We start from the raw sequence: 57,671 nt of genomic DNA, 5'->3' as shown, positions 1-57,671 counted from the left end.
TTGCCAGAATAGCGAGAGGAATTTTAGGATCGAGATTATTTACAGAATGGATTACTCCTTATTCCATCCCGTTTTTTAATATGTTCATGACCATTCACGTTATAGCTATAATGATTCAGGCCGTACAAGACCTTATTTCAAGTATGTTTTCAAAAAAGTAAAGAAGAGGGATTGGCATGCAAATAATTATTTCCAACAGTTCAAAGGAGCCGATTTATGAGCAAATTACGAATCAAATTAAATCGTCTATTTTAGCAGGTGAGTTACAAGAGGGGACAGCATTGCCTTCCATACGCCAGCTTGCAAAGGATTTGCAAATTAGTGTGATTACAACGAAACGAGCCTATGAGGAATTGGAGAAGGCGGGCTTTATTTATTCTATTGTTGGAAAAGGCTCTTTTGTTGCAGAACAAAATTTAGAGGTTATCAGAGAGAAGAAACTGAAGGTCATTGAGGAGCAGCTAAGTGCGGTGATAACGAATAGTAGAGAAATTGGACTGTCACTTGATGAATTGCAGCAATTATTGAAGATTTTATATGAGGAGTGAAACGGATGGGAAATGTGGTTGAACTAAAGAATGTCACGAAAAGATTCAAAGATTTTTCTGTAAAAAATATTAATTTACAAGTGAAGCAAGGCTTTGTAACGGGATTCATTGGAGCAAATGGAGCGGGTAAATCGACAACGATCAAAATGATGATGAATCTATTAAAGCCCGATGACGGGGAGGTGAAGATTTTCGGTTTAGACTACACGACACATGAGAAGGCGATCAAGGAGCGGATTGGGTTCGTATATGATGGCAACGTATTTTTTGAAGGGCTGAATTTAAAAGATATAAAACGCATTGTGGCGCCAGCTTACAAACATTGGAATGATACACTATTTTATCAATATATCGAGCAATTCGAATTACCGCTTAATAAAGCGATAAAAACTTTCTCAAAAGGGATGCAAATGAAGGCGTCATTGGCGATAGCCTTATCGCATCATGCAGAGCTGATTATTATGGATGAGCCGACAGCAGGCTTAGATCCCATTTTTAGACGGGAGCTGTTGGAGTTGTTACAGGAATTAATGATTGATGGTCAGCGTACCATTTTCTTCTCTACGCATATTACAACAGATTTAGATCGTATCGCAGATTATATTGCTTTTATACAGAGTGGAGAAGTCGTATTTAATCAATCCATCCACGATGTAGCTGAAAACTATGCGCTCGTTAGAGGAGGAATGGATCTTTTAGATAGAGACACAGAAAAAGCTTTTGTTCACATTCATCGCGCACCAACAGGATTTGAAGCATTAACCGATGATATTAAAGAAGTCAAAGATATCTTTGGAAATTCGGTTGTCATTGAACGAGCGTCTCTAGAGGATATTATGTATTACTTGAAAGGAAGAAAAAGCTATGCTTAATTTAATCAAACGTGATGTCATCCTACAGAAACGACAGCTATTGATCTTTATTCCTTTTATTGTATTTTTTATTTTCATGGACTCACATCCGGCTTTGATTTTTCTAGTGGCCAGTATTTTTATTCCTTTTAATACGTATGCCTATGATGAAAAAGCAGAGACAAATATTTTGTTAAATTCCCTACCTTATACACGTAAGGAAATTATCGCATCACGCTATTTTGGTGCCATTATTTATATGGTTTTAGCTATTGGTGTGACAAGTCTAGCATTATTTGTATTAAATAAATCGTTTACGATGACTGATATGGCGATCGGCAGCGGCTTATTTTTATTATTCGCTTCGTTTACCTTCCCATTATTTCATATTTTCAAACCGGGCTATATTACAACGGTCGTACTTATTAGCTTTATCGTTATAGCAGGGGTAGGTCCGCATATTGTATTGTTTATAGCTGAACGTTTGACAGTGATAACTGATTTTATCCTCAATTTATCCAGATCGGCTTTATATACAGGAGCGGCAGTGGCTATCCTGACACTCTATGCTGCTTCTTGGGGGATTACCACTGTTATTTATCAGCGGAAAGCATTTTAAAATGATATCATTCGCTCATCTCAAGATGTATAGGCCAAACAAGAGAGAACGGTTTCATTAATGGTTCGTCTGTTAGACATTGGTAATAACTTGCTGTAGAATAGTTTCAATGTTTAGTGGATTTGGGGAGGATATGATGAACGAAGAAGAAAATAAAGCTGGTTGGGATGCAATTGATCAAGCAATGAAGGATTTATATGGAGAACAAGAGCCTAAACATTTTGGAACGTTGATTTCCTATATGCTCGGTGGGAATGACCCTTTAGATGGGATCAGTGTATATGTGGCAAAAGAACCTATTGAGCATTGGCATTTTGTGACCTATGGATTTTCAGAGCTCTACGAAAAAGAAACAGAAGATCCTGAAAACAGCGGCTTTGGATTTGAATTAACGTTCAGGCTAGCAAAGGCGGATCATGAAACAGAACCGCCAAACTGGGCACTGAACCTTTTACAAAATCTCGCCAGATATATATTTGGAAGTGGAAATGTATTTAAAAAAGGTGATTACATGGATGCCAATGGCCCCATCTGCCTTGAATCAAATACAGCTTTAACAGCACTTGCATTTACGAACGATCCTGAACTGTCTAGTATGGATACGCTGAATGGGAAGGTCGAGTTTATTCAAGTTGTGGGAATTACAGCGGATGAATTGGAAGCCATGCAAATATGGAACACACTTGGTGTCTTAAAGGCCTGTGCCAATCATATGCCCTATTATATTACCGATCTATCGCGTACATCCTTTCTTCATGACGCAAAGGTAAATGACGCTATTCAAAAAGGAAGTAAAACAGACGGATCAAATACTGGCTTTCTTTTTAACGAACAAATCACATGGAAGCCTGCTCAAAAAAAATTGTTCAAGAGATTGCCTGCTACCGTAACATTTGGAGCTAAGCAAGCGAATACTATTGGGAAGGTACTTCAGGGGCGTGCGGTGAAAAAAGAACCGCTTAGATTAGTAAGTAATGAAGCGAAAGTTGTTTTTTTATTCGGAGATCAGCCACAAGTAACGGAAAAAGAAGGTTACATGGAGATTATGTTAAACGAAAAGGCCATGAAAGAATTAACAGAGCAGCTTCAACCTTGTGTAAAAAAGTTTTCCATCCCTTCTTTAGAATCGGTTGTCTTTGAAATTGTGAAAACAGATGTAAAAGATTCAGAGGGACATGTCGTTGAAACGATCGGGTAGACGTGGTTTCGAGAGAAAGTTTGATAATTAAAGAGTATAATCAAAAGGATTAGCATGTAAATAAAAGAGCTCCCTCATAGGGGCTCTTTCGTTCGTCGATGTTGCATTTTTTAGATTTGAAATAAAGCACGGTGTTTATAAAAAGCTTAACTAAAACCCCTGAGTTGATAGGCAGGATTTTTTCTTTTTCTACAAACGGGCCCAATTCTTAAATAAGGAATGTGGCATCAGAAAAAATACGGATTTACAACGTGAAGGAAATGTGAATGCTACCATCAAAGACGTTATACACTTATTTTATAATCTCTAACAGGCTTTCTAATTTATTTATTTCGTAAGTAGGTGTTAAAGTTGTATTATTTTCCTTGTACTGAGAATTGAACCAACAAGTATCAATACCATAGTTCATTCCACCTTGAATATCAGAAGTCAACGAGTCGCCCACAATTAGTACGTTGGCTCTTTCTGTAATCTGTAGCCTATTAAAAGCATAATCGAAAATACCTGTTTGCGGTTTTTGGAATCCAGTGGATTCAGAGATAATAATATGTTCAAATGCACCTTCTAACGGGGAATGATGAATCCTTGATGTTTGTACATCAGTGTAGCCGTTCGTAATAACGGCTAAGCGTTTATGAGAGAGACCCCTTATGACTTTTTCGGCTCCTTGGACGAGATGCGTTTGTTCTTCAAGAAATCCCAAATAATCTTGATTAAATACAAAAGCATCAATTTCAAGTTCATGTTCTAGAAATAATCTTCTAAATCTCTCTGAACCTAGTTCAATAAGGCTCATTTTTCCACTTTCTACATCTTTCCACAATACTTTACTAATTTCTTGGTAACTCTTTTCGTATAGCTTTAAGCTATTTAATAAATTATATTTATCAAAGACTTTACTAAAAGCCTCTTGCTCCGATTTAGTAAAATCAAAAAGTGTGTCATCTATATCAAAAAATATAATATCGTAATTTTTCATTTTATCCACTACTTTCTCATTCAGTTAAGGCTGCTTAAAAATTATCTGCTTCCTATACACCTCTTCTCACAAATCATTATTGTTTATTGAAGTATATAGAGCGCATTTGCAAAATAAAGTTTTGAATGGCTGTTAGATAAAGACTGAAAGGTATTTCTTAATGAATCTTTATTCGTTGCCATGATGTACAATAGTTAGCCCAGGTTCTCTGTACAAGGTGTTCACTTTATTAGCCAGGCTTCCCCACTCAAGTTATGTTGACGCATTTAGCTTTAAAATTGTTCATCTGTCATGATGGTCATAAAGTCGGAAAAGAATCGTTGATAACTGAGATAAAAAGCAATACGATGTTTATGTTCGTTTTCATCGAATGTCTTCCAAGGACGTATGTCCGCAATAGCTTGCCCCCGCGAAATTCCTTCTGCCGTCACAACATGGACAGGCAAAGTTCTAAAGCTGAACCAATCATTGTGAATGATGGCCATTAATGTGATAGCATCATGAACAGGGCTCCCTTTAATGGCTGGATTGCGCTTTTTATAAAATTGATAATAATAATCGAGCAAGGGTTTAAGAATTTTTGCCTTTCCTTTTGCATAAATGTAATCTACCATCTCTGGTGTGACGATGGCTTTTTCTGTGATATCCAAGGGTATAATCGTTACATTTTTCGCATGTTGCAAAACGATCTGTGCGGCCATTGGATCCCCATAAAAATTGGCTTCCGACACAGCAGTCACGTTCCCTGGAACAAAAAAAGCTCCTCCCATGATATAAAATTCCTTTACTTTCTCCATCAATCCACTGTGTGAAATAAACAACATAGCTAAAGAAGTAAGGCGGCCGATATTGACAATGGTCAATTCTTTTTTATATTGGTCAACTAAGTTAATAATCTCATGAAAGTTTTCAATAATTGACCCTTCCAGTCCCTGTATGGGAGCTGGTTTAATCGGTCCTAGGCCGTAGACACCGTGGATTTCCGGAAAAAAAACTGGTTCTTCTCCTGTCATGGGCTTTTTCGCTCCTGCAATCACTTTAACATCAGGAATGTTAAACAGCCGGATCAAATAATGAATGTTTCGTACAGTTTGATCACGAGAGGTGTTCCCATAATCAGCCACAACGCCCACGATATCAATTTGTTCATTAAAATAACCATATAAAAGGGCAACCGTATCGTCAATGCCTACATCTCCAAACAATAAAACCTTTTTTCTCATATAACCATCCTTTGCAGGTTTACTTTAAAGGGATAGAGGGATTGTTTTACAATTATTCCTATTAAAGGAACATAGCTTAGTATATGTTCTTTTTTAGGATGGAATGATTAGACGTAGTCTTAATTCTTTTTATTAAAAGTTAAACAACGTGATTATTGCTATACAAAAATGGCATGGAGAAAGAGGGCTGTAGTTTTATAAAAAAGATTGATAGTTTTCAAGAGAGTTTGATTAAAAATCCTGTATTGGTATACAGGATTCAGACTGTAGACAAACTCAATGAAATTCTAGAGTTTGTCTACAGTCCTTTTTATTTTGCTTGTGAATGGGGGCTGTTGATTTCCATTCCAGGCGCTTCGCTTTCCGCGGGGCGGGCGGTGAGCCTCCTCGCCGCGAAAGCGCCTGCGGGGTCTCACCTGTCCCGCTGATCCCGCAGGAGTCTTTGCGCCATCCATTTCAATCAACAGGGGTTACAAAGTTAGAGTAGCCGTACAACCATACCTGTTTTAAAATAAATAGATCAAACACTTGAGGTGAGAAAGATGCTTTCGAAAAACAATCCAATCCAACGGAATCAAATAGAAATGATCGCTCTAGACCAGCTTGTACCAGAGAATCACCTGGTCCGTAAAATGGAGGCAGCGATGGATTTCTCTTTTATTTATGACTTGGTGGAAGGATTGTATGCGGAAGTGGGCCGCCCAAGCATTGATCCAATTATTTTAATTAAACTAACATTTATCCAATATGCCTTTGGCATTCGATCCATGCGCAAGACGATCGAGGAAGTGGAAACGAATATGGCCTACCGCTGGTTTCTCGGTTATGGATTCCATGATAAAGTGCCGCATTTCTCTACCTTCGGTAAGAACTACGAGCGTCGCTTTAAAGATACCGACCTGTTTGAACAGATCTTCTATCGTATCTTAAAAATAGCTGCCGAGAAAAAGCTCATTAGTGCGGAGCACGTTTTTGTGGATTCCACTCATGTAAAAGCTAGCGCGAATAAGCGTAAATTTGAAAAGAAAATGGTTCGCAAAGAAACACGCGCGTATCAGGAACGCCTCCAAGAAGAGATTAATCAGGACCGAGAGGATCATGGAAAAAAGCCGTTCCCGCCAGATAAGTTCGATAAAGAAGAAACGAAAGAAATCAAGGAAAGTACAACCGATCCGGACAGTGGCTACTACGTTAAAGACGAACGAACCAAACAATTTGCCTATTCCTTTCACGCGGCCGCAGACCGTAAGGGATTCGTAATTGGCACAATGGTCACACCAGGCAACACACATGACAGCCAAATCTTAGAGCCGTTAATGGAGAAAGTGATAGAAAAGGTAGGAAAACCTAAAGCTGTTGGTGCAGACGGAGCTTACAAAACACCTGCCATTGCCAGTTATTTAATGGAAAACGGCATGACACCTGCTTTGCCTTATACACGGCCGCGCACAAAAGAGGGCTTCTTCAGAAAGCATGACTATGTGTACGATGAACATTTTGACTGTTACCTTTGTCCGACAGGGGAAGTATTGAATTACTCAACGACGAATAAGGAAGGCTATCGTGAATACAGATCACCCAAACAGATTTGTACCTCCTGCCCTTTTTTAGCTAAATGCATGGAAAGCAGAAATCATCAAAAAGTGGTGACACGCCATATTTGGCAGAAATATATGGAAGAGGCCGACCATCTTCGCCACCACGAAGAAGTTAAAGCGATTTATGCGGAGCGAAAAGAAACGATTGAGCGTGTATTCGCAGATGCAAAAGAAAAGCATGGCATGCGTTGGACAACGTTAAGGGGACTTAAAAAATTGTCGATGCAAGCGATGCTTACTTTCGCTGCCATGAATCTCAAGAAAATGGCCAGCTGGACTTGGCGAGAACCAGAAATGGCTTAAATGATGACCTCGGAGAGGTCTATCTTTCTCTCGAATGGCTTTAAAACTACCGAAAAATCAAAAGGGGTTCGGAATAAGACTATTCCGAACCCCTTTTGTCGACAAACTGAATCCTGTATTGGTATACAGGATTTTTTGTTCTATACTCGGTACTGTAGATTTGAAATGAGGTCGCGATGTTCTGAATAAAGCCATACAGTTTATAAAAAATTTGCACTGCTTTGCCTCTTTAGGTACGATCGTCTAAAGGGGTGTTTTTTACAGTGAGTGGAAGAAATATGCGAGTAAAAAAGAGGGGGAAATAACTCGTATTAAAGTCTAATAAAGAGGAGCTATTTTTATGGATCAAAGAGTTCCCACACCAGTTCAAAATATTTTAAATGAGTATATTTCCTTGTTTTATGAACGAATTCCTAATACCTTTGAAGGATTATATTTACATGGTTCCATTGCTCTTAATGCTTATATTCATGGTTCTAGTGATATTGATTTCATTGCAATTGTTAACCGTCAATTAACTGAAGCAGAGATAAAAATTCTATCTAATACTCACCGAAGTTTAACCAACAAATATAAAAAAACAGGAATGGACGGATGCTATCTTCTTTGGGAAGACATAGGTAAGAAGCAAACTGAAACTAAAAAATGTTTATATGTAAACGAAGGAAAAGTAGGATGGAGCAATCATGAGATTAACCCGGTCACTTGGTGGATTCTGAAAAACAAGGGCATCAGTGTGATAGGTCCTGATATCACTTCATTTCACTTTGACGTTAAAGAAAATGATCTGACTACTTATGTACTAAACAATATGAATACCTATTGGTTAAATCGAATAAATACCATGAAAAGATTCAAAAAAATGGCACTTCTATTACCAAACAAAATTTTAGATCAGGAATTGCAATGGTCTATTACGGGGATGCTACGCCAATTCTATACACTTAAAGAACATGAAATCATTTCAAAAGTAGATGCAGGCAAATATGCAATTAATTATATGCCAGACAGATGGCATAACATTATTAGGGAAGCGATAAGTATTCAAGAAGGGTTAGGAGTACGTTACTATAATTCTAAGAAACGTCGGATTAATGACGCCCTGCAATGTATGGACTACATACTTAATTATTGTAATAGGATGTAGAACATCTAATCATTATGTAAATGCTTCCTCAAGAAAAAAAGAACGATTGTAGAGAAATACTGTTAGAGAATGATTAAACCGTTTTACAAAAACTAACCTCAATATGTTGGAAAAGAATTGATTTCGATCAATCTTTTTTCAAAATGGATTCTTTTTATTTATCATAGAATATTAGTTTATGAGGTTGGATTTGAGTCAATAATTTGGACACAAAAAAGTTAAGTCTTAGGCTGTTTTTCTAATTTGTTCCTCAATAGCTTGAGGTGTTTGATAGTCAATACTGCTGTGAATTCTCTTTCGGTTATACCGGCCTTCTATAAACTGAAATATGGCCAGCTTTGCAGCTGGATAGTCCGTGTATTGCGTATGATAAACTTCTTCTTTCTTTAATATAGCGTGAAATGACTCTATACAGGCATTATCATTTCTGGCTGAAAGATTGCTTGATTCCTTGTTTTTGGACATGCAGAGTAAACTTACTGCTGGTATATTGTGAGCCAAGATCGGTATGAAGAATTAAGCCCTTTCGGGGCTTTTGAGAAAAACAGGCATTTTGAAGTGCTTCGATCACCAAGTCGGATGTCATAGAACGAGAAAAAGAATAGCCAATGATTTTTTTCGAGTGAAGATCCAATACAGAGGCCAAATAGCACCAGCCATCTCTTGCCGTAGGGATATAGGTAATATCCGCCACCCATTTTTCATTGATTGTGCAGGTAGAGAAGTCTCGCTTTAAAAGATTGTCCAGCTGCACAACCTTTTCCTTTGAGGGATAGGGACGATACTTCTTCTTGATAATCGAACGGATGTCGGCCTTTTTCATTAGGCGCTGGACGCGCTTTAGGCTTAGGAAAAAACCTCTGTTTAATAAGGTTTTATGAATTTTTGGAGCGCCGTAACGAGCCTTACTTTCCAGGTGAATCCGTTGGATTTCCTTCGTGAGTTCCCGATTTTCTATTGCACGCTTTGACGTCGTTTTTTCAAGAGAATCATAGTAGCTACTTCTTGGCACGGCCAGTACTTCGCACATTTTCTGGATAGGGTATTGATCTTTGTGTTCCTCAATAAAATCATTAAGCTCTGCTTCGGTTACTTTTTCGTGAATATGACCATAGCCTTTTTTAAGATTTCTACTTCCTGTTTTAGCCGAAGGTTTTCTTTCTGAATATCCGCTAACTCTTTCGGTGTTAGGGCCTCTTTCTCCGAACTGATGGGGGTAAAGTCTTTCACCCATTTATATCGTTACTTCTGATACGCCATATTCGCTGCTTAATTCTTTAACTGAGCTGCCGGAATGATATAAATCCACAATAGTTTTCTTAAAGTCATCATTATATTTTTTGCCTGCAGGCTTACGTTCCAATTCGGACACCTCCTCTCAAAATAATTGTAAGGACTTAATTAAACTGTGTCCATGAAACTATACTAACTCCAAACTTTTCATAACGACTTTCAAGAATCGGGCCTTTAATTAAATAAGGATTATAGAAATGATCAAACTTTCTTCAAAACAAGCTCTTTCCTTTTCTTTGTTTACCAAGGTTATTAGTCTCAAATTGATCAAATTTTTATTTTAAATCCACAGTAAGAACAAGTTTTGAAAATGAATGAACCTTGTTCTTTGTTTTTACACATTTACACTTGAATTGATGTGTAAATGTATTATAATTTATTTATCAAATAAAAAGAAATAACAAATAAGTTATCCCTTAGATAATACATATTTTTTTACTTTTGGATTACACTTCTCCTCTTGTGTATATGTGTAATCAAATTTATACTAATAAAAAGGAGCGAGAATCATGACTAAAACAATTACATTTGCAAACTTTAAAGGTGGAGTGGGAAAAACCACTGCTAGCGTTTTATCCTCTTATCTCTTACAAAAGTCAGGAAAGAAGGTTTTATTAGTTGACTTTGACCCACAATATAATGCAACAGAAATTTTATTTAAAACATTTGGTGTCAAAGATAAATTAAAGACGAGTCTTTTTGAGGCTATCGAGGAACAAGACTTATCAAAAGCAGTTGTAAATATTACTCCTACACTCGATATACTGCCAAGTGAAATTGATTTAGCTGGTTTCCCGATGCACTTGTACTCCTTAACACAAGATAAAACAAAGCAGTTTTATTTTCTCGATTTTCTTTTACGCCAGATTAAAAAAAATTATAATTATGTTATCATTGATGTGCCTCCGACAATTAGTGAATTTACAAACAATGCTATTGTAGCTTCCGATTACATCGTTGTTATTATGCAGACACATCAACAGTCTCTTAAAGCGGCAGCACAATCTTATGAGAACATGAAAATTCTTAAAGAATATAATCCAGCAGTTAAACTATTAGGGGTAGTTCCATACCTAGTTGATAAAAGAGGCAAAGTAGATAATGAAGTTATTGAAGAAGCCAAAGAACTGTTCCAACATTATCTTTTCAAAAATTGTATTATGAAAAGAGAACGAATCAAAAAGTTTAGTAAAAACGGTATTACTGATGAAGATATGCATGATATAGATGTCTTAAATATGTATCAAAAAGTAGTAAATGAATTCTTAGAAAGGATTGAAGCAGAATGAGCGAAAAGCCAAGATTTGAGGATATAGATACAAGTAAATATTCAGCACAGAGAAAAAACCCCTTTGAAAAGGCACAGTCGAAAGCCGCACATAAAACCATTCGTATTTATGAGGAAGACTATAAAGAACTTAGAGCGCTTGCTTTTCATGAAGATAAAAGTATTGTTCAGATCGTAGCAGAGGCAGTTGAGCTACTAAAAAGAGAAAGAGGACAGTGAAACAAAAAAGAAGTAATAAGCAAATTATTACTTCTTTTTCATCATAGTTTTACACAATTACACATGTGTAATTGTGTGTTTGATTGTGATTTTTGTAGAACAATAGTAAGTTTTGATATATGATGTTATAATCTTCATATTTTGTTAGATTACAAATACAAACAAACAAAGTTCACAAATTCTTTATTTGTTTGTTAAAAAAATAAAATCCCTACTCCCTTCATTTGTTTGTCCGGTCGCCAAACAGTTCAAACAAATGAGTAACCATGCAGAGAAATTCAAAAAGAGATACTTCTTATTTTTAACACGTTTTTATACGTATTAATTGTACCACATTTTCTTATGGGGTTAAAGTAAAACCACTAGTTTTTGTTCTCTTTTTTGTCTTTCTCTGTTTATAGCACCGGCAGAGATATAGGAGGATATTTTTTATGGCTGAAAAGTATAATATTTTAGAAGAATACAGATTGAAATATTATCAATTACCTAAAGTTCTTTTCACAAATGATAACTATAAATCTTTGTCAAATGATGCAAAAATAGCTTGGAGTGTTTTACATGATCGTTTTAATCTGTCCAAGAAAAACAATTGGATTGATGATCAAGGGAATATCTATTTTGTTTACAATAACAAAGATCTTATGGATATTTTAAATATCAAAAGTGAAGCTACTGTCATCAAAATAAAAAAAGAATTGGTTAAAGCTAAATTACTTGAACAAAAACGTCAAGGACTGAACAAATGTAATCTTCTCTACCTGCTTAAACCTGAGGTTACTAGAAATGATATTTATGCTATTGATAAACTAGAAAATTCAACATCATTAAATGGCAGTCAAAATCAAGAATCACAAGGAACTACAAAAAATGAAGTTCAAGAAGTCCAAAACTTAGAGTCTATCAATACTGATCTTAATAACTCTTTAAATATAGATACCAATGATACATATAAAGATATGAACATTAGTAATTTTTCAAAAGATAGTCCTTTAAGATTTACTGAACAGGAACAGGATCAATTATTTAAACAAGCTTTTTTAGCAAATAATACAATTGGTATTGATAAACGGATTCCAGAACTAATTGTTAAATTTGCGGAAAATATAGATCAGGTTGAATCCTGGTATGGAATTTTAAAGAGAGCCAAAAGTTCTGCTGAAAAAGAATACCGAGATCAATATTATCGTTTAGCTGAAGAAACAGGAGACACGGCATTACTGAAAAAAATCGAGTCCACAACTTTCTTAGTCACATTAGAAAACGGGGAAGTGGCGAATCAAATCATAAATTCACTCATTTATTGCATCAGAAAGATGACAAAAGATGAATCAATCGAAAAAGCAGATAGCTATCTTTTTATGTCACTTAAAAAAACATTTTTTGAGATTCTAAAAGAATCCAATTCGTTCAGTGAATATGTCTGTGAACATTTAAAAAGCAAACATATACCAGATTTATTGCTTGATGAATATATAAATTCTGAATCGAGAGTAGAAGAATAGTCCTGTATTGTGTAAAAAAACATAATTTCCGTTTTTCAGGGAAAACACCTCTTTTCCTGTCTTCTATCCAATTGTAAGGTTATGTTAAAATGATGGCTGATGAAGAAAAATCTCATTTTTTGTTGATTAAAATCTAAAAAAAATTGAATTGATATCAATCAAATGTTAGAATCGGGGTAATTTAGATAAAAGAGCGATTTTTTTAATCTCTGGAGAAATTTAGCGTTGAGTACAATGAAGAGACAGGATATTTGAGCGAACCTATTATTTTTATTGTGTATAAGAGAAAAAGCCACATGCTGGTGCGGAGAGTTTTCTTAATAGGAGAATAATTTATAATCTTTCATAACGATACAGTTAAAAAAGTGAGCTTTGACAAAGTTGAAGGATTTTAACTAGAAAAGAAAGCTTAGTAAAGGTGGCCTTTTGGTTTATAGCATTTAGTTAATTTAAGATGCTAGTATTTTTGTCCATTGAAAACTATTCAACTTTTTCTTTTGCTGCATAGAAAGACATTAGACTGATTTTTAACTGAAAAGGGATAAGTTTGTTTGGGATTCGCAACAGTGTGATATACAAAGTTAGCAACAATACATATAAAAGTTAGACGAGCGAATCCCTCAAACAAGAAAAGTGGTAGATTCAAACCTGCTGCCTTTTTGTTTGAGGGATTTTTATTTTAATTAAAAACTGTGTCTTAATTTGTTGAAATAGATCTATTTGTCTGGATTGCACCTCGTTATGCACTAGAACTAGAATAAAAGTTCTATGATAAAAGTTGTGAAGGAACCTACGTTCCTTTTTTAGGATTCTAAAGAAAAGAGGTTTTTTCATGGAATTAACACCACCGTACCTTGAAAAAGATAATGATAATAAATACATATTGTCATACTCGGAAGATCTACGAAAAGAGATTGATCTAAAGGATCTTATACAAAAATTAAAAATAGAGATTGAAATAACTAGCTATTAAAGGTTAATGCTCATTTATCCTTTTCTTTCATCATTCTTTGGATGCGTACATACCTTATAGCTTCTTCAATTTCTTCTGTTGTTGCTTCCCTACCCTCTATTACAAAACGATAATTTTCTTTTAATTCTTCAGGTGTAATAAAAGGGTTAGCATTTAATTTTTTTATTAAATGACTTTGTTCTGGCGAATAGTCTACAGGACTATTTGTTCTAAGTAAGAGATAATCAGCAGAAACATTGAGAATATCTGCAATTTTTTTTAAGGTATCCATATCTGGCTTTTTCCTATCCCGTTCAAAATATGATATTGCTGATTGGTCTACATTTATAGCATCAGCTAATTCTTTTTGCGTTAAATCCTTAGCTTTTCTGATGTGTTTTAATCGTTCACCAAAAGTATTTAAATTGTTCATTAGTCTCTAGCCTCCTCCTACTCATTTTAAAGGTTTTATATTATTTAGTCATATTTTGTGTAAAAAAAAATGACCGAAAACAAAAAAGTTTGACAAAATGACCATTGGTCATATATTGTGTAATTAATCAATGATGATAAAGCATATTAGAGGGATGTGTTTGATCATTTTGAAACAATGTAAAGAAAATGAACGAATGATTGAGCTGCGAAAACAGAAAGGATTAACTCAAAAGCAATTAGCTAAAGAATTGCAACTTGATCAAAGCATGATCTCTTGTGTTGAAAGAGGAAAGAAAGAATTTGGAAGAGACAATAAAGTTAAAATAGCGAATTATTTTAGTGTATCAGTTGAATATTTGTTTTATGAGAACTATATAAACGAATCATTGAAGATCCAGAATCAAATTTCTAATTTATATGACCAACAGTCATAAAGATAAGGAGGTTCAAAATGGAACAATTAGCATTGCCGCCAGTAGAGAAAGATAAGGAAGAGATTATTGAGTACGTTTTAAAGGATTGGATAGAACCTTATTATTCGATGAAATTAAAATCAGGTGGGTACAGTCCAAAAGTTACAAGCACTATCTCAGACATACCCTCTTCACCAAATCATCCATTTCGTAGCAGGACTGAAGATTTAGTAATAAAAAAGTTAACGGCGAAAGAATGGATTATTTATTTCCACAGCAAGTTAAACAATTTACCTGAACAGCTTCAACAAATTATCGAAAAAAAATATCTGTGTAGAGGCAGCGATGGAAAATACCCATTAGACCAAAAAGTTTATCTAGATTTACATTTAAGCCGGACAGTTTATTATAAACGTCGAAAACAGGCCTTATATTGGTTAGGGCTTGCACTAAAGGGTGATGGAGAGAATTTTGAAGCGACTCAATAAGGTACTCTTTGGAATTAGTAAAATACGCTATATTTATAGGCGATAAGGAACAGGGGAAAATATATCATTTGCAAGTTGAAAGGAGAAGCTTTTATGAAAAAGGTATCTAAATTTATCATTACTAGCTTTCTAGGAGCCAGCCTTGCATTAACGCCAATAACAGAAAGCATGTTGAACGTTTTGGACAATTCTCAAATTGCTCAGGCTGCCACAATTCAAAAGAAATTTAAAGATGTATCAGATAATTCTTATGCTTTTGAAGCTATTAATGAATTAACTAAAAGAGGGATCATTAGTGGCTATCATGATGGATCATTTAAGCCGGAAGGAACTGTTACCCGCGGACAATTTGCAGCATTCTTAGCTCGATATTTAAACTTGCCTAATGCAGACAGCAAATTTAAAGATCTCCCGAAGTCTGCGGCATTATATAAAGAAGTTAGCCGTGCTGCCAAAGTAGGGATCATCAAAGGAGACACTAAAGGATACGTGAAGGCTGCTGACAAAGTTTCTCGGGCGGATATTGCTATTATGATTGATCGGGCAATGCAATTAAAAGGGAAATACAACGAAACAACTGAACTAAGTTTTAAAGATAATGGCTCTATTCCGGCTTATGCAATGGAGTCAGTTAAAAAAATGACAAAGTATGGAATCATTCAAGGAAAAGGAAATAACACATTCGCACCAACTGAATATGCAGATAGAGCAGTTTCAGCCGTATTTGTACATCGTATGGTAAGTGTTATTGAAGGCAAGATGGATACTTCTAATCCAGAAAAGCCTTCTACTGGCGACAAGCCTGATTATCATTCTTGGTCATACGAAAAGATGGTTCAAGAAATTGGATTACATACATTGTTACTTCGTGATTGGGCGACTGGTGAAATAAAAGAATATAATGTCACAAAATATGTTTATGATGTATATCAAGAGCAAACGCCAGACAAAACACAACCTCATCCAAGTGAAAGGCTGAAAACTAGACTTGAAGGTTTATCTTATAACGATTCAGCAATGTATCCGCAAGGTGAAATTATTGCTTACAATGGTAAGGCTCTGAAAGACAGTGCAATTTGGTCAGATGAAAGGGTTGCAGCATACCCAAGTAGACAACAAGTAGGTGAAGTCATGCCTACACACCCAAAACAAAACGGACAATTTTTAATTGATGTATATACTTTCAGACCTGATTTTGTCACTTTCAAGAAAGATAAACTGGAATTGGGGAATTTAGGTGAAACTCCTGTTCCTCATAATGATAATGATTATATTATGAATCTTAAAGGATTATTTGCTCAGGCATCAGGCGTCAAAGTAGTTAATGGTGGTGCAGAGATTTCTTACGGGCAGAATAAAATCACTCTCAAAAATGGCAGTAAGACAATGATTGTTAATGGAAAGCAAACTGAATTGACGGCTCCGGCAACGGTAAAAAATGGGCAATATTATGCTCCTGTGAGGGAAGTAGCGGCAGCATTAGGTTTATCAACTAGAAAAGTTGTGCAAGGGGTCGGTTACTATAAATATGATCGGGCGACTGACAAAATAAACTTCGGTTATAAACTAGAAATTGCAAACTTTGATCTCCCGTTGAAGGCAGGCGTTTGGAAGTGATGATTCAATGAAAAGAAAGATCCCTTTTCTTTTATTAATGATCGCTTTCCTCATAGTTCAACCGATCATAGGACAGGCAGCAATTGGGGTTGTTGAACCAAATATACCAAAAGGAAACTGGGTAAACCCTCAAAAATCCCATGTTTATGAAATAACAAATAGTAACGAAACAAGATTTATTTATACAGAAGATTGGGATATTGAGGTCGATGGTGCAGTTAAAGGGAAAATGATGTTAATGCGCCCTAAATCCAATAACGCTCTAGGGTTAACCTTTGCTCATCAAAATACGCTAAGACAATGGGCTGAAGCTTTTAATGGAAACCCGGACTTTGTAGCAAGTCGTACACCTTCGGAAGTGCTTACGAATATACACTATCCTGGCTCATATAATCGGTTTTATTCAAGGAAAATTGCCGAAATGAGTGGAGCTAAAGTTCTTGGTGTTGAAGGGACGGGGAAATACACAGAGTGGGGACATCAAATAGGTAAAGTATTGATAAAAACAACTCCGTGGCCAAAACCACAGATAACAGGTGCATCTACTGTACAAAAAGGACAATCAGCCACTTACACGATTTCAGGAGAAGAATTTAATCCTTATAGTGAGTCGATTTCATGGAAGTTTCTACAAGGTTCAGCAATCACTGATAAGGGAGAGAAAGCCAGTGATACTTTCAATAAAACTGTAAAAGTCACTTTCGACAAATGTGGAGATAATGTATTAAAGCTTTATGCAAAGGATTCAGTCGAAAGGGAAAAATCAACTACAAAAACAGTAAAAGTTGAAGGGTGCGAAAATGATGGAGGAGGAAATACGCCAGTTGATCCCGATCCTAACAAGCCTGAGCCTGTCCCTAAACCGCCTGATACGGGTGAACAAGGCGGTGCTGGATCAGCTAAGGGAAAGGCTTTCTGGGAATTAAGAAGATCCAACACAAATGAAGAGAGCCAAGTGTATATTGAAAGCCGTTTTACTATTAATGGCGATCACTATGCCACTCGTAATGCTTCTCATTCTGTTCAATTTGCTGGACGCACAATTCAACAGGTAGGGGCTATCCAGTCAACAGCACCAGGACGATCCGTGAAAGGATCTAATCTAAATTATACTTTTCAATACGAATACACGAATTGGCCAATTGGATGGGAATGTAGTCAGTCCGGGGTTGATGAAGAGGGAAATTCAACTTGCCTGAGTTGGACGTTTAACAGTAATCCCGATTGGTCAAGAGCACAGACATTTCGTTTATCAGGATCAATACCAATTAATCACAAGCAAGGTGAAACTATAAAGGACAACTCTATAGAGGGCATACTAACTCAAAAATGGATCGTTGGTAAAGAGGACAACTGGAATCCAAATAAAAGTACGAAAGATTACTATGAGCAATGGAAAAAATCAAGTGATTCAAAGGTGAAATCCCAATACAATTTGAAAACACAAACTACATTGCCAATCACGCCCGGATCACTCATATATGATGTGGATCTGCCTTCAGGGGAACATTTAAAATCTGGATTTCAAACATTGAAGAAAGAAAAAAGCAACGGTTTCTTTTTTCCACAAGACATAGATGATAGTTTGAAAAATGATTATAAAAATCGAAGTAAGTATTCCTCTTATACTTATGCTTTTCCTTTGCAACAAAGTGTATTGAAGGATAAAGGAACATCTGGAAACAAACGAATATTTGAGTATGGTTATGTTACTGATCTCTTTTTCATGAGTAAGTACACGGGATTTGCTGTAGGCACACCATATGCACAAAAAGTAAAACAAAACTTTGTGAATGGCACTCCTATTCCTTCTTACAATTCTTTGATGCAGGAGGGGAAACAGAAATTAAGTGATTCATTTGAATCGGCAACAGGAGAGAAGTTTGTTGATGAAGTGTTATACACGAAGTCAGCAAATGAAATGGATCGCTTACAACGTTATGCAATTCCAGTAAGCCCTACTTCACCATTGAAACCGAAACAAAACTACAAAAATCATATTGTTCTCGAAAATATGGGGTTAAGTGACTTGATCTTTGAATACGATCAATCATTTAAGTTTGAACATTATCTTTTTGGATCGGGTACTGATGAAGCTTGGATTATTGAACAGCCGGAATCGAGGATAAAGCTAGATCATCTAAAATCTGATGCCATTCATACAATCGAAATCAAAGATAAAGATAAAAAACAAATGTACAACCTCAGTTATAATCGGCCAAAAGAAAAGTTACATAAGTTCCGAGTAACTGATCGAGATATTACTACAAAAATTGAGGTCATTGTTGGCGATCTGTAAAGTAAAAAAGCAAGAGACTTATAATTTTAGTCTCTTGCTTTTTTGTGTTATGGAAACGTTATTATTGTTTAACTATTATCAAGAAATCCCTATAAAACACAGACGTTTCCATAAAAAAATGTTATTCTGTTCTTTTAAAAACAGATAAAAGTATATTCTTGTTTCAAGAAAAAAGTTTACTTTAAGGGTGGGGGTGTCGTGTCTGAATTGAGAAGTTATTTTAAAGGTGCGTGGGTTTTTATTGTAACCCTAGTGGCTATCACAACGGTTTTTCTTTCATTAATACTCTATTTATTTACGAAATATAAAAAAATTAGTTGGGATGAGGATGCTTATGCTGCTCTTTCTTTAATTGCTACATCATTAGCATCAATAGGTACTCTGATTCTACTATTCTTCACTCTTCTAACATTTATGGAAACTAGGAAGCAAAGAATAGCCCAAGAGGAACCGGCAATAACACTAAGGATGCATCCAGATTCCAAAACGTCAAACCTTCTTAATTTACACCTTAGAAACTCTGGAGGCAGTCCAGCTTATGATTTAACTGTAAAGTTCGATCCTGATTTACCTTATGGAGATAGCACATTGAATCAACTTCCAATGTTGAAAAGGATGCCTTTGCTTGATAAGGGAGAAGATGTATCTTTCCTTTATGACTCTGCTATAGAGTATTTTGCTACTAATAATCCTAGAAAATCAACTGCACATGTTACTTACTATACTTTGCCAAAGAACTCTCGATTTGCACGAAAAAAAACTAGAAGTTTTGAGGTTGATTTTGAAGAAAGAATGGGTCAAATGAACACGATTAAGAGGGACATGAATGATTTGGTAAAGGAAATCCAAGAACTAAAACATGCAATTTTTATTTCTAAAATTGAAAAACAAAAAAATGAAAGTAGTGTTACAAAAAATGATTGGAGCCATTTTTTCTAAAGGGAAAGAGCCTTTAATTTTAGAGGAATGTATGTTGTTTATAGGCTTGTCATGGTATGAGATTGGCAGTACTTATGTATTTGAAGAACATCAAACGCACAAAGTTGGAAAGTTTGAGGAACCGTGGCGTAATCGTCATATTGTTACGGAACATATGAATTATGGCTATTTTTCTTCTCTACCTCGTAGTGGTGTTTTCACTTATGAGTTATTGGAAAGTGAAAGTGAAAAGGCAGCTATAATTGGTTATTCAAAAGGGAAAAAATACTATGTATATGGTATCTCAACAGATAAGTATCGAGATAGATTTGATGGTAAGGGTTATTCTGCTGTTTTCAAGTTTAGATTTCTCGAATTAAAAGAAATCAGTAAATAATCTTTTTATAATCAAGAACAAATTCGGGACAATTACCGGACTATTTCGGGACAATATGAGAACTATTTAAGGACAAAAAATCGAATTTTACATGGTATATTATTAGTATCAAAAGAAAAGGGCTTTCCATACAGGTTCGTGAAAAGCATTGAGAATAATATTAATCCAAAGAAGCTAATTGACTTTATGTCAACAATTAGCTTCTTTTTTTATGCTTTTCAGCGTTCTGAAGAATAGTGGAGAGCGCTTTTTTTATGACATTAAAGGGGTGAGAAAGCAAATGAACAACAAAAAAAAGGTTCTTGTAACTTCTTTAGTTCTTGTAAGTGTAGCTGCATTATTTGCGCTTGACCAAAAACGAAAAGCTGACGCTTGGTAGATCTCACGTTAAAACAAAACAACAGTGAAAGGAGGGGGAACGATGGGTGAACATAAAGGGGCTATTACAATAATCATTGCAGTTTTAGTTGTATTCGGTCTTTTTGTCGCTTTCTCAACAGATGTACTAGATCCACTTTTAGATAAGATCGGTGTTGCTTTTACTAGAATGGTGGATAATGTTTTCGCTGGTTCGGGAATGCCAAAGTAAAAATGATACGATTACAAGTTGTTTTAATAATTGAATAAAGAAAGGAAGGGAAATCGTGCAAAACCAAGAGTTTTCACAAAGTCAAGAATCTTCACAATCAAGGGCGTCTAGTAATAGAAGACGCTCTAATTCTAAACCTGCCAAACCTTCTGGATTTACTGAATTTGAAGTTTTAGCAAAAGAAATTTTGTCTGGACAAAATATTTCTTACTATGAATGGCTTCATAAAAAACATCAAGAGGTTGTCCTGAATTTTAATCTTTCTAATAAAGATGAAATTGCACAGCTTGCAAAGGAGTGAATGAAATTTGGATAAAGTTGTCTCTACTTTTACAGGCGTAGCCGCTGATGTTAAAACTGTAGCTCCGCCATTAGCCGGGTTAGTCCTTATTATTATTGGGTTAATATACATGTTTGCAAAAGATCCTCAACGAAAAGAATCTTGTACAAGTTGGATGATCAATGTTGGGGTGGGTTTCGGACTGGTTTACTTAGGTGCATCATTAGTCACTTGGCTTGGAACAAAAGTTGGTGCTGGCGGTGGATTCTAATAAATGAAATTGGGGTAATCAAGTTTAACTTATTAGTACTTGATTACCCTTTTTTATTTTTGTGGAAAGGAGAGTAAATAAAAATTTGCGAAATTTGTTCATACGATTTAGTGATGAAGGAGAATATTTACGTGAAATTGATGAGGATAGATTTTATTTTTTATGCGAGGCAGAAGAAATTGTACAAAGAATGAGAAAACGATTAAATCGTGAAAAACGAGTTATAGAACCTAAGTCCTTTGAATGTTGGATTGATGGTCAACAATTAGTAGTTACTCAGGTTTTTTTTCAAAACGAACAGTCTCTTGAAAATCAACTGAAAACCACTATTTTAAATTTTGAGGAATGGGAAGAAGATATTCGACACAAGTATGCTAATAAATTGCGTGAGTATGCTGAACTAGAGAGACAACTATTTTTAAATAAAGAATTTCAATCATTTGCTGTACGAATTGATCAGACACTTGGAAGGGCTGATGTAAGTCCATTTCCCTTAGTATTAGATGTTCAACAATTAAAACAACTGTTTGATGAAGTATATGTGCATGTCACAACTGGATTTTTTTCAGAGCTAGAAGAAATTATAACCACGGTAAAAACAGCATTTCAAGCTACTATTGAAGAAATGACAGCACATCAAGATTACCAAAATAATGATTTGAAAAAGGCTGCTTCTATTTGGTTTCAATCAGAAAATAATTTTCAACGGTTTGTTCAATATGCGACTGCTAGCTATCAATCTATTCCTAAAGCAAGGCTGGAAGCATTATATATACGGTTTTCACCTTACCAAAAGTTGGAAAAGTACTTGTTTGATAAGTATGTAGAGCTTAACGGATTTACAAAAGCTCATGAACTGCATGTTAAGCTGATTTATCAATTTTTAAGAAAGTATGATGAGATTTTGTTTAATGGTTTTGTTTTGAACACAGATGAAATTATTGAATCCCTCGTATTTAGTCCAGTAATATCCTCTTATTGGAAAAAGGTGCGTGATGTGGATGGAGAAGAACAAGAAAGTCATTTACCAAAACATTGAAGATGCTCTAATAGATTTGAATGCTAGTGATAAAGGACGCTATTTTATGTGTACTTGTCCAGAGTGCGAAGAACGTGAAGCTTTCATTTATAAGAACAATTTAAACTTTATTCAGTGTAATCGGCAAAATGAATGTGGTGCTAGAATGATAATTCACTTTCAAGAAAAAGAAGAAACTTTATCTTCTCATCAGTTAACAAACGCTTATCCCACATTAACTAACAAACAAGCCCACAGCTTAGAAATGATTACTCGTTATTTAAAACATATGCAGTTTCAAGTAGAAAGTAAAAATTTAGAAGGGGGATATAGAGGGCTTTCCCGAAAAACAATAGAACCTTTTTTAATAGATTTAAGTCATCCTTTACTAGTAAAAAAAATGTTTGAACATGGGAGAGAACTATTTCCAAAGAATTATCAAGAAAATGATTGGATGTGCAAAAGAAATCTAGTCTTTCCAATATACGGTGAAGAAGGCTCGGTAGATCGTATTTTGCTACGGTCAAGTATTGATCCCTCTCTTGAACCTAAAGAAATTCAATTAATTGTCAATCCCTCTAAAGAGACGAGGGATTTTTTTATTGATGTTTCGTCAGAAGCAGAATTAATTGTTATTGGAGAAAGTGTGTTAGATGCAGCCTCATTTAGAGAGATTGATCCGGCTATAGGATTATATGCTCTGACAGGTGCAGCTAAATCAAAAAGTTTAAGTGACTATCTTGTCAAAGAAGCAGAAATGATCAAAGAGAAAAAATTTGTGATTGCTCCAGATGATGACATAGCAGGGTGGAGAGCAGCAAGAGCACTTGTTAATTCATTAGAAGTGATAAGAGCTGATTATCAACTTTTTACTACTCCTTCTAACATAAATGATCCGAATCAATATTTAACACAAGACTATGAGGGATTTAGAGAAAGCTTTCAACAAGTCAAACGATCTTTCAGCCATGAAGATAGAAGTTTCATAGACATAAAAGAGAAATCAGATGTAATTGCTTTTTGTTCCTCTAGGTTAGATGCTATTTCATTTCGGTGTGTTGATTCAAAAATAGGAATTGTATCAGCAGGGAATGAAGAAATCCTGTTGAAAATGAAAGAACTACTCAATAACCCTTTAATAGAAATAAATCAAAAGAAAATTCTGCTTGCTATGCCGAAAGATCCTAAAGGGATATATGCTACAAAACAACTAGAAGCTCTATTAAAAGATGAGCAAGTTCATTATCAAGTTTTTACTTATCCTTCGGGCATAAAAAACATTAGTGATTTTTTTAATCATAGTGAAAAGAAGTTTAAAGCAGCTTATCAACAAATGCAATTAACAAGTTCAGTCCATAAGCCAAGAGAAAGAGCATAATAAGGAAGGTGGCCAAGTATGTTTGATGTCGATTATTTTAGAAAAAATTTGAAGGAGAGAATTGAAAAAAGAAAAAAGACATTAAAACACTACGAACAGGCTTCCGATCCCCACAATGACAAAATGTGTGAGTTGTTAAAAGAGGAGATTAGCACACTAAATTGGACAATTAAAGAGACTCATAAGGAAACCTATTACAAGAACAAGAAAAAAGAGAGGAGGATAATTTAACATGGCGACACCATTAAAATGGTTGATTGCAGCTTTGCTTTTTATGGCTCTAGTGTTAGGAATCTCTTATGCCTCCTCTGTACAGAACATTACAGTAAGAACCACATCAGAAGCAGAAGTTTTAGCCGATACTGTAGCAGCAGGTGCAATCCGAAATGAGTTAAATGAAAACGGAAAGCTAGATCGTGCTACTGAATATGTCAATAAAGAGGAGTTAGTAGCAAATTTATCAGCGAATCTTACTGCTGTACAAAAAAATCATCCTTATGATATTAAACTAGATTATGTATTTGTGGATGGCAAAGGGAAAGTCACAGAAAGTGACCCGGAGATACGAGGAATTCAATTTCGTGTACAGTTAGTTGATGACAAAGGAACAGTCAAAGGTACAGCAGAGAGGCATCTTTCATTACATCAACTAGAGTCGTAGGAAAGGAAGTGACATTATGGGTGAAATGAAAGCAGCTATTTTTTCAATGGCTCTATTCATTGGAGTACTATTCCCTGGACTGCTCATGATAGGTATAGATAGTCTTCATAATCATGGTTTTATGAAAGTTACTACAGAAGTAGCTGAATTGGTTAAAGAGGAAGGCGGAGTAACATCTAATGTAAATCGTGTGGTTGATTCTTTAAAGGATAAGGGGTATAAAATCACTTTTAAAGATTCAAACGGGAATATAGTATCTGGAAAACGAACGTTTGGAGATACCATTTATATCGTGTACAACTATACGTATCAAAGTGTTAAAAATAAGCGTGAGTTGAAATCACAAAATGTTGTCCATGTGATGAGAAGATAAATACATTTATAGATGTATGACGTTAAAAAAAGAAAGGGGTGTGAAAGGGTTGAAAGACAGGTTGTTTTTAGAAAGAATAGCCAACACAAAGATATTAATTGTTGTTGTGGCGGCTTTCTTATTTATCAGCTTTTTTCTAGCTAATTTTCTCCTAGCTTTCTTACAAGAGATATTACGGGTTTTAGAACAATTTGCTGAGAACCCTGAAAACGTCCACTTTTCTCTTACGGGGAAAAGTTTTTTTGTGTTTCAAGAAGCATATTTCCCTTTTTATATGGGATTTTACATTATTGCGTTAGTTGGAGTAGTGAAATTTGTTTATAACGTTCGCTTAAACTATCAATCTTTAAATGAAGGACAGCATGGAACGAGTGAGTTTGAAACAGTTAAAGAGTTAAAAAAGCAATACAAAATTATCCCTGCTTCCCAAAAAGAATATGAGGGGGAAGGTGGAGCGATTGTTGCCGGATTGCAGGAGAAGTATCGTCCTTATCGTTTATTGATTGATGAGGGACCAGTTCACACAATGTTGATTGGTATTTCTCGGTCAGGAAAAGGAGAGACTTGGGTAGTTCCAATGATTGATGTATTGAGTCGTGCTAAAAATAAGCCGAGTCTTGTAATCAACGATCCAAAAGGAGAGCTGGCAGCAGCTAGTTATGAGACATTAACAAAAAGAGGATACGAGGTACATGTATTTAACCTAATTCAGCAACATATGTCTATGGGATTTGATCCACTAAAAATAGTTGTAGATGCGTGGAAGAAAGGGCAAACTAGCTTGGCTCAACAATATGCGAATAGTGTGGCTTTTAGTCTTTATAATGATCCAAACGCTAAAGATCCCTACTGGTCAAATTCAGCTAAATCATTAGTAACAGCAATTATATTGGCATTGACGGAAGATGCCGTTGCTACTGGGAAAGAAGAGAAAGTAAATATGTATTCAGTCGCCAACTTTCTTTCAACTCTTGGAAGTGACAATGATGATCAAGGAAACAATGCATTGGATCTATTCTTTAAGGCAAGGGATGAAAATAATCCAGCTCGAATGATGTATGCAACCAGTAACTTTGCGGCAGGGAATACAAGAGCAAGCATCTTCTCTACAGCAATGGATAAGCTACAAATTTTCACACTAGAACCAAATGCAAAGTTAACTAGCTATAACAGTGTACCACTAAGTGATGTTGGATTCGGTGACAAGCCGATTGCTATCTTCATGGCCACACCTGATTATGATGAGTCTAACCATGTGTTGGCAAGTATCTTTATTAGTCAACTTTATCGTGTCAATGCTGAAAAAGCTACCATGAGTCCAAATGGAAAGATGCAAAGACATGTGCATTTCATATTAGATGAATTCGGTAATATGCCGACAATTGATGGTATGGCTGGAATGGTGACAGTAGGAGCCGGACGAGGATTCCGATTCCACTTAATTGTTCAAGCATATTCGCAAGTGAAATCAATGTATGGAGAGGAAGCTGACACGATCATTGGTAACTGTTCAAACCAAATTTATATATTGACTAAGGATGAAAAAACAGCTGAACAATTTTCAGCGTTAATAGGAAAGAAGACAATTACGGATATTGGCCGAAGTGGAAAACTCTTATCTACAGATAAATCACATAGTGAATCTGTAAAAGAGCGTGCATTATTGATGCCGGATGAATTAATGCGTTTAAAAGAAGGAGAGTCTGTAGTTGTTCGAGCAAATAAACGACAGGATAATAAAAAACGAAAAATAGAGCCTAAGCCGATATTTAATCGGGGTGTTACAGCTCAAAAATTCAGATGGGAATATTTATCGGGTGACTTTGATACAAGTCGATCAATCATGGAGTTACCTATTATGTCCTCTACTTATCATGATATGGATTTGAAAGAAATGGTCTTTACTACAAAAACAGAAAACGATCAGTTTATATCAATGGGTAGCCTCATGGGAAGAGAATCCTTGTTAACACTTAGCAGGGACATCCGAAAATTATTGGCCATGTCAGGTGAGGAACTATCATCTGATATAAACTTTGAACAATGGTCGCCTTTACATTTGTTTAGTTATCTGACTTACCAAACAGATATTCAGCCGAGTATGTTTGCGAGAGTGATAGAAAAATGTTTAGCAACTTACATACCTGTATCTGTTTTAAATAGATGGATCAAGCAAATGAAGCAGGTTAGAGACAAACAAAGTCTAGAAAGAGTCAATGAACTTACTAGCCAAGAACTGTATAAAGAAAATTATGAGGAAGAACAAGTTGAAGATGAAGATGAACAAAGTGAGGTTGACATAAAAGAACAATTAAAAAATGAAATAAAAGGAATGGTGTAAATTGATCACAGAGCTGATAAAGGAAAACCATTTGAATATGTATTTGTCCTATTTCCGAATGGATAAAAAGAGATTTTCACGTGTTCGGTATGTGTATGGGGGAATTCTCTTTCTTATTTTCGCTTTGGGAATCTTACTTATCAAAGAGTACCTTTGGTTTATCACATTACCAGTTGCTTTTTATCTCGGTTATAAGATTCCTTTTTTAAATTTAATCTTTAGTAAAAGAAAAAATGATTTACTAAACTCTTATTTGTTTCCTCAATTTTTACAAAGCTTTCTAGCGTTGCTTTCGTCGTCTGGAAACGTGTACCAAACATTAGTGGAAACTATTAAATATACCAGCGATCCGCTTCAGACGGAGCTAAAGAGACTTGTAGAGAACATCGAACAAGGGAATCGTCGTGATGATTATTTAGCTTTTGCAAACTACATTGGAACAAGTGAAGCCTATATGATCATGGATATGATTTATCAATTTAGTGAGTATGGAGTAAAGAAAGAAGCCTTAAAAGAGTTAGAGAACTATATTTACATTTTACATGAAAATAAAACGGACGAATTAATTCAAAGAAAAATGATTGAAATGGACAAGTATAGTTACATGCCAATTTTTATTTCTCTAATTGTATCATTTGGTTTTGCTGCTGTTATTTTCTTTCATTACTTTAAAGACATCACGAATGCAATTAGTGGATTGTAATTTTATAAAGAAAGGGGGGAGTTGACTTGAATGAATTAAGAATGAGCTACACGATTCTAAAAGAAATTGCGGTATTGAATGTAGGTTCAAATGGTTGGACTAAAGAAGTGAACTTAATCAGTTGGAATGGTGCTGAAGCAAAGTACGATATAAGATGGTGGCCACCTAATAAAAAAGCAATCGGAAAAGGAATGACATTAACTCCTAAAGAGATGCATGAGCTAGGCAACGTTTTACACACATTACCACAAAACTTGCATGAAGAATATAGAAAGGAGAGTCTTTCACATGGAAGCTAAACAAATAGAGGAGAAGAGAATACAAGAAATTTTGGAAAATAGTTTTATTGGTGAATATATAAAGGATGAAGGTATTACGGATATTAAATTTAACGGTACATCTTTACGTCTACAACATAATGAAAAGGGACGATACCCTGCTCCAAAGCAACCTAGCTATGAGGAAGTAAAGCGTCTGATTAAACAGATTGCCGATATTCAAAAGGAAGAATTCACTAATGCCAAGCCAGAGTTAAATACGGAAATTGGTTTCCTAAGAGTGAATGCTGTTCATGAATGTATTAGTGAAGATGGGATGACTTTTGCTATCCGTGTCTCACGTCCAAGATTAGCGGTTTCTTCGATTTCCGATCTTACATCGGGTGTGCATACAGATGTTGAGAATTTACTAAAAGTATTAATGTTAGCAGAAAGTAATATTTTGATCAGTGGTAGAACAGGGACAGGTAAAACGGAATTACAAAAATTGCTTGTTAGCTTCATTGATGAAGACTCTAATATTATCCTGGTGGAAGATACAAGAGATAGTCACATTAAAACACTTTATCCTTTAAAAGATATTAGTAGCTGGAAAACGATCTCTGATAAATTTACAATGGCCGATTCTGTGCGAGCCGCATTACGAAATAACCCAGACTGGATCATTATTGCAGAAACTAGGGGTGCTGTATCTGCTGATGTTTTAGACAGCGCAAAGACAGATCACGCAATCATTACGACCATTCATGCAAAAGGTGCGATGAACATTCCTTCTCGATTAATCCCTATGATACGTCAATCTCCTGCGTATGCTATCATAGATGATCAATTAATTGGAAATGAAATCATCGAGTTTTTACGTTTCGGGATTCACTTACAATCAAAAGTAATAAATGGGAAAACAGTTAGACGTATTAAAGAGATTGTAGAATACACTGATTTTACTGAGAAAGGGGCTGTTGGAACTTACTTGTATCGGGAACTAATTAAGTATGATCCGAGTTTAAAAGAATACCGATTTGAACAAGAGTTTAATCCTTTGTCACAAAAAGTATTAGATAGTATAGAGGACAAAGAGTTATATCATCTGTTGCCAGATGTGTTCAAACAAGAAAGGAATGAAATACATGCCATTTAAACAAATATGGAAAGAGATAAGAGTTCTGTTCAGTGGATGGGAACTCTTATTTCATTTGATTTTCTTATTTCTTTTAAACTATGCGTTCTTTTATTTTATCTCAGAGTCCTACATAGTGAGTCTTTGTGTAGGGGGGATAGGATCATTATTTTTCTTTTTTAACTTTACTTATCGACATAGGAAACTGGATAAGCATCAACTTCATCTTAAAGAGCTATTAAAGTATGTTACGAATATGATCTTTTTTATGCAGGCAGGGGAAAATGTTTTGCATTCTTTAAAAGCAACAAGAGAAACCGTTACTGCGGATATTCAGAGGGACATTGACAAAACTATTGAGGACATTGAAAACAATGCAGCATTAAATACAACACACTTCGAGAAATATGAGTTTCCTTCGTTGGATCAATTTCACCAAAATTTAAAAATTAAATATGATCGAGGAGGAGAGGCTAACGACCTATTCAAACAGGTACAGCATAATATGATGTTTGAATTAACTAAACGGGATGAACTCTATAAAAAGAAAAAAATATTTTCTTTTAATGTTTATATTCTTTTAGGAATGGTTGCCTTTATTGCTGTTATGTTACGCACAGTTGTTTCTGAGTTATGGGAAATATTTCTCTCCGTTTCAATTGCAGGAGTAGTTGTGCTGCTATTGATGTACGGTGCGATACTATTAAACCTTTATCTTTTGCAAAAGAAAAAGGTAGATATATCGGTTCGTTTATAACTTGTGTAAAAGAGTGAAAGTGTAAAAGTATACAAGTGTAAAAGTGAAAGGAAAAGATGATATGAACAGCAGAATAAAGTTTCTTAAATGCCTCTTCAAGAATGGTTTGTCTTCTCTATTAGCTGTCTTTTTACTACTAGGAGTGTTGTCCGGGTGTGAGAGTTCATCACAAAAAGGAATGAATGAACTGACTATTTCTCAACTAAAAAAAAGTTTGAGAATCATGAAACATTTATTTTGTTTTCTTTCACTGCTAATAATAATGACATAGAAAAAACAAAACTAATTGATGCATTTCATGACTCTTTTCGTCGGGCTGGCTTAACTGCTTATTACATTAATGTCGGAGAGATGGGTAATAAAGAAGCACAAAAATTATCTCAAACATATATTCATCCAAAATCAGAGAATATGTGGAACCCTTTCTTTAGTTTATCCCTTGTAGAAAACGGTGGAGTTAACACATTAATGACTAAAGAGATGACCTCTAAAGAGGCAAAGGATTTATTCAAGAAAGAAGCAAAAGACAATGTAAATCATTTAGAGGAAATTTCGAGTATAGATCGGGACGTTAAAAAGATACTGGAATATATACAAGTTTCTCAAATAAGTTTGACTGACCAAAAAGGATCTACCAATTAGGTAGACCCTTTTTGGTTAGGTGAAAGGAGTGATCATGTGAGCGATGATCAATTGATTGATTTATATAAAAAGTTAGATCATATCTTGCATATTAGTGACGGATGGTTGTGGCAAGACGCTCTTCGGAATGTCGGTGGAGGTCTTGTATTTTTATTATCATGGTTAAATACATTTATTGAGAATATTGTAGATAAAGTCATTACATTAAATAACTTCTATGCATCAGAGCCGGTTCAAAACTTTATGAACACTGCTCGCCCTATTATATGGGGGTTGTTTTTGCTTGCCCTTATTGTATTAGGGTTTCAATTTATGTTAAATAAGATCGACAAGCGCAATGAAATATTCTTAAATGTTATTTTGGCTGCTTCGATGGTTGTGTTGATACCTGATTTAATGACTAATATGGGGAAGTTAACCAATGCAAGCATTAATCAAATAAATCCAAAGGAAGAAAGCCTTTCAGCAGGAATAGTTAAAAGCAATGTAGCAGATGTACTTTATTATGCTCAAAATGACTTTAGGTTTTCCAAAAGTAATTCAGGTGAAGGAGGATTGCCGCCTCGTCCTGCTGACAGAAGCAATCCTGAAGTTGGAACAACAGATTTCACTTATGCGAATCGTTTATCTGAGAAGTCTTTACCTTATATCTCGTTTAGTGAGAAATTGGACTTAAAAGAGGATGACGGTTGGATTAACAAGGAAGATTGGGTAAAAGATCTGGATGATGATACTAAGAAAGTTCTACAGAAGAAGCTTGCAGCTACAGGGAATGGAGATCAATTTGTTGTAAGAGATCTGCGTGACAATCAAGTAATAGGAACTAATTTAGGTCAGGAAAGTTATTATCGCTATCATGTGAACTGGGGCGTATTAACCTTTTCATTGGCTGTAACAGCTTTTGCCATGCTAATCACTGTGGTTAAAATAGGAAGATCTATTTTTGATCTTGCCTTTCATCAAATTTATGGAATGTTCGTAGCTGTGACCGATTTAACAGGAGGACAGCGAACCAAAAAAGTCTTGGTTGAAATTATGAACACGTTCGCAATTATTTTTATTATGATGATGCTCTTAAAAATCTTCATAATGTTTGCAACGTGGTCAAATGGTTTGAAAGCTGACATTGGAGGAATCGGGGTATTATTGCTACTTATTGCTGGTACATGGGCTTTAATTGACGCACCTGATATTGTACAACGGCTGCTAGGAATTGATGCAGGACTACGCAACGGCTCACAGGCTTTGATGGGAGCTTATGCAGGGGCTAAAACAGCAAGTGCAGGAATTGATGCAGCGAAAAAAGGAATCAATGGACTTGGTAAGGCAGGAGTGGGTCTAGCTAGTGCGGCAAACTTTGCAAGAAGGTCTGTTTCAGGAATGATGAGTAAAACGCCACAAGAACAAGCAAAGAGTGGCATACCCAAAATGCCAATTAAACAGATTCCTAATAATGCGGAAGGAAATGAGGATAATAGAGATTTGTTATCTAATAACTATGACAACCAAAATGTAAAGGGAGCAGTTGGAGAAATGGATAAAGAGAAAGATAACGATATGCCTATTCCTCAGTCTAATGAGAATGATAATGGTAGAGATGTTGTAGTTCCGTTAGGAAGAGAACTATCAGCAGCTAGTTCAATTCCTGACTCTGATCAAAGCAAAAATCTCAGCACAAATAATTTATCAGAAGGAAATAGTTTGTCAGAAGGAAATGAAAAACCTGGTATATCGACGATACCAACTGAAAAAAGCTCTTCATTGGAATCTAAGAAAGAATCCAAGTCAATTCCTTCAGGGCAAGAATCTAAACCAATTCCTTCAGAAAGTTCAGAAACAAAGCCGGGTTCGGCTGTGCCTAAACCTGCGGCTGTCTCACCAACTAATTCAAGTGAATCAAGTAAAGTTCCTAGCCAAGTGAGAGAAACAGGTACTTCGCCAATGCCAAATACAACGAGTCAACCAAGCTCAAAAATAAATTCAAATGTTCAACCAATTAATCATAATGGAAATAGTAGAGAATCAGCATTAGCAGTTAAAAATGATAATCCTGCTGCGCCAATGCCGGATACAAACCATGCTACAGGCGAGTCTACTTCTTCGGTATCGAGTGTTCCGTCTGGAAGAATGGATAAAGCCGTAAACGATGCTACTATTCCTGCAAGTGGTCAATATACAAGTAGTCAACCTGCAAATGGACAAGGACAGGTTAGCAATTATGGACACAAGCAAGCGTCACACTCTAATACACTTATCGGAGGAAATCGAGCTGTTCAACAAGCCAAAGAAACAATTGTAAGAGCAGGAAATAGTGGGTTTTCTTTAGGGCAGAATATTAGAAAAGCAACTACAAGTTTAGGGCAGATCTCGAATATTAAAAATCAAGTCTCAGCAAAAAACCGCTCTTCAGAAATAAGGCCAGCCAAGCAAAGAAATGAGAGAAAGGGGATTAACGAATGAAATATAACATTCCAAAGGAAATACGATCTAAGCCTAAACTTTTTGGCTTAGAAATGAAGGAGCTATTCATTTTCGTGATTAGCTCTCTTTTTATTTTTACCGTATTAAAGGATCTTGTTCACAGCGTCTTTACAATTCCATATTTTCTTGTGACAGGCTTGTTGCTATTTTGGGCATTTATGCCGTCAAGCAATAATCCGGGAGTGAAAAACTATATGTCTGTTTACTTGTTTTTTAAACACAATCGCCATTTTTACTATTCTATTGATACTAACAAAATTCTAAATGAGATGTTATACGGAGACAAAGCTAAGGAAGGAGGAGAGAGTCAGAATGGCCAAGCAAGAAATTAATACATTGAAACCAATTGTTGTTCCGACATATTCAGAGACGAATAAAAGAAAAGAAAATGCTTTTTTGGAGAAATTCAGAAAAAAGAGATTGAAAAGTAAAGGGAATGCAAAAACAAAAGTCGCCAAAAAGAAAGTGGATAAGGTACTAAGGCAAACACCAGCTATTTTGCCGTTTATTAAAGGAAATGAAGATTATCTTACTTTGAAAAATGGGGTAATGGATATTTTTCAAGTTAACACAAAAGACTTGTATTCTATGAGTGATGAAGATTTGCAATATATGCTATTATCTCAAACTCGGTTTATGCGTAGTTATTCTTATGATTACAAAGAAGTGGTGTTAAACTTTCCTGCAAACACTCAAAAACAAAAATTGTATTGGATGAAAAAAAAGGAGAAGACAAGCGATCCACTTCGTTTAAAATTTATTGACCGTAAACTGTTTGAACTAGATTACTTAGAAAGAGAGCGTACTAATCGGGAATTTTTCCTTTTTATTTATGCTGATACTCCTGAACAGTTAGAGGAAAGAAAAAAACAAGTTATTCGTAGTATGCAGCACTCGTTTCCTTTAGAGAAATTAACTTTAGATAAAAAAATTGATGTTTTATTTCTGTTAAATAATCAAAACTCGAAAATTTGAGGTGAATTGCATGAAGACGTTGCTTAATAAATTTACACATAAAGCAAAGCCAAAAAGTAATGAACAAGTTGAAAATAAAAAGAAAAATGAAAAATATGATCCCTCCTTTCTAGCTGCTATTCAGCCAGTAGGAGGTGTTTCATTTAAGGATAAGTACATACAGAAAGGTGATGGATATGAAGCATGTATTCATATTTGGGACTATCCTTCGGCTGTCGATGAATTATGGTTAGAAAAGTTATCATCCATGCGTGATGTAATTCTTGTTAAAGATGTATCAACTATGCAAAAGGATCAAACAATCTCTTCTATTAATAAAAGTATGTTGGAGCAAAATACACGTTATATGAGTTCTAAACATCAATCTGAACGAATGGATGCCTCTCATAGTTATAGTGAGTTAGAAGAGTTATATAAAAGTATTAGCCAAATGGGAGAGGTAGTTAAGCTCATGCACATTCGTTTATTTGTGCATGAAAAAACGATCATGCAGCTAGAGCAAAAGATTCAAAGTATTATTACGGATTTAACCTCTTATGGATTTAAGGGACAGATCTTTTTAAATGAATCTCGATGGGAATGGCAATCGTTATTTCTTCCATATAAAGAACAACAAAATTTGCCTAACAGCCGAGAAGGAAAAGGGCTGCCAGCTCTTTCTTTAGCTGCTGGATTGCCGTTCCATTTTGCAGAGTTAAACGATGAAAAAGGTAGCTATGTAGGTCTATCGTTTACAGGCGGGAATGTTATCTTTGACATGTTTCACAAGGATAAGAAAAGAAGATTCTATAATGGTGTAGTCGTAGGTACAATGGGTGCTGGAAAATCGACTCTATTGAAAAAATTAACAACAGACAACACTTGTCGTGGCAATTTTATCAGAGGTTTTGATGTTACAGGAGAATTTAGTACACTTGTGGATGCATTACAAGGAAAAAGCATTAGTTTAGACGGAACTCAGGGAATTATCAACCCATTACAAATTTATAAAGTAGAAGATGGAGGAGATACGGCTAAAAATGAAGAGCTGAGTTTTATGCAGCATCTTTCTAAAGTAGCTACATTTTATGAATTTATTGCTAACGATCCCTCTGCGGAAGAGCTAGAAGAATTCAAGAAGCTCTTGCGCAATTTTTATGATTCTCTTGGGTTTTCAGAAAAAATTGGTACAACAGGTGTAACAAATTTGCCAAATGAGGAGTATCCGATACTTAGTGATTTACTGAAGTTTAATCGTGAAGAATTGTATGAAAATCCCGATCAACGGATTATTCGACCTGAACTTTCAACTGCACGCGCCAATCGTTTAGAAAAGATTGAATTGGTTCTTGATAATTTGGTTCATAGTTATGCCTATCTGTTTAATGGTCACACTACTTTGCCTGAATTTACAAACGAGCAAGTTATCTTTTTTTCTATAAGAAATTTGACTCGCTTAGAGAAACACATTTTTAATGCTCAGATGTATAATGCTTTAACATTGATTTGGGATAATCTAATTCAAATTGGTGCTCCTCAAATGAAAGCAATGTATCAAGAAGGATTTGATATAGATGATGCGGCACGCTTCTTAGTTATCATTGATGAAGCTCATCGTATGGTTAATTCTGAAAATATGTTAGCTGTTAACTTCCTTACAGACTTTGCTAGGGAAGCACGTAAATACTTTGGTGGTTTACTGTTAGCTAGTCAATCAATACGAGATTTTGTACCTGATCATTCTGATTCAGAAGTAGTTACTAAAATTAGAACATTGTTTGAATTGACTCAATACAAATTTATTATGCAACAAGATTCAAATACTCTTGATGCATTAAGGACTATCTTTGAAGGGCAAATGAGTGAGAGTGAGTTAACACAAATTCCTCAATTCCAACAAGGAGATTGTTTATTATCAATTAATGGTGTCGGAAACTTGATGTTTAGTGTAGAGGCATCATCCGAAGAATTAGCCTTGTTTACAGGGGGAATGTAACATGGATAAAGCGACAAAGACAAAGTTTTTTATGCTTGTGGCCATTGGTTTAGTCATTGTTAGTGTCGCCGCATTTAACATATTTAATAAGGAAGAAGGTAAAGAAGACTCTGATTTTGAAGATGGTTTTGGCCAAGTAAATTATGAAGAAGAAACCAATAAGAATGAGCTTGATGTTTCTGATCCGATTAAAACAGAAACGGATTTTTCACAGGATGATCAGAACTATGACAAAGAATATACAGATCAATTTGGAGCTGATTCGTTGAAGTTAGCAAAAGAAACAGCCCGTAAGGCAACTACTATGTGGTTGCAAGATGAAGATGATCTGTCTGCATGGGAAGGAATTTCAGATCCTTCTTTTTTTATGTCTATTAAAGAAGAATTAGCAACTGGATCAGATGGAATTACACGAAACATTAAAGAATTAGAGTTATTTTCTGTTGCTTCTGATGAAAGTGATGAAGTGAAAATTGAAGTAATTGCTACATGGGATATAATGAACGGTCAGACAGTTGTCAAAGAACAAACACAAGCCATTTATGTCACACTCATTCAATCTCCAGAAGAGAATAAGTGGATCGTGAAAGGTATTGTTTAACCATGAAGAAATTGCAACAAGCAGTTATAAAAGCACTTCAAAAGAAATTAGTTTTATGGATCATTGGATTATTTGGAACATCGGGAATTGCAATTACTGTAGTGTTTGCCATACTTGTACTAGCCATTCTAGGGGCTGTTGTAGGATCATCCAATAACAGCAGTTCTCCAGATGGCTTCTCGTCTTCTTGCTCTATAACAGGAGAGATTGATTTGGCTAAATTTCAAAGCACTCTTGCAGGTGCAGGAAAACTAAAAGGTACAGAAAACACCATTATTAAAATAGCAAAAGAACAAGGGATTGATCCAGTACTTTTTGCTGCCATTGCTCTTCATGAAACAGGATTTGGAACGTCGAATGCAATAAAAAACAAAAATAATCCCGGGGGCTTAATGGACCCCAAGACAGGGAGTAAACGCTTATATGTATTCGCAACATTAGAAGAGGGATTAGCAGCTATGGGAAGAACTTTGCATAACCGTATTATCAAAGATGGATTGAATACGATTGAAAAGCTCGGATCAGTCTATGCTCCACTCGGTGCAGCTAATGATCCGAATAATTTAAACAGTCATTGGGTTCCACGTGTTACTGAATATGCTGCGCAACTTGGCGGCTTGACAATGAATTGTGAGGTAACAGAAGGACTAGAGGGATTGCCGCTTGATCCTAATGTTGGTGGTGCAACTTTTAAAGCAATGAAAGCAGAATTTGAAAAATATAATGGATGGAAGTATACATGGGGCGGTGCAAGTCCGAAAACTTCTTTTGATTGTAGTGGACTAACTCAATACATTTATAAAGCTATCTTAGGTGTTAATATCCCTCGAACGGCAGCAGCGCAATACTCAGCAGCAAAAAAAATTCCTGCTTCTGAAGCGAAACCAGGCGACTTAGTTTTTTATAAAAATACGTACAAGCAAGGAATATCTCATGTCGGAATTTATGTAGGTAATGGGATGATGTTTAACGCTCAATCAAAGAAAAAAGGAATCCGTTATAACCCGGTTAAAGATAATTATTTTAATGACTCTCGATTTGCCGGTTTTGGTCGTTTTGCAAGTATTGACTAGGTGGTGTGTTAATCCACCTAGTTTTTTTGTTGAGAAAGGAGTGTAGAAGAATGAAATTAAAATTAAATCGAAAGATTGAAAACAAGTTTTATATTGGTTTATTTATTGTATCTGGCTTATTACTTATCACTTTCTTTTCGTCAAAAGTGTGGATGTATGATGATAGCCCTATCATGCAAACCCCTTTTTATACGGAGATTAATGGACTAGATCAAACAAATTTGGTTTTGCAAAAGTGGGAGTATAATCCGAAACAACATCTGATGGAAGTGGTATTAAAAACGAAACATGTAGGCACAGATCATATTAAACCAACGTTCTCTTTTGCAGCTAAAGAGAGAGATAGTAAATTAAAAATCCCTGTTAAAGTGATGTATCAGGATGATGAAAATGTTGTGTTGCAAATAAGAAAAGTGCCTGAAGAGTTTCGCTATATTGGATTGTTCGTGCGTGAAACTAGAGATCCAAAAATTATAGAGAATGAAATGAAAAAGGATTTGGCGACAGATACGGGTACAGTTAATCCAGAGGAAGAGACAAGAAAATTTGTTCAGCCGAAACCAACGGAAACAGTGGTTGTTGGTGATTATCGGAAAATTAAATTGAATAAGCATCTGAAAACTAACTCTAATCTTGCCTATCAAAAAGAACAAATAATGTTGGAAATTAAACAAGTGAAGAAAGAAATTTTAGCTTTACAAAATGACAATATCCCTCTTCAAGATCAGCTGATTTCGTCCATTCAAGGTGAAATTAAAACAATAAATAATGAAATAAAATACAAAACAGAAGAGGAAAAACAAGATGCATATGCTCAAATTGTATCCCTGCAAGAAGCGATTAAAGAAGCAGAAAAAAGTAAAAGTGAATATGAAAATCAAGTGCAACGATTGAAAGAAAAGCAAGTAAAGTTGTATGAAAAATTAAAAGATGTTGAGTTGAAGACGGTTAAAAAAAGTGTTGAAGATAAAACAAAAGGTACAATGAAAACAGCATTCAATAAAACCGAAGAATGAGTTTTTAAAGGGAGATATGAGATGAAATAGGTCATGTTTTTTTTGGATTTTTGTATGGCTTTTGTATGGCTTTCCTGTTTTTTGTGACCCCATTGAAAAGTTAGGCTCTGCCTAACCCCACACGTTAAGTGGGGGCATTTTTCCCTTATGCTCTTTGCTGTACTTCCAGCAGTTCCGTAGTCACGGAATTGCTGGCAAAAGAGACATGCTAAACACCTGCATGTCTCTTTCTCTTTCTAAAAACATTTTGTCGTTTTTAGAGTAATGGAACATATAAATGGGGTGATTTTTTGGACATTAAAATTCGCAAGATCGACGTAGCAGCGGTTAAAAAAATTGATCAAATGGCAAAGAAAAAGAATTTGTCACGTAATGAATTTTTAAAAATTCATCTTGAAAAGTTGGCTTATATTGATCCGTTTATCCAAGAAAGAAATCAAATAGAAGAGTCCATTCATCATTTTATTGCTGTATTGGGAAGAGTGACCGATATGGTAAAAGAAAATAATGAAGAAGTAAAAAAGTTAAAGACCCTTTTCTTAATGATGATGGATACAGAAGAGAGCGAGGTAGATCAATTTATGAATATTTTTGGAGGGGGTTCAAGTGAGCCAGATAAAAAAAACCTTTAGGTTTAATAAAAGAACAGTTGATAAAATTTTAACATTGGCCAACGAAAAAAATATATCACAAACAAGTGCTATTGAGTTAGCAATGGATAGATATTTTGAAGATCGTCATGAAGAAAGAATATCATTAATTGAATCAATAGATAGTTTGGTTGAGCGACATCTTGAAGAGAAATTAACACCGTTAAAGAATGACTTAAATCGAGTACGGATCGCTGCCAACATCATTGATAAGCATGTGCAAATGATCTTGGAGTTTTGGAATCATTACTTTGTTATTCATGAATTTAAAGCGTTAGGAACAACGGAAAAACTCAAAACAAATGAGCTTCAGGAAGCAGAAGAGTTAATTATGAAACGTATTGCTCACAACCGTCAACGTAAACTTGACTCTGAAACTAAAAGGAAAAAAGCTGAATGAGTAAGTCGCCGGGAGTTGTTTTAAAGAGCAAATTCGTTATGCCTAGTTCCAGTGAATATAATAATTACGTAGAATATATGGATCGTGACGATGTTAAAAAAGGAATTAATATTGATAGAGATTCAAACAACATGAACGACTTTCAGGTTTATCATTCTTATATAAATTACATGAGTGATGAAGAGAAAGAAGGATCTCTATTTACCAATACTATTGATGAATTGAATTTAAAACAAAAAAAAGAATTGAAAGAAATATTCCATGTTGCTCAAAAAAATGGATCTCCTCTTTGGCAAGATGTTATAAGTTTTGATAACGAATGGCTGAAGAAACAAAAGTTATATGATCCAAAAACGAGAGCACTTGATGAAATCAAAATAAAGAATGTAGTACGTGAAGCTGTTAAGGAAATGTTAAAGGCAGAAGATATGGAGGACTCGGCTATTTGGTCGGCAGCCATTCATTATAATACTGATAACATTCATGTCCATGTTGCAACCGTTGAACCAATCCCAACAAGAAAAAAGAAAAGAATCTTTGATAAAGAAAAAAAAGAATGGACGGAACAGTACAGGGCTAAAAGAAAACAGGGCACATTGGATAAGATGAAATCTAAAGTTGCTAATACAATTTTAGACCGAACAAAAGAAAGAAATCGGATCAATGAGTTAATTCGAGGATCAGTTTCAACCAAGAAAAATATAGACTTATCAACGTATAGAAAAACAAAAAATTTGTTCCAAAAAACTATAAAAAAACTTCCAGAAGATAGAGGGAAATGGCAGTATGGTTATCATGCTATTAATGAAGCTCGTCCTTACATTGATGAGATCGTGGACACCTACTTAAACACTCATCACCGAAAAGAAATGAAAGAACTGCACCAATTATTAGATGATGAAGTGCGTGTAATGAAAGAGCTATATGGTGAAGGAAGTAATTATGAAAGGTACAAAGAAACAAAAATTAACGATTTAAAAAAACGCATGGGTAATGCGGTACTTTTAGAGATGAAAGTATATGACAAGAGAGAGAAATGGCTTAGAGAAAAGGAATTAAAAAATCCTGTTCACTCCTACACAAAAAGCCGAGCTTGGAAACAAAGATCTTCCTTAGATTCTGCCATACGGAATCTGCAATTTAGATTAAGAAAAACCTATCATGAGTATCAAAAGGATCGAAATCTTGAAGAGTTTGATCGTACACTTGATGGTTATGAACGATGATTTAATCGTTCATTTTTTTATTTTGGAGGGGTTTTATGTCAAAGAAGTTGGTGCGTAACTATGTTGAAAACAATGGTTATTTATATTTAGGAGAAGGATATGGACTTATATTTTATACAAATGGTAAAGGACATATTTGGGGAGTGAATAGCCATACCATTTGTCAAACTTTCTCTAAAAAAGAAGGGAGAAACTGAAATGAATACTACTGTTATTTTAGCAGAGAAGCCAAGTCAAGGGGCTGCCTATGCTGAAGCATTTCAAAAAGTAAAACGAGCAGACGGGTATTTTCAAGTTGAAGATAACCGTTTTTTTGATGGCCAAGCATTTATTACTTGGGGATTTGGCCATTTAGTAGAGTTAGTACAACCTGAAGCGTATAAGGATGAGTGGAAAGTTTGGGATATGAAATTTTTGCCGATACTCCCAAACACATTTAAATTTCAAGTGGCTAAGGATAAGAAAAAACAGTTTCAAGTTGTGAAGAATTTATTGAAACAAGCTAATGAAATTGTTGTGGCTACAGATTGTGATCGTGAGGGAGAGAACATTGCTAGAAGCATTATTGAAATGGCCGGGGTAAGTAATAAGCCAACAAAAAGACTATGGATTAATTCATTAGAAGTAGAGGAAGTACAAAAAGGGTTTCATCAATTAAAAGAAGGTGATTTGTATTTGTCTCTATCTTTAGAAGCACAGGCCAGACAATTTAGCGATTGGTTAGTGGGTATAAATGCGTCACGCTTCTATACTTTAATGTTGCGGCAAAAAGGGTTACAAGATGTATTTAGTGTGGGTCGTGTACAATCACCGACACTTTATTTAATTTACCAAAGACAACGGGAAATTGAACATTTCAAGCCTCAACCATTTTATGAATATTTGGGCGATGTTCATGTAAAAGAAGGACAATTTGAAGCAAAGCATAAAGAACGCTTTTCGTCTAAAGAGGAAGCTTATTCTAATTTAAAAAAGCATGGGGTTAGTGAAGGAGAAAATCAAGGAGTCATCCAAAAATTAGAACAAACGTTAAAGGCAACAAAGTCACCCAAGCTTCATTCGCTTTCAACACTACAAGGAAAAGCAAATAAATTATGGAAGTATAGCCCTTCAACCGTTTTAAAAATCGTCCAAGCCCTTTATGAAAAAAAACTGATTACGTATCCACGAACAGATACACAGTACATTACAGAAAATGAATTTGTCTACCTCAAAGAAAACTTAACTAGTTATTTATCTTGTCTAGGTGTAGAGATAGCTGTCGCCTTTCCTGAACCTCAGAAACGGTTTGTCGATGGCCAAAAAGTTCAAGAACACTATGCGATAGTACCAACGAAGCAAATTGCTCAACTGGATAAATTGTCAGAAGAAGAGCGAAACATTTATCAGGAAATTGTTCTTACCACATTATCAATGTTTGCGCCCGATTATGAGTATGAAGAAACAGTGGTAGAAGTGAATGTGAATGGGCTTCTTTTTGAAAGGAAAGGAAAAGTTGAAAAATTAAAAGGGTGGAAAACTTTATTTGAAATATACGAAAAACCAAGTGAAGAAACAGAAAAACCTTCTGTTTTGCCGGTTATCACTGAAGGTGAAGCTTGTCTTGTGCATGTGAAATTAAAAGAGGGAATCACCCAAGCTCCTAAGCCTTATACTGAGGGGCAACTTATTCAGGTTATGAAGCGAGCTGGTAAAGATATTGAGGACGAAGCAGCTAAAGAGACGTTAAAAGAAACTGAAGGAATCGGCACAGAGGCAACCAGGGCTGGCATTATCGAAACACTAAAAGGACAAAAATATATTGAGGTTAAACGGAATATCGTATCTGTTACACCAAAAGGAAAAATTCTTTGTGAGGCAGTTGAAGGTACATTATTAGCCAGTCCTGAAATGACAGCCAAATGGGAACAATACTTGCGGAAAATTGGAAAGGGAGAAGGAACACAAGCAGCCTTCCTACAAAAAATTCAACAGTTTCTTCATTCTCTTATTTGTGAAGCACCGAAACAGATGGATCAACTTGATAAATCTGTTAAACAAATAAAACAAGAATCAAGTATAGGGGTATGCCCTGTTTGTGATAAAGGGAATATTCATGATAAAGGGAAGTTTTATGGATGCCATAGGTATCGAGAGGGGTGCAAGTTTTCTCTTCCAAAAACATACTGTGATAAAACATTGAGTGTAACAAACATTAAGAAGCTAATCAATGGTCAAAAGACTGGCTTAATCAAAGGGTTTAAGAGTACCAAAGGTCGCTCTTTTGATGCCTATTTGCGGATTCAGGATGGGAAATTATCGTTTGAGTTTCCAAATAAAAAATAATTACTTAATTTCTTAGAGACTTTGAACCTTTGTTTTCAAGGTCTTTTTTATTTTAAAAATACATTGAAGGAGGTGAATAACTTGTTGGTAGAAGCAACAAATGTATTTGAATGGCTGTTTCCATTAGTAATCTTTTTCTAAATATCATAGTGGGGGGAATTATTAGTGAAGAAGGAATTAGCTTTTACTATTGTTCAATCTAGATGGGGAGAGAATTTTAAGTTTGATATGGAAGATAGTCATGCCATGTATTTTAAATCTTCAACAGAGGAAATGAAAGTGCGAGGATGTGATGAAGGTACTCACATCATTTTAGAGAGCCGAGATATTGGTAAGGAAGATTGGGAATGCATTGACTATTTATCGGAAGAAGACGTTAAAGAAATAGTAAAGTCCAGAGAAGTACGTAATAAACAAAATGAATATGAGCGTTAAAAATGGAGGCGAAATGATGAATATTTCCGTTTTGTGCAATGGGAAAACAGAACAAGTTTCATTGGGGTTAGTCAAAGAATTAACGGATACATCTATTACTTTAGCTATCGGTGAAGAAGAGATTCTTATACAAGAATCTCTTCAAACGTTAAGTCGTGTAAAGGAAATAATCAAGGATCAACCTACTGCGCTTATCCCGGTTCAAATGGAAGAAAGAAAAATCCTTTTGGATGCTAAAGTGCCTGAAGATCAATTACTTATTGAATTACGAGGGATTGAATAAACTGAAGGAAAGGGATTTTAATTATGGCCAAAGTATATAAGAAAAAAACATGGGAAGAAAAAAAGCAAGAGATCCAAGATCTAACTAGTGAAATGGAGAAAAAGATTCCTTCTTACTTTAAAAGTCCAGAAAGTATTAAAGAGTATTTAAGTTTTATGGCTAAGTTTCATCAATACTCTACCAACAATAGTATGTTAATAGATAGTCAATTTATGGGAGCCAAAGCAGTCGGCTCCTTTAAATTTTGGAAAGAAAAAGGGTTCTCGGTCAAAAAAGGAGAGAAGGGAATCAAAATTATTGTTCCTAAAGTGACTACCTATTTCAAACGAGGAGATCAAGAAGTCCAATTAAAATATGCGAATAAAGATGAGAAAGAAAAGATAAAAAAGCAGCAAATAGAAACTTATACTCGTACCTATTTTGATATTGGGCATGTATTTGATGTTTCACAGACCGATGCCACAGCCAAAGACTTGCCTTCTATTTTTCCGAATCGTTGGTTAGAGGGAACGGTAGATAACTATAAGACGGTATATAAAGCATTGGAGAAAGTAGCTGAAGTAAATGGCATTAAAATTGTAGAGCCGTATAACGAATTGGGAGCTGCTAAAGGAGTTAGTTACAGAAAATTGAAAGAAGTCGCTCTTAATCCCCGGAACAGTGAGCTTCAAAATATAAAAACGTTAGTTCATGAATTGGCTCATGCTGTGCTGCATACAGAAGAAACTCATAATCAATATACAACGCAAGAAAAAGAGTTTCAGGCTGAAATGGTTGCTTATACGGTGTCTAGTTATTTTGGATTGGACACTACAGAATATTCTTTGCCTTACATCAATCATTGGACGAATGGTAAAGAATTGAAAGACCAGGAGCGATTGCTACGGGAAGTAAGGGAAACGGCTCATGATTTTATCTCAATTATTGAAAATGAGTTAGTGAAAGAACGGGAATTTGAGGCAAGTAAAGAGCAATCTAATGACAAGAAGTTTTTGCTTGTCCATTATCAGCATTTATCTTTAACAGAAGAGAGCTATATCACCCTAGAGCAACTAAAAGCAATGGTACAAGAGAAAGATCCTAATCAACTTGCTAAGATGAAGGAATTGAGCGATTCAGCATTTTTAAAAGAGTTCAATGAGTATTTCAAACGACGGTATGCAGTCATTGATCCTCAACTGATTGAAAGACCGCACGTTTTAATTCAATGGTCTGAATTAGAGGAATTAACTTCTAATGAATTAATACCATTTGGAGAAGCAAATTGGAGAATGGAAATGTTGGAAGAAAAGTATTACTCGGAAATTTGGTATGGCAAGACACGCTATCATGTTCTTATGCCAGAAGAGTCCGGGCAGATTAATGTGATTAACATGGATCGTTTAGATATAGGAGATGGCGATTATGTTAATCCACATCATCAAATACGAAAGGAAAAAAATCTTGATCAAGAACAGTTGAAGTTGTTGGAAAAGGACATAATAGATTATTTATTTGAAAGAGAGAGTAAAGAAAATTCTAGTGTGCTAAGAAGAGATAATAAAGTTAAAGTGCTAGAAGCATTAGAACGTTAAATCATTAAAAGTGGTATTGCTATTCATTGTTACTTAGTGAATTAAGAGTCAATAGCAATTAAAAGAAAGTCATATCAATTTTCTAACTAGTAACAACAGAATTTATTAAAGATCCACTGACACAATTACATATTTATACTAGTGTAATTGTGTTGGTGTTTTTGTTTAATAGGTGAAGATGCTATTTCTAAAATATTATCTTATTGACTTTGAAGCTCACTCCAAAACCACCGTCCGAGGGAGGGGGAGCGGTTATGGCAGAGCAGCCAAGGGATACGCCAAGCTCTCATATTGAGGGAGAAAAGACTAATTCAGGGGTGTAGACCTCTCTATTCCTTCCAAGACGATAGAAGAGCAATTAAAGGGGAATTGGCAACACAGTATTAAATCAAAAAGATAATGTCGTTATTGTGCCTTTGAAAAAAAGCTTGATAATTTATAATAAAGATTGATCATTCGAATAAAGTTCAAATAATTTATAAAGAGGTTTGATACAATTACGGTGACTAAAGGATTGTGGTAATTCCACAATCGGTCCATTTTGTTTGATATTTAGGAGTGAAGAAATGAATGACTTTTTTACAGCATTAACTTATGTAAATAAAATGTTTTATGAGCCGAATCACTTAACCGTGAAGTCAATTCAAGAAGAGAAGCAAAATTCTAAGTATGGTGCTGGCACATTTCAATTATCCTCTAAAACAGTTCGATTCAGAGTTGCGAATATAACCCCTAACAAAGTAGGGCAGTTTGTTGCATTTTGGGAAAAAGACGAAAGTAATAAAAATCAACCCTACTTATATGAGGAAGCCCCTGATTTATTAATTATAACTACCTTTAAAAACCAAAATGAGTTTGGTCAATTTGTTTTTCCAAAAGAAATTCTTTTAAAACAGAATATTCTTAGGTCTACTTCAACAAAGGGCAAGATGGCAATAAGAGTTTATCCTAGCTGGGATAGTCCGAGTAGTAATCAAGCGATGAAAACCCAAAAATGGCAGTTACCCTATTTTGTTGACGTGTGTAATCCGAATAAATTATCCTTAGAAAAAATAATAGAACTCTATTCTTTTTAACCTCTGCAATTAGGCGCGTTTATTGAAGGTCATAGCCATAAAATGATGAAACTTTTTTAAAATACGTTGATTGAATTGAATATAGAAAAAGCGTATTTTGATCAATCTTTTTTCAAAACACGCTCTTTCTATTTGTTCTTTTATCAATGTTTATTAAGTATAGGTTTAAAATAAAGTTTAACCATTTGTAATAAAGTTGCACCGTTTTGAAAAAAGTTCAACCGTTCTATATATGGATTTTTGATATTTAAGGGTTTTTCTTATTAAGCACTCGGTCCATTTTGCGCAATAGAAATAATATCTTAGATCATTCAAAATTAAATTACGTTTTATATTGACTAAACGTTCATTCAATAATAAAATAAAACAGAATATTCAGTTAATAAATAGAGGATTGCATTGGATTTACATTTCGAGATAAATGGAAATGTAAATCCTGTTGTTCTTATTCATAGTGGTGGAGCTAATTTAAGGCGATGGACATTTTGTATCTCTTTTGTCTAAGAATTGCAAAGTGATTGCTCACTGGTTTTGAAGGTTTATATCAAGAAATCACTATTTTTATGGAGGGGTGAAGTTAAAATGCTACGTACACCCGAAGAGAATGACTGTATTCGCCAAGCATCCAAAGAAAACATTCTAGCTGCAGCTATGGAGTTATTTATGAAACAAGGATATTACGCTACTTCTATAAGCGGTATTGCCAAACAAGCGGGCATTTCGAAAGGGTTACTCTATAACTATTACAAAGGAAAAGAAGAGCTGCTTGCTGAAATGGTCGAGGCCAGAATCAGAGATCTACGGTTTAAAAGGGGCATATCTCGAATAAATTTTGGTAGCATGGGCTTTAGGTAAATCGGGTTTCAAATGACGAAACCACATTAGGAGATGATCGGAGATGGAAACACGTGTGAATCAAATTGAATTGAATGGCCTTACTTTTCAATATCGCGAGAGTGGGGAACCTTCTGCACCGCCGCTTATTGCACTTCACGCGCTGGGAAAAAGTGCAGAATCATGGGATCAAGTGGCTGTTGCATTAGGAGAAAGATACCGAGTTTTAGCTTTAGATCAACGGGGTCACGGTGGGAGTGCAAGAACCGGCACATACACTTTTGAACTGATGTGCGATGACTTGTTTCATTTTGCAAATGCTATGAACTTGGAACGATTTACGCTACTTGGCCATTCCATGGGGGGAACAGTAGCCTATCTTTTCTCGGAAACATTTCCGTCAAGGATAGAAAGGTTGATTGTTGAAGACACTCCACCTCCTTTTCCGGATAAGCCGATCGAAGTTCCTTCCAAACCTTCTGATCTCCTACCGTTTGATTGGCTAGTTGTGCCTTCGATTTTACGTCAACTTAATGAACCCAATCCCGAATGGTGGCTGCGTCTTAACGACATAATCATGCCGTCTCTTATTATAGGAGGTGAAGCCAGTCATATTCCTCAAAATAAATTGCAGGAAGTTTCTGAGCTTATTCCGAATTGCCAATTGGTGACGATAGGTAAGGCTAGTCATTTTGTACATGATGACAATTTACCAGCCTTCTTGGCTGCTGTAAAAAGATTTCTCAATTTTTGAGTTTCTGAAAGCTTTCATGGTTACCCTAATTCATATTAAACAAATGGGCGCGATTGCGGAAATTCATATCTATAAAATGATCAAACCTTTTTATAAAAATTGTATAATTGTTCACATAGAAAGAACTCGTTCTGATCAATCTTTTTTCAAAACGGGTTCTTTCTATTTGCTGCAATATGCAGGTTCAAATGACGTTTTTGATCAAACTTTATTTCAAAGCAACAATTAATAAGTAATAAACAAAAAAATAAAAAATAGTGGTTTACAAATAAGGGTTAAATTCCTTTTTAATAGAGGAACAAGATAAACGCGGTAATTGTTCAAAATTAAAAAAGGAGAGATTCAGATATGGCTACTAAAAGAGTTATTAACAAAAAAACAAAATGTTTTACAGGTACTAATATTGCAACCTATGTAAACAAGAAGAGAGGAACTAATTTTACAAATTTAACTCAAGCTATTACGAGGATTGGTTTGTCGGCTATTGTTATTGCAGCTACCGGCCCAATTTCAGCAGCCCTTGCGAATGTCTTGTATGTAAGCGGTCTTAGTATCTCTGTTGGTTCACTCATTTCTTTAATTGAAGGCGATTTTGACACAAAGAAACTTCAAACAACAATCCTTAATGAAACTTCTAAGAAGGGTGGAGCTTTACAGGTTACTACTGAATTGTCTGCATGATTATCTGGAAGTGGAAACCACACGGGATATGTTACATCTACAAGCTATAAGCGAGTAACTAAATGCTAATTAACGGTAAACAGCCCTCTATAGATAGTAGAGGGCTGTTTATGTCTGTTTACTTTGTTGAGGGCTCGAAAACTGTTTAAAGAGAAGGTAAAAAAACAGTAAGATGATAAGGGACATATAAAGGATAAGGTAACTAAATGTGTTGCTAAATTTAAAAAGAATGAGTGCAGACCAAACAATTCCAAACAAGTAGAAAGCAATATTTATTGTCTTGTTTCCTTTTTCAGTATTTTTAAAACGAAAGAAGCTATAAACCCCACTAACTAATACAAGAATATCAAAGTAAATGATAAAACTTCTGAACCGTGAGATTTGACTCCATTCACTTAATGTACTTTGTGAACTCCAAACAAAAGGGATCTGAAACAGGAAAAAAAATATTATTAGGGTTGCTGGGAGTAAAAATTGTCTATTGACCATTTTATTCCTCCTTTCCTTATAATCAAATTATAACCTTTTGTATCCAAAAATTAAAAATGTTAACAAATTCCCTTTAACTAAGCAACATGATTACACATTAACACGGTTTTGCATGTGTTGATGTGTAACTTTATATTTCGTTTTATTAGTTTCATAAGTAAACACCCATTGGCTTTATGACTATTAGTCATTTAATATTTATTTAATGACTAGTAGTCATAAAAGGCAATCAAGTGGGTGGGATTTTATGGTTCAAACAGAAATCTTCGAGTATCTTGAATTAACTTATGAAGTTGCGCTTTACGACAAAGATTGAAAGCAGCGGTTATTTTGGTGTAAATCGACAGAAGAACAAGATTCTATAAGTAAGACTAGAGAGGAATACGATTAATGCAAAATTATAGATGTTAGTGTTTCGTCTAGGACTTTTGATGAGATAGAACGCTTAACCTAAGAAAGAGTATTAAACATGGGAGAAAAAATGAGTGGTATTAAAAATACATCCAAATAAAAAAAGAAAATGGACTAAACGAAAAACACGAACTGTACTTTTTATTTCTTTTTCTCTTATATGTCTTTTAGCAGGAACAGCAGCATATGGAGTCATCATATACAAAAAAGCTGAAACTGTGCTTGTAGAATCATATAAAGACGAAGGAAGAAAAAAATCAGTTTTACGAAAGGAAGAGGTTCATCCTTTAAAAGACAGTATATCTATTTTGTTTATCGGTGTTGATGAAAGCTAAGTTCGTATAAAGGAAAATAAGTCCCGTTCCGATTCTTTGATGCTCGCTACCTTAAATGTAAAAGAAAAAACTATAAAACTAGTTAGTATTCCTCGTGACTCTTATGTGAATATTCCTGAAGTGGGTTACATGACAAAAATTAATCATGCCCATGCTTACGGTGGGGCAAAAGCAATTATTGAAACCGTCGAAGAGTTAATGCAGATCCCGGTTGATTACTATGTACGTGTAAACTTTTATGCGTTTATGGATATTGTTGATGCTGTAGGCGGCATTGAGACGAATGTTCCTTATGAACTATCGGAGAAAGATTCAAATGATCGCCATGATGCCATTCATCTTAAACCAGGATTACAGAAGTTGAATGGTGAGGAAGCATTGGCCTTAGCCCGAACAAGACATGCTGATAGTGATATTGAACGGGGTAAGCGTCAACAAGAACTTCTAAAAGCTATTGTTAACAAAGCCCTGTCTTTTCAGTCTATTTCTAACTATGATGAAATTCTCAAAGCGGTCGGAACTAACATGGAAACTAGCATGACGTTTGATGAAATACAGTCATTAATAAAATACGGGAGATCCGGGAACGTAGAGTTCGAACAATTATCTTTAAAAGGTATAGATGGCCGTATGGATAATGGACCTTATATTTATCTATTGGACGAGACAAGCCTTGAAGATGTAAAAAGCAAACTTGCAAGTCATTTGTGGCTAACTGTGAAGCAAAACAAGAAGGAGATAGAGAATGGATGAATTTATACTAGAATATTTGTTCATATTACCTTTGCTCAGTTTTTTGCTTTTAGTGTTAGGAGCAATTTTATTCGCTTCAATGATAAAGGAGGGTAGTGAATATGCTTTTTGGTATCTAGGTGGTTTTCTGATTCTCACTTTCGCTTTATTCTTTACGTGGTTTGTTATAGCAAATGCTAAACATTTGATTGAAAAAAAGAAGCTATTTATGAGCAGACAGAAGCTAGTGTTTTGGATCTTTCAAACTAAATAAGGAGTAGAGGAATGATCAATGCATTACAAGATACATTATTACTAATATGGCAACAAGCAAAGCCAATGCTTTTAGTTGTATTAATTATAAGTATCCCTGCATTTGTTTATGTTATTTATGCTAGACAAGTGAAATTAATTGGGTTTGTGCTTATAGGAGTATATATCGGACTATTGATAGCTCTTTTTGTTGAAGTATTGAAGATGCTGTAGTTTAAGTTATAAAAACAATCGGGATCTCTCAAAGTAATTAAAAGAGGAGGCATTAAATGTTTAGAGAGTCAAGAGAGCCTACTTTATTTTCTTTTTATTAATTCTTTTAGGTATCATTTTTACGATATTTGAAAAGATGGGTTTATAGAATGATAACACAATGACACTTTTACTCTAGTGTAATTGTGTTGTTTGGTTTCGTATAAGCAATTATCCTTATAACAGGATAGCTGTAATTGTTAGAGTCTAAGAAGGGAGTGTATTATTATTTTTATAATTGGCTTTATTATCCTTTACATTTTCTTATTAACGATTCGACACATTTTTATTCAACTGAAACGAGCTAATCAGTTATATAAGTGCCAAAAATCCGAATGTAAGAAGTATTTCAGGAGATACCAAATTGAAACAGCTTTATTATCGGCCGATACTTGCCCTCACTGTAAAATGAGGAATGAAAATACTACTGCTATTTCTAAAAAAGAAGAGTACCCGTGGATGAAGACATTAAAGGATGCTCCAAGACTAACATTTTCGCAATATGTATCTTACAAAAGAATGGTATTTAAAAACGATCGTAAAAGAAAAAGAAGTTGATATTTAAAGAGAAGTGTCAGCCGCACTTCTTTTTTTAAAAATTTTTTATCTAAATATAACACAATTACACATATGAATATGTGTAATTGTGTTATATTTTTGCTAAAGTTTAGGAAAAAGTGTGTTATAATAGAGTTGCAACTACATACTGTTGGGGTGGGGTTGTCACACTTCTTTTCGTTATTTTAACGGAAAGGAGGTGATACCAATGGAACATTTCTTCAATATTGCAAAATCAGTTTTATCCGGGATTGTAAGAGAACTTTCAGCTTATATATTCCGAAAAACGATTTTAAAAGATAAAGAAGAATCCACCCCTTGCCGTGGAAAGCAGAAAAAGGGTGGATCGCATAAAAAGTAACTTTTTAATGTGACAACATCCGCCCTAACGGCAATGTTGCCAAAAGAGGAGTGTTACCAGCACTTCTCTTTTGTTTTATTTTATACCTAAATTATACCCAATATACATAATATAATCAAACTTCATTTATCAGCTATAGTGGATTGTCAACACTAAATCAGACAGCCTTTTTAAGGGACGATCGTTTGTATTCAATCGGGCTTACATAGCCTAGTGTTCCGTGAATCCGCCGCTTATTAAACCAGTTAACATAATCACTGAATTCCAGCGTAAGATGCTCAAGGCTATTAAACTTCATTTGGCTGACAAACTCTGTTTTGATGATTTTAAATGTGGCTTCCGCCACGGCATTATCGTATGGACAACCTTTCATGCTTAAAGAGCGGCCAATCTGGAAGGCCGCTAACGTTTCATCGATGAGCTGGTTTTTGAACTCGCTGCCACGGTCGGTATGGAACATCTGGATGTCCCGCAGATCACCTTGAATCGAAGAAAAAGCCCGTGCGACAAGGTTTACATCTTTGTTTGGTCCCGTGCTGAAGCCAATAATTTCACGGTTGAAGAGATCGACAAAGATATATACGTAATGCCATTTGTTTTTAACTTTGACGTATGTTAAATCACTGACGACTACTTTTTTGGCTTCTGTCTGCTGAAACTTGCGTTTCAATTCATTCGCCTGGGATGACTCATTACACGGAGCTTTTTGTGGCTTGAACTGTGCCACTGTATAGGAAGAAACAAGCCCCTGCTCCTTCATGATGCGTCCAATACGTCTTCTGGAGACTGTCAGTCCACGCTTGTGCAGTTCGACTTTGATCTTGCGCGTGCCGTAGGCACTTCGGTTTTGTTCAAAAATCTCTATCACAGCGCCTGTTACATCGTCTTCTGCCTGACGTTCTTTGGCATCATAATAGTAGGTACTACGTGAGATTTGCAGGACGCTGCACATTGCTGATACCGAGTATTTGTCTTTATTTCGCTTAATGACATTTACTTTCGTCCCATGATCAGCGCGGCTTGCTTTAAAATATCATTCTCCATTCTAAGCTGCTTTAGTTCCTTGCGGAGTTCCAAAAACTCCTGCTGTTCAGGAGAACGATTGTCTTTCTCTTTAAAAGAACCGGAGGTTTCATCCTGATTGATCCACCGGTCAAGAGATGACGGGGTCAGATCATATTCAGCAATAATAGCTCGCTTCGTTTTTCCATTCTGGTACAGCTGCACCATTTGCTTTTTGAACTCGGGCGTGAAGGTGCGGCGTTCTCGCTTTGTCATAGTTGGAGCTCCTCATCTGTTTTAGGTCAAGTGTACGTGACCTTAATTTTTCTGTCCAGATAAGTGTAGACGCTCCAAACTGTTTGATGAAAAACTAGGAGTTGATTGGTATTTTGGCTTACCTTTATATCTTCAAACACAATGTTGTGGCCACAAAATTTGGTTTTTTAATTATGAACATCTGCATGATATAGAAGATTATATTGAAAAACATTTAAGACCCTCTGGATTATATTATCTAAGTATTAAAAGCAGACTGCCAACATGGTTGAAACTTTCAAAAAACAGAGAGGAAGTTCTTAAAACGATAAAAAAATTGAAACAAAAAGTTTAATTGGAATCTTTATTTTTGCTAAATTTGTTCTGCTGATAATAACGTCAAAAAGGAGTTTCTATCGAATGGACTTCAAACAGGTAAAACACTAAAAGTTGAAGAAATTTTGTTGAAGTAGTTGGATTCAAAGAAGACGCTGTTGTATTTGAGGTTCTGTTCACAGGTCACGAGGAAGATGAAGGAGAACTGGTGAAAGTGCCAATATGGTGTATCCATTCCAATAAAGATCAGGTAAAAAGATAGCAATATTATTAAGCTAACAGGTGTTTAATTAAATTAAGAAGCACAAAACATCTTCCAATTGAAGAGCATATATTAATGCAGTGTCGCAAGACAAGGCACTGAGAGTCCTAAAGAGAATTGAATTAAGAGTTACAACATGGTTGTATAGTTCATTCTTGTAAGAAGTACTGGAAAGATGAAACTCAATACGAAGTTACATTTACCTCTCCGTTAGATCAAAACAATTTTCCACTAGCAATTTATACATCTTTAAAATTGAGTAATAAAATTTCGGGTATTCGGATTTTATGGTGGAAAAGGGCTTATAAATCACCCTTCTCCAAATTCTTAATAAGTGTGGAAAAATCGACACCGAAGTTGTCTGTAATGTCATGATCAGTCACTTCAAACCAATTGAAAGTATCGTATAACATAGCTTTGTTAAAAGCACTCGAATTAAATCGTGGTTTACGCTTCTTATGGAGCTTCTCATTAAACAGAATTTTGGCTCGTAAGGCATCAAAAGAGTAACCTCTACCCATTCGCTCTACCTGCCTAATAATGCTATTAATTGACTCCGTATAAGCGTTAGTGAGCCTTTTATCAAAATAGTTAAATATTTCTTCTTGCCAGTTGTCTACGGCTCTCACAAGGTCTTTATAAGCGTTTTTATAGTTACTGGATATACAACGGTGTCTCCATTGACTATAACGAAGTAGACCTTCATCTGGATCAGGAGTATCCCAAATCCAGTAAAACTCTTCTTTGAGTTCATAGGCTTCTTTCAAAGAAGGAAGATTACCTAACCAAGTCTCTAAGAGGAATAATTCACGTTCATTTAGATCGTGTTTACGCTTTAGAAGGATAAACCTTTCACGCATAAGGGTATGTCTTTCTTTTTGGCTCATTTGGGCTTTCAAAGACTTTCTGACGTTATCTAATGCTTGATTAGCCATTCTAACTACATGGAACTTATCTACGACAACTTTAGCGTGTGGAAGGACAGTGTTCACTGCGTCTTTGTAGGGCTTCCACATATCCATTGTGACGTACTCAATATAAGTCCTATCACTGATTTCTGAAAGACGTTGGATGACTGTTTCCTTGTTACGGTTAGGCTTTATGTCATAGATAGTCCTACGTTCAACATTAGTCAATACAAGCCGAGGTTTACGAATAATATGTATCTCGTCTATCCCAAGCCATTTAGGGGTCTCAAACTGGTATTCACTTTCTTTGAGTGTCACATAATCCTTAAAGACGTTCCTAACGGTTTTCTCGTCAACACCAACGCTTTCTGCGACTTCTACAAAGGCCTGAGACATGGATTGCTCTTGAATGGACTTTAAAAGCCTTTTGGTCATACTACGTTTTTCATCAACGGATATTAGGCGTTCCCAGAAGGTAGATCCGCATTCACGACACTTGTATCGTCTGCGGTTCAATTGTAAGCCCACTCGCTTTAAACGAATGGGCAAATCCATAATTAGTTGTTTTCTTGAACTGTGTTTGTACAACTTATCAAAACCACATTCAGGACAACGTTCAGGTGGCTCGACTGCTTCAACTTTAAACATCATATCGGTGTCATTTTCTTGTGGTGGTTCAATTGCAGTTAGATCTGCAAGACATAGTAGGTCTGTTATGTTGTTCATCCTTTAAACAGAAGGTGGGAAATGTCCCTGCTTCGTTACTGTATAGGAACTAATATTTCACACAAATGATTATCAATCATTTGTGAAGTATATCTTTCTATAATTGGTTGTTCTCTTATTGATAAATTATTTCTTTCTATCTCAGAAAAAATATTGCCCCAAAATTCACTGACTGCCTCTTTTGTATGGTCAAGCAAGAAAACAGCATATTTCCCACCAGAAAATTCACCAACATGAGCTGGTTTTTCCACATTAAAATCTTTATTTATAACAACGCAAACATCATAACGACATTCCTCTTTAGGAGTAATGTTTGGGTTATCTTGCGGTATACCTAAAATTGTAGAATTATCAAATACATCATTCGATTTTGCCCACTTTTTAAAATTCTCCATTAATTCTTTGTTTTGCTTTTCACCATACTCCCCAACATTTCGGAAATAAGCAATCCTTGATTCAGGTAATTCTTCAATAGTTATTTTCATATTTTAATCCTCCTTTCTTAGATAAGGTAATTCGATTTAAAATGTTTTTCAAGTTCTTTTTTAAAAGATTCTGACTACAGTATGGTTTAATTAATCCATCATTCCACTATATAATCCGATTTATGATGTGATTTTTATCAAGTAATTAAAATAGTAATTCCACTATATATTCCGAAGACCCAAAATTTCTAGTGGTTGGAGTATAGTAGGTCCAGATGAATACGAAAATGCTTACTGTTCTTTTGAAGGTATTTCTGCAAAAACCAGAGTAACTGGTCTTTCTTGGGTATGCTTTAATATCACAAACGAAAAAGACCAATAAGCTTTCCATAGAAATTCAGTTACGTTAATAAAAAAGTTAGAACAAGTTTTAAAGTCCAGTGTATGAAGTATTGTAGTTGTCTTTTGTTGAAGAAGGAACAAAAATGATCAAACTTCTTTATAAACGAATCATTCAATTTAACACAAGAAGAGCATGTTTTGAGTAATCTTTTGTTTCGAAACATGCTCGTTTCTTTTGGTCGTTTATCAAGGTTAATAACATTATTTCAATTAAGCTTTATTTTAAAGCTATAGCAAGGCATTTTCAGCAACTATACGAAATCGGAATGGATATTATTTTTGATGAAAAAGTTTCTGGAGCGACAAAGGATCGTAAGCAGCTTCAAAAAATGTTAGGGAATTTACAGGAAGGGGACATTATTTATGTTACAGACTTAACTCAAATCACTAGAAGCACACAAGATTTATTTGAATTGACTGAATGAATACGAGATAAAAAGGCCAGCTTAAAATCACTCAAGGATTTATCAGAGGATAATCTATACAGTCAATTCTTAATTACAGTAATGGCTGGTGTTAGTCAATTAGAGCGTGATCTTATCCGCATAGGGAAACGCGAAGGAATTGATCTGGCTAAGAAAGAAGTAAGTTTAAAGGCCGGCTAAAGAAATATCATAAAAACCATGCAGGAATGAATTATGCTATAAAACTCTATATCGAAGGAGGCATGACTGTAAAACGAATTTGTGAAATTACAAATGTATCTAGGATTTCGTTATACAGAAAGCTTTCGGAAGGGAACAAATAGTTATACCTCATTCCATTAAGAGCAGGATTGTGGAAGAAGTATAAAACTTAAAATATATTTTATGCACAACATATTATTATCTTAAGAAATACTTCAGAATTCTACTTCTATTTTTTTAAGAAATTCCATTTAAACTTACACT

59 protein-coding genes and 3 pseudogenes (1 of these 62 cut by a window edge) are annotated in these 57,671 nt (G+C 35.1%); 55 read left to right on the top strand and 7 right to left on the bottom strand.

What is annotated here, in order from left to right:
* The 5 genes from MKZ02_RS22770 to MKZ02_RS22750 all read left to right on the top strand — a co-directional run.
* On the top strand, positions 1 to 161 hold the 3' portion of the coding sequence (locus tag MKZ02_RS22770) for a YfzA family protein (protein WP_340856743.1). It extends 145 nt beyond the left edge of the window; the window shows 161 of its 306 coding nt (coding positions 146-306); its start codon lies off the left edge, out of view; it ends in the stop codon at positions 159 to 161.
* Between the two features lie 15 nt (positions 162 to 176).
* Positions 177 to 548, top strand: a complete 372-nt coding sequence (locus tag MKZ02_RS22765; protein ID WP_120038450.1) for a GntR family transcriptional regulator — start codon at positions 177 to 179, stop codon at positions 546 to 548.
* 5 nt (positions 549 to 553) lie between these two features.
* Positions 554 to 1,420 (top strand): ABC transporter ATP-binding protein, encoded by an 867-nt coding sequence (locus tag MKZ02_RS22760; RefSeq protein WP_340856741.1) that lies wholly within the window; start codon positions 554 to 556, stop codon positions 1,418 to 1,420.
* Complete coding sequence (locus MKZ02_RS22755; protein WP_340856740.1) at positions 1,413 to 2,018, top strand: ABC-2 transporter permease; 606 nt, start codon at positions 1,413 to 1,415, stop codon at positions 2,016 to 2,018. Before MKZ02_RS22760 ends, MKZ02_RS22755 begins: the two co-directional genes overlap by 8 nt.
* 136 nt (positions 2,019 to 2,154) lie before the next feature.
* On the top strand, positions 2,155 to 3,216 hold the full coding sequence (locus MKZ02_RS22750; RefSeq protein ID WP_340856739.1) for a suppressor of fused domain protein: 1,062 nt from the start codon (positions 2,155 to 2,157) through the stop codon (positions 3,214 to 3,216).
* Between the two features lie 292 nt (positions 3,217 to 3,508).
* Here the strand turns inward: MKZ02_RS22750 and MKZ02_RS22745 are convergent, their stop codons facing one another.
* A complete protein-coding gene (locus MKZ02_RS22745) occupies positions 3,509 to 4,195 on the bottom strand; it encodes a YjjG family noncanonical pyrimidine nucleotidase (protein ID WP_340856933.1) in 687 nt (228 codons plus the stop codon).
* 272 nt (positions 4,196 to 4,467) lie between these two features.
* Complete coding sequence (locus MKZ02_RS22740) at positions 4,468 to 5,418, bottom strand: nucleoside hydrolase (RefSeq protein WP_340856737.1); 951 nt, start codon at positions 5,416 to 5,418, stop codon at positions 4,468 to 4,470.
* A gap of 542 nt (positions 5,419 to 5,960) precedes the next feature.
* On the opposite strand from MKZ02_RS22740, the gene MKZ02_RS22735 reads away from it, so the two are divergent.
* Complete coding sequence (locus MKZ02_RS22735; RefSeq protein ID WP_340853644.1) at positions 5,961 to 7,319, top strand: IS1182 family transposase; 1,359 nt, start codon at positions 5,961 to 5,963, stop codon at positions 7,317 to 7,319.
* Positions 7,320 to 7,659: 340 nt separating this feature from the next.
* Positions 7,660 to 8,466 carry an aminoglycoside adenylyltransferase domain-containing protein gene (locus tag MKZ02_RS22730; protein WP_340856735.1) on the top strand — a complete coding sequence of 269 codons (807 nt, stop codon included), beginning with the start codon at positions 7,660 to 7,662 and terminating at the stop codon, positions 8,464 to 8,466.
* Positions 8,467 to 8,691: 225 nt separating this feature from the next.
* Here the strand turns inward: MKZ02_RS22730 and MKZ02_RS22725 are convergent.
* Positions 8,692 to 9,829: pseudogene (locus MKZ02_RS22725) on the bottom strand (IS3 family transposase).
* A 439-nt stretch (positions 9,830 to 10,268) separates the two neighbouring features.
* On the opposite strand from MKZ02_RS22725, the gene MKZ02_RS22720 reads away from it, so the two are divergent.
* From MKZ02_RS22720 to MKZ02_RS22710, 3 genes are all read left to right on the top strand, one after another.
* Positions 10,269 to 11,048, top strand: a complete 780-nt coding sequence (locus tag MKZ02_RS22720) for a ParA family protein (protein ID WP_340856734.1) — start codon at positions 10,269 to 10,271, stop codon at positions 11,046 to 11,048.
* Positions 11,045 to 11,266 carry a hypothetical protein gene (locus tag MKZ02_RS22715; protein WP_340856733.1) on the top strand — a complete coding sequence of 74 codons (222 nt, stop codon included), beginning with the start codon at positions 11,045 to 11,047 and terminating at the stop codon, positions 11,264 to 11,266. The genes MKZ02_RS22720 and MKZ02_RS22715 overlap by 4 nt, the downstream gene beginning before the upstream one ends.
* A gap of 431 nt (positions 11,267 to 11,697) precedes the next feature.
* Complete coding sequence (locus MKZ02_RS22710) at positions 11,698 to 12,768, top strand: replication initiator protein A (RefSeq protein WP_340856731.1); 1,071 nt, start codon at positions 11,698 to 11,700, stop codon at positions 12,766 to 12,768.
* A gap of 983 nt (positions 12,769 to 13,751) precedes the next feature.
* Here MKZ02_RS22710 and MKZ02_RS22705 read toward each other — a convergent pair.
* Positions 13,752 to 14,153, bottom strand: a complete 402-nt coding sequence (locus tag MKZ02_RS22705; RefSeq protein ID WP_340856729.1) for a helix-turn-helix domain-containing protein — start codon at positions 14,151 to 14,153, stop codon at positions 13,752 to 13,754.
* Between the two features lie 160 nt (positions 14,154 to 14,313).
* Here MKZ02_RS22705 and MKZ02_RS22700 point away from each other — a divergent pair, with 160 nt between their 5' ends.
* The 44 genes and pseudogenes from MKZ02_RS22700 to MKZ02_RS22485 all read left to right on the top strand — a co-directional run bounded on the left by MKZ02_RS22700 (position 14,314) and on the right by MKZ02_RS22485 (position 52,465).
* A complete protein-coding gene (locus MKZ02_RS22700; protein ID WP_340856727.1) occupies positions 14,314 to 14,589 on the top strand; it encodes a helix-turn-helix domain-containing protein in 276 nt (91 codons plus the stop codon).
* Between the two features lie 17 nt (positions 14,590 to 14,606).
* The gene (locus MKZ02_RS22695) at positions 14,607 to 15,056 is read left to right on the top strand and encodes an ArpU family phage packaging/lysis transcriptional regulator (protein WP_340856726.1); all 450 of its coding nucleotides are present in this window, start codon (positions 14,607 to 14,609) and stop codon (positions 15,054 to 15,056) included.
* A gap of 93 nt (positions 15,057 to 15,149) precedes the next feature.
* Positions 15,150 to 16,673: an S-layer homology domain-containing protein gene (locus MKZ02_RS22690; RefSeq protein ID WP_340856725.1), complete on the top strand. Its 1,524-nt coding sequence runs from the start codon at positions 15,150 to 15,152 to the stop codon at positions 16,671 to 16,673.
* 7 nt (positions 16,674 to 16,680) lie between these two features.
* Positions 16,681 to 18,972, top strand: a complete 2,292-nt coding sequence (locus MKZ02_RS22685) for a hypothetical protein (RefSeq protein ID WP_340856723.1) — start codon at positions 16,681 to 16,683, stop codon at positions 18,970 to 18,972.
* Positions 18,973 to 19,170: 198 nt separating this feature from the next.
* Positions 19,171 to 19,911 (top strand): hypothetical protein, encoded by a 741-nt coding sequence (locus MKZ02_RS22680; protein ID WP_340856721.1) that lies wholly within the window; start codon positions 19,171 to 19,173, stop codon positions 19,909 to 19,911.
* Positions 19,889 to 20,287, top strand: coding sequence for a hypothetical protein (locus MKZ02_RS22675; RefSeq protein ID WP_340856719.1), 399 nt, complete (start codon positions 19,889 to 19,891; stop codon positions 20,285 to 20,287). Before MKZ02_RS22680 ends, MKZ02_RS22675 begins: the two co-directional genes overlap by 23 nt.
* Before the next feature lie 421 nt (positions 20,288 to 20,708).
* Positions 20,709 to 20,876, top strand: a complete 168-nt coding sequence (locus MKZ02_RS22670; protein WP_340856718.1) for a hypothetical protein — start codon at positions 20,709 to 20,711, stop codon at positions 20,874 to 20,876.
* A gap of 55 nt (positions 20,877 to 20,931) precedes the next feature.
* Positions 20,932 to 21,177, top strand: coding sequence for a hypothetical protein (locus tag MKZ02_RS22665; RefSeq protein WP_340856716.1), 246 nt, complete (start codon positions 20,932 to 20,934; stop codon positions 21,175 to 21,177).
* A 7-nt stretch (positions 21,178 to 21,184) separates the two neighbouring features.
* Positions 21,185 to 21,427, top strand: coding sequence for a pilin (locus MKZ02_RS22660; protein ID WP_340856714.1), 243 nt, complete (start codon positions 21,185 to 21,187; stop codon positions 21,425 to 21,427).
* An 85-nt stretch (positions 21,428 to 21,512) separates the two neighbouring features.
* Complete coding sequence (locus tag MKZ02_RS22655; RefSeq protein WP_340856712.1) at positions 21,513 to 22,466, top strand: hypothetical protein; 954 nt, start codon at positions 21,513 to 21,515, stop codon at positions 22,464 to 22,466.
* Positions 22,429 to 23,823 carry a toprim domain-containing protein gene (locus tag MKZ02_RS22650; protein WP_340856709.1) on the top strand — a complete coding sequence of 465 codons (1,395 nt, stop codon included), beginning with the start codon at positions 22,429 to 22,431 and terminating at the stop codon, positions 23,821 to 23,823. The genes MKZ02_RS22655 and MKZ02_RS22650 overlap by 38 nt, the downstream gene beginning before the upstream one ends.
* Before the next feature lie 18 nt (positions 23,824 to 23,841).
* The gene (locus MKZ02_RS22645) at positions 23,842 to 24,054 is read left to right on the top strand and encodes a hypothetical protein (protein ID WP_340856707.1); all 213 of its coding nucleotides are present in this window, start codon (positions 23,842 to 23,844) and stop codon (positions 24,052 to 24,054) included.
* 1 nt (position 24,055) lies between these two features.
* Positions 24,056 to 24,484, top strand: a complete 429-nt coding sequence (locus tag MKZ02_RS22640; RefSeq protein WP_340856705.1) for a hypothetical protein — start codon at positions 24,056 to 24,058, stop codon at positions 24,482 to 24,484.
* 16 nt (positions 24,485 to 24,500) lie between these two features.
* Entirely contained in the window at positions 24,501 to 24,857 is a 357-nt protein-coding gene (locus MKZ02_RS22635; protein ID WP_340856703.1) for a hypothetical protein, read from the top strand.
* A gap of 16 nt (positions 24,858 to 24,873) precedes the next feature.
* Positions 24,874 to 27,198, top strand: coding sequence for a VirD4-like conjugal transfer protein, CD1115 family (locus MKZ02_RS22630; RefSeq protein ID WP_445324344.1), 2,325 nt, complete (start codon positions 24,874 to 24,876; stop codon positions 27,196 to 27,198).
* 1 nt (position 27,199) lies between these two features.
* A complete protein-coding gene (locus MKZ02_RS22625; protein ID WP_340856699.1) occupies positions 27,200 to 27,901 on the top strand; it encodes a flagellar assembly protein FlaJ in 702 nt (233 codons plus the stop codon).
* 26 nt (positions 27,902 to 27,927) lie between these two features.
* Positions 27,928 to 28,200: a YdbC family protein gene (locus MKZ02_RS22620; protein ID WP_340856698.1), complete on the top strand. Its 273-nt coding sequence runs from the start codon at positions 27,928 to 27,930 to the stop codon at positions 28,198 to 28,200.
* On the top strand, positions 28,190 to 29,317 hold the full coding sequence (locus MKZ02_RS22615; RefSeq protein ID WP_340856696.1) for an ATPase, T2SS/T4P/T4SS family: 1,128 nt from the start codon (positions 28,190 to 28,192) through the stop codon (positions 29,315 to 29,317). Before MKZ02_RS22620 ends, MKZ02_RS22615 begins: the two co-directional genes overlap by 11 nt.
* A 268-nt stretch (positions 29,318 to 29,585) precedes the next feature.
* A complete protein-coding gene (locus MKZ02_RS22610; protein ID WP_340856695.1) occupies positions 29,586 to 30,053 on the top strand; it encodes a hypothetical protein in 468 nt (155 codons plus the stop codon).
* A gap of 237 nt (positions 30,054 to 30,290) precedes the next feature.
* The gene (locus MKZ02_RS22605; protein WP_340856693.1) at positions 30,291 to 30,695 is read left to right on the top strand and encodes a hypothetical protein; all 405 of its coding nucleotides are present in this window, start codon (positions 30,291 to 30,293) and stop codon (positions 30,693 to 30,695) included.
* A 36-nt stretch (positions 30,696 to 30,731) separates the two neighbouring features.
* A complete protein-coding gene (locus tag MKZ02_RS22600) occupies positions 30,732 to 33,155 on the top strand; it encodes a pLS20_p028 family conjugation system transmembrane protein (protein WP_340856691.1) in 2,424 nt (807 codons plus the stop codon).
* Positions 33,152 to 33,508: a DUF5592 family protein gene (locus MKZ02_RS22595; RefSeq protein WP_340856689.1), complete on the top strand. Its 357-nt coding sequence runs from the start codon at positions 33,152 to 33,154 to the stop codon at positions 33,506 to 33,508. The genes MKZ02_RS22600 and MKZ02_RS22595 overlap by 4 nt, the downstream gene beginning before the upstream one ends.
* Positions 33,489 to 34,151, top strand: coding sequence for a hypothetical protein (locus tag MKZ02_RS22590; RefSeq protein ID WP_340856688.1), 663 nt, complete (start codon positions 33,489 to 33,491; stop codon positions 34,149 to 34,151). The genes MKZ02_RS22595 and MKZ02_RS22590 overlap by 20 nt, the downstream gene beginning before the upstream one ends.
* A gap of 10 nt (positions 34,152 to 34,161) precedes the next feature.
* Positions 34,162 to 36,126 carry a VirB4 family type IV secretion system protein gene (locus tag MKZ02_RS22585; RefSeq protein WP_340856686.1) on the top strand — a complete coding sequence of 655 codons (1,965 nt, stop codon included), beginning with the start codon at positions 34,162 to 34,164 and terminating at the stop codon, positions 36,124 to 36,126.
* A 1-nt stretch (position 36,127) separates the two neighbouring features.
* Positions 36,128 to 36,727 carry a hypothetical protein gene (locus MKZ02_RS22580; protein WP_340856685.1) on the top strand — a complete coding sequence of 200 codons (600 nt, stop codon included), beginning with the start codon at positions 36,128 to 36,130 and terminating at the stop codon, positions 36,725 to 36,727.
* A gap of 2 nt (positions 36,728 to 36,729) precedes the next feature.
* Entirely contained in the window at positions 36,730 to 37,800 is a 1,071-nt protein-coding gene (locus MKZ02_RS22575; protein WP_340856684.1) for a C40 family peptidase, read from the top strand.
* Between the two features lie 50 nt (positions 37,801 to 37,850).
* The gene (locus MKZ02_RS22570; protein WP_340856682.1) at positions 37,851 to 38,816 is read left to right on the top strand and encodes a coiled-coil domain-containing protein; all 966 of its coding nucleotides are present in this window, start codon (positions 37,851 to 37,853) and stop codon (positions 38,814 to 38,816) included.
* Between the two features lie 290 nt (positions 38,817 to 39,106).
* The gene (locus MKZ02_RS22565) at positions 39,107 to 39,448 is read left to right on the top strand and encodes a hypothetical protein (protein WP_340856680.1); all 342 of its coding nucleotides are present in this window, start codon (positions 39,107 to 39,109) and stop codon (positions 39,446 to 39,448) included.
* Positions 39,423 to 39,866, top strand: a complete 444-nt coding sequence (locus tag MKZ02_RS22560) for a hypothetical protein (protein WP_340856678.1) — start codon at positions 39,423 to 39,425, stop codon at positions 39,864 to 39,866. Before MKZ02_RS22565 ends, MKZ02_RS22560 begins: the two co-directional genes overlap by 26 nt.
* Positions 39,863 to 41,092 (top strand): MobP2 family relaxase, encoded by a 1,230-nt coding sequence (gene mobP2 / locus MKZ02_RS22555; RefSeq protein WP_340856676.1) that lies wholly within the window; start codon positions 39,863 to 39,865, stop codon positions 41,090 to 41,092. Before MKZ02_RS22560 ends, mobP2 begins: the two co-directional genes overlap by 4 nt.
* A 35-nt stretch (positions 41,093 to 41,127) precedes the next feature.
* The gene (locus MKZ02_RS22550) at positions 41,128 to 41,289 is read left to right on the top strand and encodes a hypothetical protein (protein ID WP_340856675.1); all 162 of its coding nucleotides are present in this window, start codon (positions 41,128 to 41,130) and stop codon (positions 41,287 to 41,289) included.
* Between the two features lies 1 nt (position 41,290).
* The gene (locus tag MKZ02_RS22545) at positions 41,291 to 43,417 is read left to right on the top strand and encodes a type IA DNA topoisomerase (RefSeq protein WP_340856673.1); all 2,127 of its coding nucleotides are present in this window, start codon (positions 41,291 to 41,293) and stop codon (positions 43,415 to 43,417) included.
* 165 nt (positions 43,418 to 43,582) lie between these two features.
* Positions 43,583 to 43,852 carry a hypothetical protein gene (locus MKZ02_RS22540; RefSeq protein WP_340856671.1) on the top strand — a complete coding sequence of 90 codons (270 nt, stop codon included), beginning with the start codon at positions 43,583 to 43,585 and terminating at the stop codon, positions 43,850 to 43,852.
* A gap of 16 nt (positions 43,853 to 43,868) precedes the next feature.
* Positions 43,869 to 44,135: a hypothetical protein gene (locus tag MKZ02_RS22535; RefSeq protein ID WP_340856670.1), complete on the top strand. Its 267-nt coding sequence runs from the start codon at positions 43,869 to 43,871 to the stop codon at positions 44,133 to 44,135.
* Between the two features lie 23 nt (positions 44,136 to 44,158).
* Positions 44,159 to 45,709 carry an LPD25 domain-containing protein gene (locus MKZ02_RS22530; RefSeq protein WP_340856668.1) on the top strand — a complete coding sequence of 517 codons (1,551 nt, stop codon included), beginning with the start codon at positions 44,159 to 44,161 and terminating at the stop codon, positions 45,707 to 45,709.
* 566 nt (positions 45,710 to 46,275) lie between these two features.
* Positions 46,276 to 46,785, top strand: a complete 510-nt coding sequence (locus MKZ02_RS22525) for a MepB family protein (RefSeq protein WP_340856666.1) — start codon at positions 46,276 to 46,278, stop codon at positions 46,783 to 46,785.
* A 582-nt stretch (positions 46,786 to 47,367) separates the two neighbouring features.
* Positions 47,368 to 47,586, top strand: a pseudogene (locus MKZ02_RS22520) (TetR/AcrR family transcriptional regulator); the annotation flags it as partial.
* Positions 47,587 to 47,683: 97 nt separating this feature from the next.
* On the top strand, positions 47,684 to 48,373 hold the full coding sequence (locus tag MKZ02_RS22515; protein ID WP_340856665.1) for an alpha/beta fold hydrolase: 690 nt from the start codon (positions 47,684 to 47,686) through the stop codon (positions 48,371 to 48,373).
* 348 nt (positions 48,374 to 48,721) lie between these two features.
* Complete coding sequence (locus MKZ02_RS22510; RefSeq protein ID WP_340856663.1) at positions 48,722 to 49,054, top strand: hypothetical protein; 333 nt, start codon at positions 48,722 to 48,724, stop codon at positions 49,052 to 49,054.
* A 974-nt stretch (positions 49,055 to 50,028) separates the two neighbouring features.
* Positions 50,029 to 50,289: a hypothetical protein gene (locus MKZ02_RS22505; protein WP_340856661.1), complete on the top strand. Its 261-nt coding sequence runs from the start codon at positions 50,029 to 50,031 to the stop codon at positions 50,287 to 50,289.
* 36 nt (positions 50,290 to 50,325) lie between these two features.
* Positions 50,326 to 51,042: an LCP family protein gene (locus MKZ02_RS22500; RefSeq protein WP_340856659.1), complete on the top strand. Its 717-nt coding sequence runs from the start codon at positions 50,326 to 50,328 to the stop codon at positions 51,040 to 51,042.
* Entirely contained in the window at positions 51,035 to 51,295 is a 261-nt protein-coding gene (locus tag MKZ02_RS22495) for a hypothetical protein (RefSeq protein WP_340856657.1), read from the top strand. Before MKZ02_RS22500 ends, MKZ02_RS22495 begins: the two co-directional genes overlap by 8 nt.
* 11 nt (positions 51,296 to 51,306) lie before the next feature.
* Positions 51,307 to 51,507 carry a hypothetical protein gene (locus tag MKZ02_RS22490; protein WP_340856655.1) on the top strand — a complete coding sequence of 67 codons (201 nt, stop codon included), beginning with the start codon at positions 51,307 to 51,309 and terminating at the stop codon, positions 51,505 to 51,507.
* A gap of 805 nt (positions 51,508 to 52,312) precedes the next feature.
* Positions 52,313 to 52,465, top strand: coding sequence for a hypothetical protein (locus MKZ02_RS22485; protein ID WP_340856654.1), 153 nt, complete (start codon positions 52,313 to 52,315; stop codon positions 52,463 to 52,465).
* Positions 52,466 to 52,622: 157 nt separating this feature from the next.
* Here the strand turns inward: MKZ02_RS22485 and MKZ02_RS22480 are convergent.
* The 3 genes from MKZ02_RS22480 to MKZ02_RS22470 all read right to left on the bottom strand — a co-directional run bounded on the left by MKZ02_RS22480 (position 52,623) and on the right by MKZ02_RS22470 (position 56,439).
* A protein-coding gene (locus MKZ02_RS22480; RefSeq protein WP_340856653.1) for an IS3 family transposase occupies positions 52,623 to 53,743 on the bottom strand; the annotation gives its coding sequence in 2 pieces (ribosomal slippage) (positions 52,623 to 53,494 and positions 53,494 to 53,743; 1,122 coding nt in all).
* 879 nt (positions 53,744 to 54,622) lie between these two features.
* Positions 54,623 to 55,945, bottom strand: coding sequence for an ISL3 family transposase (locus MKZ02_RS22475; RefSeq protein WP_340856931.1), 1,323 nt, complete (start codon positions 55,943 to 55,945; stop codon positions 54,623 to 54,625).
* Positions 55,946 to 55,989: 44 nt separating this feature from the next.
* On the bottom strand, positions 55,990 to 56,439 hold the full coding sequence (locus MKZ02_RS22470; RefSeq protein WP_340856652.1) for an AraC family transcriptional regulator: 450 nt from the start codon (positions 56,437 to 56,439) through the stop codon (positions 55,990 to 55,992).
* A 527-nt stretch (positions 56,440 to 56,966) separates the two neighbouring features.
* On the opposite strand from MKZ02_RS22470, the pseudogene MKZ02_RS22465 reads away from it, so the two are divergent.
* Positions 56,967 to 57,529: pseudogene (locus MKZ02_RS22465) on the top strand (recombinase family protein).
* Positions 57,530 to 57,671: the final 142 nt, after the last annotated feature.

Source organism: Pseudobacillus sp. FSL P4-0506 (assembly GCF_038003025.1).
Lineage (GTDB): Bacteria > Bacillota > Bacilli > Bacillales > Domibacillaceae > Pseudobacillus.
Note: the sequence above shows the minus strand (reverse complement) of the source record. Positions and strands in the feature narration are given on the sequence as shown.

Excerpts from the sequence above, each read along its gene's own strand:
- MKZ02_RS22715 (WP_340856733.1), top strand. The coding sequence starts at position 11,045 with ATGAGCGAAAAGCCAAGATTTGAGGATATAGATACAAGTAAATATTCA.
- MKZ02_RS22570 (WP_340856682.1), top strand. The coding sequence starts at position 37,851 with ATGAAATTAAAATTAAATCGAAAGATTGAAAACAAGTTTTATATTGGT.
- MKZ02_RS22640 (WP_340856705.1), top strand. The coding sequence starts at position 24,056 with ATGGCGACACCATTAAAATGGTTGATTGCAGCTTTGCTTTTTATGGCT.
- MKZ02_RS22675 (WP_340856719.1), top strand. The coding sequence starts at position 19,889 with ATGATTGGAGCCATTTTTTCTAAAGGGAAAGAGCCTTTAATTTTAGAG.
- MKZ02_RS22735 (WP_340853644.1), top strand. The coding sequence starts at position 5,961 with ATGCTTTCGAAAAACAATCCAATCCAACGGAATCAAATAGAAATGATC.
- MKZ02_RS22690 (WP_340856725.1), top strand. The coding sequence starts at position 15,150 with ATGAAAAAGGTATCTAAATTTATCATTACTAGCTTTCTAGGAGCCAGC.
- MKZ02_RS22535 (WP_340856670.1), top strand. The coding sequence starts at position 43,869 with ATGAATATTTCCGTTTTGTGCAATGGGAAAACAGAACAAGTTTCATTG.
- MKZ02_RS22595 (WP_340856689.1), top strand. The coding sequence starts at position 33,152 with ATGAAATATAACATTCCAAAGGAAATACGATCTAAGCCTAAACTTTTT.
- MKZ02_RS22530 (WP_340856668.1), top strand. The coding sequence starts at position 44,159 with ATGGCCAAAGTATATAAGAAAAAAACATGGGAAGAAAAAAAGCAAGAG.
- MKZ02_RS22730 (WP_340856735.1), top strand. The coding sequence starts at position 7,660 with ATGGATCAAAGAGTTCCCACACCAGTTCAAAATATTTTAAATGAGTAT.
- MKZ02_RS22750 (WP_340856739.1), top strand. The coding sequence starts at position 2,155 with ATGAACGAAGAAGAAAATAAAGCTGGTTGGGATGCAATTGATCAAGCA.
- MKZ02_RS22515 (WP_340856665.1), top strand. The coding sequence starts at position 47,684 with ATGGAAACACGTGTGAATCAAATTGAATTGAATGGCCTTACTTTTCAA.
- MKZ02_RS22615 (WP_340856696.1), top strand. The coding sequence starts at position 28,190 with ATGGAAGCTAAACAAATAGAGGAGAAGAGAATACAAGAAATTTTGGAA.
- MKZ02_RS22650 (WP_340856709.1), top strand. The coding sequence starts at position 22,429 with ATGGAGAAGAACAAGAAAGTCATTTACCAAAACATTGAAGATGCTCTA.
- MKZ02_RS22645 (WP_340856707.1), top strand. The coding sequence starts at position 23,842 with ATGTTTGATGTCGATTATTTTAGAAAAAATTTGAAGGAGAGAATTGAA.
- MKZ02_RS22495 (WP_340856657.1), top strand. The coding sequence starts at position 51,035 with ATGGATGAATTTATACTAGAATATTTGTTCATATTACCTTTGCTCAGT.
- MKZ02_RS22635 (WP_340856703.1), top strand. The coding sequence starts at position 24,501 with ATGGGTGAAATGAAAGCAGCTATTTTTTCAATGGCTCTATTCATTGGA.
- MKZ02_RS22585 (WP_340856686.1), top strand. The coding sequence starts at position 34,162 with ATGAAGACGTTGCTTAATAAATTTACACATAAAGCAAAGCCAAAAAGT.
- MKZ02_RS22575 (WP_340856684.1), top strand. The coding sequence starts at position 36,730 with ATGAAGAAATTGCAACAAGCAGTTATAAAAGCACTTCAAAAGAAATTA.
- MKZ02_RS22685 (WP_340856723.1), top strand. The coding sequence starts at position 16,681 with ATGAAAAGAAAGATCCCTTTTCTTTTATTAATGATCGCTTTCCTCATA.
- MKZ02_RS22510 (WP_340856663.1), top strand. The coding sequence starts at position 48,722 with ATGGCTACTAAAAGAGTTATTAACAAAAAAACAAAATGTTTTACAGGT.
- MKZ02_RS22485 (WP_340856654.1), top strand. The coding sequence starts at position 52,313 with ATGGAACATTTCTTCAATATTGCAAAATCAGTTTTATCCGGGATTGTA.
- MKZ02_RS22695 (WP_340856726.1), top strand. The coding sequence starts at position 14,607 with ATGGAACAATTAGCATTGCCGCCAGTAGAGAAAGATAAGGAAGAGATT.
- MKZ02_RS22755 (WP_340856740.1), top strand. The coding sequence starts at position 1,413 with ATGCTTAATTTAATCAAACGTGATGTCATCCTACAGAAACGACAGCTA.
- MKZ02_RS22705 (WP_340856729.1), bottom strand. The coding sequence starts at position 14,153 with ATGAACAATTTAAATACTTTTGGTGAACGATTAAAACACATCAGAAAA.
- MKZ02_RS22580 (WP_340856685.1), top strand. The coding sequence starts at position 36,128 with ATGGATAAAGCGACAAAGACAAAGTTTTTTATGCTTGTGGCCATTGGT.
- MKZ02_RS22490 (WP_340856655.1), top strand. The coding sequence starts at position 51,307 with ATGATCAATGCATTACAAGATACATTATTACTAATATGGCAACAAGCA.
- MKZ02_RS22590 (WP_340856688.1), top strand. The coding sequence starts at position 33,489 with ATGGCCAAGCAAGAAATTAATACATTGAAACCAATTGTTGTTCCGACA.
- MKZ02_RS22720 (WP_340856734.1), top strand. The coding sequence starts at position 10,269 with ATGACTAAAACAATTACATTTGCAAACTTTAAAGGTGGAGTGGGAAAA.
- MKZ02_RS22525 (WP_340856666.1), top strand. The coding sequence starts at position 46,276 with ATGAATGACTTTTTTACAGCATTAACTTATGTAAATAAAATGTTTTAT.
- MKZ02_RS22630 (WP_445324344.1), top strand. The coding sequence starts at position 24,874 with ATGACGTTAAAAAAAGAAAGGGGTGTGAAAGGGTTGAAAGACAGGTTG.
- MKZ02_RS22760 (WP_340856741.1), top strand. The coding sequence starts at position 554 with ATGGGAAATGTGGTTGAACTAAAGAATGTCACGAAAAGATTCAAAGAT.
- MKZ02_RS22470 (WP_340856652.1), bottom strand. The coding sequence starts at position 56,439 with ATGAAAATAACTATTGAAGAATTACCTGAATCAAGGATTGCTTATTTC.
- MKZ02_RS22765 (WP_120038450.1), top strand. The coding sequence starts at position 177 with ATGCAAATAATTATTTCCAACAGTTCAAAGGAGCCGATTTATGAGCAA.
- MKZ02_RS22670 (WP_340856718.1), top strand. The coding sequence starts at position 20,709 with ATGGGTGAACATAAAGGGGCTATTACAATAATCATTGCAGTTTTAGTT.
- MKZ02_RS22740 (WP_340856737.1), bottom strand. The coding sequence starts at position 5,418 with ATGAGAAAAAAGGTTTTATTGTTTGGAGATGTAGGCATTGACGATACG.
- MKZ02_RS22545 (WP_340856673.1), top strand. The coding sequence starts at position 41,291 with ATGAATACTACTGTTATTTTAGCAGAGAAGCCAAGTCAAGGGGCTGCC.
- MKZ02_RS22710 (WP_340856731.1), top strand. The coding sequence starts at position 11,698 with ATGGCTGAAAAGTATAATATTTTAGAAGAATACAGATTGAAATATTAT.
- MKZ02_RS22745 (WP_340856933.1), bottom strand. The coding sequence starts at position 4,195 with ATGAAAAATTACGATATTATATTTTTTGATATAGATGACACACTTTTT.
- mobP2 (WP_340856676.1), top strand. The coding sequence starts at position 39,863 with ATGAGTAAGTCGCCGGGAGTTGTTTTAAAGAGCAAATTCGTTATGCCT.
- MKZ02_RS22550 (WP_340856675.1), top strand. The coding sequence starts at position 41,128 with ATGTCAAAGAAGTTGGTGCGTAACTATGTTGAAAACAATGGTTATTTA.